Below are 57,671 nucleotides of genomic sequence, written 5' to 3'. Positions count from 1 at the left end.
CACGAGGACGGGTGCCACAAACATCGCGACTTGAAGAGTGGACCCGATGGCAATCTCCACAGCAATGTCCATTTTATTTTTATGGGCCATCATGACGGCTGAAGCATGTTCAGCTGCGTTACCGACAATGGCGACAATGATGACACCGATAAATAGCTCTGTCCAACCGAATTGTTTTGCGACAAACTCAAATGTATGAACAAGGTGCTCCGATATATACGCGACCACCACAGTAGCAACTGCAAGAACCAATATCGACCGTCCTTTGCCCCATTCCGGTGTTTCTTCCTCATGCCCCGCTATTTCATTATCATGCTGATAAACTCCCCGATGGGTGACGAGCTTGAAAAATAAGGCGGCCAAGTAAAGAATAATGAGAATGACGGAGATCCCCACACTTAACGTGATTTTTTTCTGATCCACCATATTCATGGAAAAGACTTCGGGAATGACAAAAGCAATCATGACAGCAAACATTAATAACCCGCAATTATGCCGTGCATCGTAAATATTGAATTCCTGACGTTTATATTTTAACCCGCCGACAAAAAATGACAGGCCTGCTACCAGGAGCAGGTTGCCCAATACGGATCCGGTTAAAGAGGCCAGAACCACCCCGACTAAGCCTGCCTTCAAGGCAAACACAGAAATAATTAATTCCACTGCATTTCCGAAAGTCGCATTTAACAGCCCGCCAATCCGCGGTCCGGTTATGATGGCCAGGCTTTCTGTCGCCCTTCCCATAAAGCTTGCCAAGGCAATGATCGTTAAACAATAAATTATAAATAAAACAATACTTGACCAGTGCAACAGTGTTCCAATAATGGACAACGGCACCCCAATTACCGTTAACACCATAAAAATTTTATTTGTCACCGCATTCCCTCCATTAACTATAATTTTCCCGAAGCATTTTCTAATACACCTATATTTTGCTTGAAAATAGTTCTATTTCTCGTTACCATGATTGAGGAGTAAATAAATAATCTTTCGAATTATGTAAATTATGAGGTCTGAGTTTATGAATAAAGAAAGGTATCGTTTTTGGATTTTAGTCAGTATTGTGGCCATATCCGGTTTTTCTCAAGGGATGCTTCTCCCGCTTATTGCCGTTATTTTTGAAAAAAGCGGTGTATCTTCTTCGTTGAATGGGTTAAATGCCACTGCCCTCTATTTTGGTATATTGCTTGTGTCACCCTTTATGGAGATGCCACTTCGCAAATATGGCTACAAGCCTGTTATTATGGCCGGGGGAGGAATTGTGGTTGCAGCACTTGCATTATTCCCATTATGGCAATCGTTTTGGTTCTGGTTTGGCTTGCGCCTTCTAATCGGCATTGGCGATCACTCTCTCCATTTTGCCACCCAGACGTGGATTACCTCTTCATCTCCCACTAACAAAAGGGGAAGAAATGTTTCACTGTACGGTCTGTTTTTTGGAATCGGCTTTGCCTCAGGTCCTTTGATGACACCGTTGGTGAATGTAAACCAAGCGCTGCCGTTTATTGTTTCCTCCAGCTTATGTCTATTTGGCTGGCTCTTCTTATTCATCTTGAAAAATGAATATCCGGAACAAGAGGTAGAAATGAATTCCTTTTTACACACTATAAAAAGGTTCAAAATAGCATTAAAGTATGGATGGGTCGCTTTTTTACCCCCATTTTGCTATGGATTCCTTGAGTCGTCTTTAAATGGCAGCTTTCCTATCTATGCCTTACGAACAAATATTGATGTAAATAGTGTTTCTCTCGTATTAACCGCCTTTGCTATCGGCAGTATTTTGACACAACTCCCTTTAGGGATGTTAAGTGATTTATATGGCAGAAAAAATATTTTAATAACTGTTTTGTTCCTTGGATTTTTAAGCTTTACAGCAGCCATTTTTTTAGAACAATCGTTTATTGGTCTCTTTTTATCCTTCTTAATCGCAGGAATGGTAGTCGGCTCAACCTTTTCGCTTGGTATTAGTTTTATGAGTGACCTCGTTCCGAAAAACCTTTTACCGACGGGAAATTTACTATGCGGTATCTTTTTTAGCTTAGGCAGTTTATGCGGACCGATGATCGGCGGCTTGTTTATTCAATTTTTCCAACAGGTGAGCTTCTTCTATATTATTAGTACGATGCTCCTGGTTGTTTCCTTCATCATTTTTGTTTTTGGAAAAAGTGCCTTACCTCTGCTTAACGGGCAAAACAACTAAGTTTTCACATTAATTTATGGAGCATTTTCATATCTTACACATAAAATATATGGTAAAATAAAACCAAATCAAGATTTGCATATTATTCAATAAAGCATGCTGTCATCGCCTGATGACAGCTTTCGTATTTTTAGGGGTAATGATTTTGATTCTAATTCTCAATTAAAAATGTTGGAGGGGATGAAATGAGCTCTGAAGCAAAGTCAATGACAATTGACTTACAAAAACCAAGCCTTCTGGAGAAAATAAAGCCTCATTTCGAATTAGTGGCAGCTGCTATTAGCGGAGTTTTGATAGCTGCAGGATGGCTTTTCGATCGATCAGATCATCGGGTCGAATCGATCATCGCTTATCTCTTTGCATTTGTTATCGGTGGATATGCAAAAGCAAAGGAAGGCATAGAGGAAACATATGAAAATAAAGAACTGAATGTAGAAATGCTGATGATTTTTGCGGCTGTCGGATCAGCCATTATTGGTTATTGGACAGAAGGCGCTGTATTAATTTTCATTTTTGCCGTTAGTGGTGCATTGGAAACTTATACAATGAACAAAAGTCATAAGGAGATTTCCTCCTTAATGAAGCTGCAGCCGGAGGAGGCCCTGCTCATCATTGCGGGAACCGAAAGAAAAGTCCCTGTTTCCGAGCTGCAGGTTAGCCAACATATTCTTGTGAAGCCCGGGGAACGGGTGCCTGCTGACGGAATTATTGTCAAGGGACAAACCAATATTGACGAAGCCGCGATCACCGGAGAATCACTGCCTGTATCAAAGGGAGAGCGTGAAGAAGTTTTTGCCGGCACCGTAAACATGACAGGTTCCATTACCGTGGAGGTTACAAAAGCAAGCAAGGATACCCTTTTTCAAAAAATCATCCAGCTCGTTCAATCAGCTCAGAGTGAAAAATCGCCATCTCAGCTTTTTATTGAACAGTTTGAAGGTACTTATGTAAAGGTTGTCCTTATTGTAGTCTTATTCATGTTCTTCCTGCCACACTTCCTGCTCGGCTGGAGCTGGCATGAATCCTTCTACCGTGCCATGATTTTATTAGTGGTTGCTTCACCATGTGCACTCGTCGCTTCCATTATGCCTGCCACTTTATCAGCGATTTCCAACGGAGCGAGGCATGGGATTCTCGTAAAAGGCGGTGTCCACCTTGAAAATTTAAGCAGTCTGGAAGCCATAGCTTTTGATAAAACAGGAACGCTTACGAAGGGGAAACCTGAGGTAACGGAGATCATTGTCAATGAAGAACTTGATAGGGATATACTTCTTTGGAAAGTTGCCTCCATTGAAAATCATTCCAATCATCCTCTTGCACAGGCCATTGTTCAATATGCAAAGAAGCTGATTCATCAAGACCTCGTTCATCCTGATACATTTGAGGATTTACCTGGCTGGGGAATTAGGGCTGAAATGAACGGTGAGCTGTGGAAAATTGGGAAAGCGGACTTTGTCGGGAAAGAACGGACCGAGATGTTTGCAGGTGGAAAATCAACTAAATTAGCTGACCAAGGGAATACATTAGTTTTTGTGGAGATCGATGGTGCACTTTCTGCCATGATCGCCTTAAAGGATGTTGTCAGGGATGAGACAAAAATGGCGATTGATGATTTAAAGAGGAAAGGCATCTATACGGTTATGCTAACCGGAGACAGCACTAACACTGCCCGCGCCATAGCTTCTGAAAGCCATGTCGATCACTATTTTGCCGAGTGCTTGCCGGAGGAAAAAGTCGATCAGGTGAAACAATTAAAGACGAAATTTAAAACGGTAGCGATGGTTGGAGACGGGATTAATGATGCTCCTGCATTAGCCATCGCAAATGTTGGGATTGCGATGGGTGAAGGTACGGATGTTGCCCTAGAGACAGCCGATATCGTGTTAATGAAAAATGACCTGCCGCGGATTGCCGAGGCTGTTCGCCTTTCACAACGAATGAATAAAATTATTAAACAAAACGTCATTTTCTCCATATCCGTAATCACGCTTTTGATCGCATCAAACTTTTTCCAAATTGTCGACCTTCCCTTCGGTGTCATTGGTCATGAGGGAAGCACCATTCTCGTCATATTAAATAGCCTCAGGTTATTGAAGTCATAGAAAAAAGGCTGTCCCAAAAGGGTCTGACCCCCATGTTCAATACTCAATATATAGTCGCTTTTACGATAAGTTTAGCTATATATTGACGTTGTGGGGTCTGACCCTTTTTTGTTTCGGGACAGCCTATTTCTTAATGATATCCATTCGAGCCATTTGCAGACCCGGAGGTTTTTTGTTTTGGATGATTTTTTTTCCCTTTTTGCTTCGTACCGCCGTCTTTCTTCGTTTGCTTCGTCATGGTGGAACCTCCCTTTATGTTGATATCCCCCAATCATAGTTTGGACAAATAAACTGATTTCATAAAGGAAAAGTTAGGGTGATTTAGCAATTTTTCTTCCTTTTCAAACTATAGAATGCATTGATTTCCCCGCCTATTATGATGATGAAGGCAGAAATATATAACCAGATCATTAACACAATGACCGCCCCAATACTCCCATATGTAATGGAGAAGTTACTAATTTTCCCGACATAAAGGGATAACCCCATTGAGGAGATAATCCATCCAATTGTCGCAAAGGCTGCACCAGGGAATGCAGCGCGGCAGCGTATTTTTACATTCGGTGCAATCCAATATAAAAGAGTAAAAATAAGAAATAAAATGATCGCACTTACAAGATAGCTCAAGGTGTCCCAAATCTTTATAAATTCATCTGCATAGCCCAATCTTGAAAAAACAAAGATTCCGATATCACGCCCGAACACTGGTAAAATAAGGGCAAGGATATACACAAAAATCATCCCAAACGTTAATAGAATCGCCATGCCTCTTGAAACAATATAGGAACGGCTCTCCTTAACGTTGTAGGCCTTATTTAAGGCGATAACAATAGCATTTATTCCATTCGAAGCAGACCAAATTGTACCGATAATCCCGAATGAAAGTAACCCGCCATTACGATTATTCATGATATATGTAACATTTTTCTCAATCAAATTCATGGTCTCTGCTGGGGCAATCCCCTTAATCACGCCAAGGACATCCTGATGGGGAATGGGGATATACGGCATAAGGGTAAAAACAACAATCAAGAGTGGAAACAATGAAAGAAGAAAAAAATAGGCCAGCTGAGCACTTAAGCCATTCATGTCATCTTCCTCAATACGATGCCAAAGCAATCTTAGTAATGATGATCGTACATTTCCTCCCTTTTCCATTTTCACCCCTCCATTGCAAATCACCTATTTATTCCTATTCAATATCGATTTCATCGATGAGATCGGCATCTTTATCTTTTTTAAATGCATCCTTCGTTTCCTTTAATATATCGGTTACATGCGGTGTTAATTCACGAAGTTCGTCCACTTTTTCTTGTAGATAAGAAAAATCTTCACTAACCTCCTCGACCGTTGCTTTGATTCTAAGCGCTGTATCCTTCACTTGCATGGCAGTCTCTCTCGGATTCCTCACAATGTAGGATGCTTTATTGGCCGCTTTTTGAAATTTGTCCTTCATCACGTCGCGCGTATCTTTATCGAGTAAACTGACCGCGCCTCCAGCGATGGCTCCAAAGATCATACCCTTCCAAAACTGATTTTTCCTCGTCATCTTAACCTCTCCTCCTTAATAGCACTTTATTTTTCGCGGAATATAATTTTTTCTTAAAATCATCTCATCCTTCATTTTGCGATAAGCCGTTTCTCTATGCAAGTCTGTTTGGAAATATTTATGGTTGATTGCCATTAATGTGGTTGATTACGATAGTAAAATCAAGTTTTTATTGACATATACTAGTTATAATGAAAAGATGAAATTATTAATTCTGAAAGGGTGGCCGGAATGAATCTATCGCAAAAATCTACTGAAAATGTTGAATATATGATCGAAAAAATAAAAGAAAAATTGAAGGTTTTAAATTTGGGAGCCATAAAGCCATCTCATTTTGATGAAGAAATGTACGAAGAATTAAAGGAAATTTATGAAATGGTATTAAAAAAGCCATCCTTCAGCCCAAATGAAATGCAGGCACTTGTGGAGGAGCTTGGCAACCTAAGAAAAAAATAAAAACAGGTCACATGACCTGTTTTTTACTTTTGTTCTGTTAAAATAATCGGACCATCTTTGGTAATGGCAATGGTATGCTCATATTGAGCGGAAAATTTACCGTCTATCGTCCTTGCTGTCCAGCCGTTATCATCCATTTTCGTTTGATATCTGCCGACATTTACCATTGGTTCGATGGTAAACACCATACCTTCTTTAATTCGGGGGCCTTTTCCTGCAAGCCCATAATGCGGCACATCCGGCTTCTCATGAATAACTGTACCAATTCCATGGCCAATAAAATCCCGCACAACCGATAACCCTTCACTCTCAACGTATTTTTGGATAGCATGCCCAATATCGCCAATCCGATTCCCTGGAACAGACTGCTCAATTCCTTTATACAATGCCTCTTTGGTGACTTTCAATAAATGATCCGTTTCCTCGGACACACTTCCTACCGCATAGGACCAGGCTGAATCCGCCAAGGCGCCGTTATAATTCACCACCATATCAATTGTGACTATATCGCCTTCCTTTAAAGGTTCCTTTCTTGGAAACCCATGGCAAATTTCATCATTGATACTTGCACAGGTCGCAAATTCATAGCCCTTATAACCCTTTTGTTCCGGTTTAGCATGATTTTTTCTTAAAAAATCATCCACAAACTCCTCAATTTCCCAGGTAGTGACCCCAGGCTTGATTAATTTTGCGATTTCTTTATGACATGAAGCGAGAATTTCTCCAGCTTTTTTCATGGCTTCAATTTCACGTTCTGATTTTAAAACAATCATGTTTTTACCTACCTTTTTGATTATTTTTATGTATTCTAACTAATAAGGTTCAATAATGAATAGGTGCCAGCAGAATTTGAAAAGATACTCTTATATATTAGCCCTATCTACACATTTTTTCAAAGATTGATTTTTAATTAAAACCGATATCATCATTTCAATAATGTTCATCTTTTTGTCAATATAAATCGTTCGTAATATGGAACTTTTTCATTCTTTTTGATAAAATATTCATATTCATATTAATTATTAGGTGTGTGAGAATCAATGATCGGTGATCGTGTAAAAAAACTCCGTTTAGAAAAGAAAATGTCCATTTCTGAACTTGCCAGCCAAGCGGGGGTTGCAAAATCATATTTAAGTAATCTTGAAAGAAACAAGCAGACAAATCCTTCCATTCAGTTTCTTGAAAAGATTGCTGCCGTCTTGAATATCCCTGCCGATCATTTAATACATGAACAAATCAATAAGGATGATTTGGATAGTGATTGGATGAATCTTGTTAAAGAAGCAATGAATTCCGGTGTATCTAAAGACCAGTTTCGTGATTTCCTTGAATTTAATAAATGGCGGATTAATCAAAATAATAACGATAAATAAGAGAATTGAAAACAAGAAAGCATTCTGTAAAGGCGTCAACTCATACAGAATGCTTTTGTTTTGTTACTTATGTAATTAACGATTCTCAACTAAAAAACCCTGCACACCATTTTGATTTAAGAAATCTCGAATGGATTCCTTCGTAATTCCCAGATCTTTTGCTTCTAAAATTAATGCCATCCATTCCTCATCCATTACTTCAAAGATATTCTCCGTTTTAACCACTCTACTCACTCCTAAAATACAATTCGTATTCCAGGCAGCCCGGCCATCATCGTAAGGAAAACTTCTTACCTTAGATCCTCGGCTTTGCGTCCCTTTTTTTCAAAAGGTTTGCCTTTTTCTGCTTTAATAAAGACTGAAAACCATCATTTTTCAGATAATTTTTTATTAGGACTAAATACTTATCAAAATCGATAAGTTTATTATATCTAGTCCTTTTTTAGTAGGGTGTTGGATTTTGTCATTTATTTATCATTTTAAGACGATTTTTTAACACAAAATATTCCATTTTTCTACAAATCCCATCTTCTTTTTCTGACAATTTATAGATTTTATCATTTTCGAATAATAGAATAATGGGAAAAGGAGGAAATTCGAGTCGAATTTCCTCCTTTAAGCAGTTAAATTATTTAATGTAATCAGCAAAAAGTTGTTCCCATAAAACAATATTTTCGAAAGGCTTCATTAAGGCTTTGATTGTTTAATGAAGGGGTTACCGTTTCATTTGACTGAATGGTGATCAATGAACATGAAAGTCCAATTTTGCAGGCATCTTCGGTGCTTAATCCTTTTAAATAACCAAATAAAGTTCCGGCAATAAGTGAGTCCCGAGCCCCGGTTACATCGACCACCTTTACTTCACATGGTACTAATGCCCCCGCTTCGCCTTCCTTTGTAAAAAAGATTAATCCCTTCTCCCCTCTGGTAATGACAACTTTTTCGACACCCTTCTTTAAAATTGCTTCTGCCGCTTTAAAAAAATCGCCTTCGCATTTCATTTCAATCTTTGAAAGTTCTTCTGCCTCTTTTTGATTAGCGATAAACCATTTGACACCTTCAAGGGACACCGGCAATTTTTTAATTTTAGAAGATGAAACCGGAGCAATACAAATCGGTATATGCTTACTTCTGCAATGAGTGATAATTTGCTGGATGACCTCTGAAGGAAAATTTGTATCCAACAAAACGATATCAGGGCATGCATGCTTCCATTTACTCTCAATCATTTCCTTGTTAACATCCTCGTAAATGGCCATGTCCGCAAATGCAACCATCATTTCTCCTTCTTCATCCAGCACTGCCGTATAGGTTCCCGTAGGTTTCCCCGGAACAATTTCAATCAAACTCATATCAACGAAATCTTTGGTGTTTTCAAAAAGCCAACTGCCTTCTGAATCATCACCAATTAAAGCCAATAGGGAACTATCAATCCCAAGCCTCCCCAGATTTTCCGCGATATTTCTTGCAACTCCGCCACCAGAAATTTTGCTGTTTGCCGGATTTGAGGTTCCAAACCTTAAATGATTCTTTACTTTTATTTTCCTATCAATATTTGCACCGCCAATACAAAGAACCTTTGACACTACCTTCACCCCCGGGACTATGATGTTAAGTCAATTTTCGACATGTTTTCCCGTCAATATATTAATTACGATATTAATCATTAAATTCCCTTTGTTAAAAAATGGATTTTTCCCCTTTTTTGAAACCGTTTTCCTAAATTAATTTAAAAGGTATTGTTAGTGAACTTTCATGAAAATGTATGCAGTAAATTTTCATGTTAAAGATATTTGTCTATTATGTGCCAATTAACTTATAATGTTAACAAATTAAAAATATACTTAATATTGTTAATATTCAAATAAATGGTGGTGAGCATTAAAAATGACTCTAATGCATGTCCTAAATTATACAATACCTATTGGCTTTATGGTTGTTTTTGGTTTCCTGCTTGACCGCATGTGTAAACCCGCAAAATCAGAACAAAAAGCTGGCGATGAGTGAAACCATTAGGCATTCATATCGACAGCTTTTTTTCTTTGGCTTTTTTATACTTGGTTGTTGACTTTCCTCTGATCATCATCTATTTTATAAACTTATTTTGAACCTTTTGTTCATAGTTTTTAAAAAAGGAGGAATTTGTTTTCACTCCGCGTTTTGACATGAGCTGATTATAACGGAGCAGCTTTTCATTTAATTTATTTTGAAGGCTGGCCTTTTCTGTGCTGTCATCGCACTTTTTGATTAATTCCTCAATGGTCATCATTTCTTGTCTTAATTGGCTTTCGCCCTCTGTAAATCCTGCGTTTTTCATTAGACGATAAGCCATCCGTAATTCTTCAGGGATAGCAGACAAATCCTCTATCTCCATTGGTTTCCCTAAACCTGGGAGATTTTCAAATTCCCCGTCTTTATAGGCTTTTTTAATGCGGTCTTCCGAGACAATATGAAATAAATCCATGCTAAGCCTCCTTATTACCGTTTTCACTATGTTTATTATATCAAATTACGGAGTCTAAATAAATAATTCATATTTGTTTGGGAATGCTACAAGCGAAGACGAAAGGAGTGTTTGGTTTGGCACGTGGCGAACATTTTAATCATAAGAAGAAGAATCATCCTGGTGAATTTCCAAAGAACAGTGTAGCGGAAAAGAAGTCTGAGGGAGCACCTGGAGACGAAGAGTTTCTCGTTACGCAGGAAGCGTTTAAGAATCGTGTAGAAGAAGAGTAAAAGGCGTGAAGGATTCACGCCTTTTTTCTTTACTTCGCAATGGGCTGCAATAATTTGGATAGGTCGACTGTTTTTAAAACCTCTGCTGCTTTTTCGATATCTTTAGAGAAAATGCGGTCTTTGTTAATAGTAGGAATCGATTCACGACCCTTTTCATAAAGTTTTCTTGTCTGGGTGGCCATTTTATCTATTCCACGGTATTCAACCGCCTGCATCGCACAAATCAATTCAATCGCAAGAACTCTTCTTGTATTTTGAATAATTTGGTGGGCATGTCTTGAACCAATGGTTCCCATACTCACATGATCCTCTTGGTTTGCTGATGATGGAATAGAATCCACACTTGCCGGATGGGCCAATGTTTTATTTTCAGAAACAAGCGCGGCAGCCACATATTGCATGATCATCGCCCCGGATTGTAATCCTGGTTCCGGACTTAAGAATGGCGGCAGATCATTTAGCTGCGGATTAATCAATCTTTCAATTCGACGTTCCGAAATATTGGCCATTTCCGCAACAGCAATTTTCATAAAATCCATGGCAAAAGCAATCGGCTGACCGTGGAAGTTTCCGCCGGAAATGACTTTATCACCATCATCAAAAATGAGCGGATTGTCTGTTGCCGCATTCATTTCAATCTCTAATTTTTCTTTAACATAATCAAGAGCCTGCCAAGTTGCACCGTGTACTTGTGGAATACAGCGAAGCGAATAAGCATCCTGCACTCGCAGCTCCCCTTGCTGAGTAGTTAGTAAACTGTCACTTAAGTAATGTCGAATTCTTGCCGCTGTATCAACCTGCTGCTGATATCCGCGGGCAATATGAACCTCTTCTGCAAATGCATCAATGATTCCATTTAATCCTTCAATTGTCATGGAAGAAATAAGCTCACTTTCAAAGGCAAGCTGTTCAGCTTCTAAATAACCGACTACACCCATTGCTGTCATCGCCTGTGTTCCGTTGATTAGAGCAAGACCTTCTTTTGCTTCAAGGGTAACAGGAAGAATTTCTTCAAGCTGAAGAGCTTCTAATGCATCCATTCGTTCTCCCTTATAAAATACCTCTCCTTCCCCAACCAGAACTAAAGCCAAGTGAGAAAGCGGAGCCAAATCACCGCTGGCCCCCAGTGACCCCTGCTGCGGTATGACCGGAATAATATCTTTATTAACCAGCTGGATCAGCTTTTCTATAACAAGCGGTCTAATTCCTGAATGACCTTTTAAAAGGGCATTGGCTCGTAATAAAACCATTGCTTTTGCGACAACCTTCGGAAAAGGTTCCCCTACCCCGCAAGCATGGGAGCGGATTAAATTAATCTGAAGGTCCCCAACATGATCTTTATCAATCAATACATCACTAAATTTTCCAAACCCGGTGGTAATTCCGTAAACAACTTTAGATTCAGAAACGATTCTTTCTACCGCTTCCCTGCTCCTTTTCGCTGCTTCCATGCTTTTCTCGGAAGCTTGAACCTTTTGTCCACGAAATAATACTTCCTTCATCTCTTTTAATGTTAAATTTTGACCTGTTAATACAACCATATTTTCCACCTCTACTAATTTAGTGTAATAAAGAAATAAAGAAAGAGGCTGGATTCCATCATCTATTAGATTTGGATTCCAGCCTCATTTATAGGTTTTTCTGAATAACGTTCTGTTTTTAAATGTTTCATAATCACCATTCCATTCAGAATATTCTATTATCCTATAATACATATTGTACGTGGGGGAAATTAGGATTGTCAATGCATTTTTCCAAATTTTAGCACTCTAACACTTTATCACAATAGTAAATAGAAGGCTGATTGCAAGAAAATCTAGTGAAAAAATCAAAATCACTGCCCTCTTTTAAGTAAAGGTTCTTTACTAAAAGACTGTGGTTTTACGATTTGCTCTCTTGAGGACAAGATCTATCTTGAAATCGGTAAAGCTGTCCTTAATCAACGCTCTTGTGGACAAGATCTATCTTGAAATCGGTTAAACTGTCCTTAATCAACGCTCTTGTGGACAATATCTATCTTAAAATCGGTTAAACTGTCCTTAATCAACGCTCTTGTGGACAATGTCTATCTTGAAATCGGTTAAACTGTCCTCAATCAATTCTCTTGAGGACAATGTCTATCTTGAAATCGGTTAAACTGTCCTTAATAACTAACCCAAAATCAACACAAAGATTTCGAAAATAGCCATATACAAAAAGAGTGCCTCTATTCAAAGAAGCACTCGTTACGATGTTTTTTTCCTGTTAAATTCTCTGGCATTTCCTTATCCAAATTAAGGTATGAGCCCCCAAAATGAACCCGTTGTATTTTACTGTTCTTATAAATCAGTCGAATTTTAAACCTTTTAATGCGTCTGCAAAAGCATTATTAATGGGCTCTGCTTCTTTTTCTTGCTGTTTTAAATACTTTTGCACGGTTCGTTTATCTACTTTTCCGACAGATTCTTTCTTCCTTCTGGCTTCGAAAGCAGATAGTTTTTCACGATATCCACATTTACAGGTGAAGATTTGACCTTCACCTTCGCCACGGAGCTCGAGTTTTTTATGACAATTTGGGCACCGTGCATTTGTGAGGCGTGAGACATTTTTACGATGTCCGCATTCACGGTCCTGACATACGAGCATTTTGCCTTTTTTGCCGTTCACTTCAAGCATCGGTTTTCCACAGTCCGGGCAGCTTTTTGTGGAAATATTGTCGTGCTTGTATTTTTTATCACTTGCTTTAATTTCAGCAACGATTTCTTTTGTGTAGTTTTTCATTTCCCGAATAAAAACATCTTTTTTCAGCTTGCCATGAGCGATTTGATCAAGCTTTTGTTCCCACTCTGCCGTCAACGTTGGAGATTTTAGCTCTTCTGGAACTAAATCCAGCAATTGGCGGCCTTTGGAAGTAAGATGAATATCTTTGCCGCGCTTTTCGATTAAGAAGGAATTGAATAGCTTATCAATAATGTCTGCACGCGTCGCAACGGTCCCTAATCCACCAGTTGCTTTTAAGGTTTCTGCCAACTGTTTATTTTTTGTTTCCATATACTTCGCAGGGTTTTCCATTGCTGAAAGTAAGGTCGCCTCATTAAAACGTGCAGGTGGATTGGTTTGACCTGATGTTTGGGCAATGAGTTTCACGTTTAATGTATCGCCTTTTTCAATTCGAGGCAGAATCTGTTCTTTCAAATCGTCTCCTGTCTCGTCGTCCTCAAACCGGTTTTCGTATACTTCCTTCCAACCAGCCGCTAAAATGGTTTTTCCTCTCGCCACGAAGCTTTCATCACCGATTTTCGCACGGAGCGTTAATTGCTCATACTCGAAGGCCGGGAATAAAACGGCTAAGAATCGTTTTATAACTAAGTCATAAATTTTCCGCTCTTTATCTGTAAAGGCTGAAAAGTTTACATAGCCTTCTGTTGGAATAATGGCATGGTGATCGGACACTTTGCTGTCATCTACAAATGCTTTGGATGCTTTGATCGGTTTGCTTAAAACCTTATTCGCTAATGAACGGTATTCCCCAACTGCGCATGCTTTTAAGCGTTCTGGAAGCGTTCCGACTATGTCGGAAGAGATGAAACGTGAATCCGTTCGAGGATATGTTAAAACTTTATGCTGCTCGTACAGCTTTTGCATAATGTTTAATGTTTCCTTTGCCGAGTAACCAAAAATTTTATTCGCATCACGCTGTAGCTCGGTTAAGTCATAAAGTCCAGGAGAGTAAGACTTCTTCTGCTTTTTCTCAATCTCTTTAACAATGGCATTTTGTTTGCCAAGTTTTTTTACAATCGCATCGATTTTCTCTTTCTCAAAGCTGCGGCTGTTCCCTTTTGCATCCTGCCAGGTCAGCTTTAAATTATCTGCTGTTTGGGCTTCGATTCCATAATAGGTTTGAGCTTTGAAATTTTTGATTTCGTCTTCACGGGCAGCTATTATCGCTACAGTTGGTGTTTGCACACGGCCGCAGTTCAACTGTGCATTGAATCGGGTCGTTAATGCGCGTGTTGCATTAAGTCCGATATACCAGTCAGCTTCTGAACGTGCGACAGCTGAAGCATACAAATTGTCATAGGCCTTGCCAGGCTTCAGGTTGGCAAAGCCATCCTTGATCGCTTTATCGGTAACAGATGAGATCCATAGCCGTTTGATCGGTTTATTGACTTTTACTTTTTCAATAATCCAACGGGCGACTAATTCCCCCTCTCTCCCAGCGTCTGTAGCGACGATGATTTCACTGACATCCTTTCTCGTCAATTGGCTTTTAACAGCATTAAATTGTTTTCCTGTCTGCTTAATGACCGTTAATTTCAAATGCTCAGGCAGCATTGGGAGGTCTTCTAAATTCCATGTTTTATATTTCACATCGTAGCTTTCCGGGTCAGCAAGTGTGACTAAGTGTCCTAGCGCCCATGTAACAATATATTGATCGCCTTCAAGATACCCATTTCCTTTTTTATTACACTTCAGCACACGGGCAATATCACGAGCAACAGAAGGTTTTTCAGCAATTACAACATTTTTTGCCATTTTTTATACTTCCTTTCATGTTTCCATTAGATAAATATAGCATACGTCCCTCATGGTTTCAGTTATTCTTATATCGAAAATTCAAATGCATAATTTTCCTTCTGGGGCAATCAGAGGGCTTCTTAATTACCAATACATTGGAAAGTCACTTTGTTCGGGCAATGCAATCGGGTCTGCTTTTACCGTCCGAGTTCTTTTTTCTCCTCCACGGGTAATGCAACCGCTCTGCTTTTACCGTCCATGCTCTTTTTTCTCCTCCACAGGCAATGCAACCGGTCTGTTTTGACCGTCCATGCTCTTTTTTCTCCTCCACGGGTAATGCAACCGCTCTGCTTTTACCGTCCATGCTCTTTTTTCTACTCCACGGGTAATGCAACCGCTTTGCTTTTACCGTCCATGCTCTTTTTTCTCCTCCACGGGCATCTAGACCGGTTCTTATTTACCATTTACTTGAAATATAAAACTCCTCGGGCATTAAGACGGCTTCTTAATTACCCCTTCCTTAAAAAATTCCTCTCATCGGGGGTTTAGACCGCTTCTTAATTACCCGTTCCTTGGAAAATTCCCCTCCTCGGGCATTTAGACCGCTTCTTAATTACCCGTTCCTTGAAAAATTCCCCTCCGCTGGCATTTAGACCGCTTCTTAATTACCCGTTCCTTGAAAAATTCCCCTCAGCTGGCATTTAGACCGCTTCTTAATTACCCGTTCCTTGAAAAATTCCCCTCCGCTGGCATTTAGACCGCTTCTTAATTACCCCTTCCTTGAAAAATTCCACGCCGCGGGCATTTAGACCGCTCCTTAATGACTCCCTCCATAGAAAATCACTCTCCTCGGGCATTTAGAGCACCAGGACCCAAATTTTTTTTATATGAATTTTCCCAATTAAATAGTAAGATAGTGAAGGACAAAATGAGAAACGAGGATTTTTTATGAGGATTAGAGATTGGGATCCGAATTTAAAGGTACGCTTATTTAGTGAAGCGATGATGAACATAACCTTTTGGATGTTCTTTCCGTTCTTGACCATTTATTTTGCAGATGAATTCGGGAAGAATAAAGCAGGGTTTTTATTGGTCTTTTCACAAGCTTTTTCAGTCATTGCCAATCTGATGGGCGGATACTGTGCTGACCGATTTGGCCGAAAGCGGATGATGGTTCTATCTTCCATTGGTCAGGGGCTTTCGTTTATTACCTTTGGTTTTGCGAGTTCACCATGGTTTCAGTCGCCATGGATTGGTTTTATCTCTTTCGCGATTGCCGGTGTATTTGGTTCCTTTTATTGGCCGGCCAGCCAGGCGATGGTGGCGGATGTTGTAGAGGAAAAACACCGCAGCAATGTATTTGCTATTTTTTATACCTCCATTAATATTGCAGTTGTCATCGGCCCCATTATCGGAGCTATTTTTTATGTACAATACCGTTTTCAGCTATTACTGATTGCCGGGATTGTCTGCATCATGCTCGGGTTGATTTTAGCGAAATGGACGAGGGAAACCGTCCCTCAAAGAAAGAATTTGATCGATGTGGACGGCAAATGGTATTACTTTTTGCAAAATCAGCTGCGAGACTATTCGTTAATTATTAAAGACAAAACATTTTTGTTGTTTATCATAGCCGGTGTGCTTGCTGGGCAAACATTTATGCAATTGGACTTATTAATTCCCGTTTATATTAAGGATATGGTAAAAAGTCAATCTCTTTTTTCATTTGGAAGCTGGTCTTTCTCTGTAAACGGTCCACAGGCCTTTGGGATCGTCCTTGCTGAAAATGGTTTGCTTGTTTCTTTGACAACGGTGTTTGTTACAAAATGGATGAGTAAATATAGGGAGCGGAATGTATTTGTCCTTTCCTCGATTGTTTATGCCATTGCCATATTGGTTTTTCAGCAGACACATTGGATCTGGGGATTTATTTTGGCGATGGCGATTTATACCCTCGGTGAATTAATGGGCGCAGGCCTTCAGCAAAGCTTTGTTTCCAAGCTTGCACCGGAGCATATGAGAGGGCAGTATTTTGCGGCAGCTAGCTTACGATTTACCTTCAGCCGTACAATTGCTCCGCTTTCGATTCCTTTAACGGTATGGATTGGGTATGACTGGACTTTCATGGTTTTATCCCTTTTAGCCTTGCTAAGTGCCGGTTTATATTGGGTAATGTTTTACTTTTTTGAAAAACAAAAAATGGTTCAATAGATTGTTCAAAATATTTTCGAATAATTGTCCTAAAATGTTCACATTCCCCTCTTTTAATATTACAATTAACGTGTAAACGTTTCCTAATAGTAAAGGGCGGTGGAATGAATGGATCAATTTATGTCTCCAACTTCATTGTCAGGTATTATTACATTTATCGTATTATTTTCAGCAGGTGTTTATTTTAATATAAAAGTATACGGCAGCAAATTACAGTAGAGAATTAATCCTACTGTTTTTTTTTGATAAAAAATTAAGCGCTTTCATGGTTATCGTTTTCTTTTTCCAGTCAAAGAGGCTACAATAAAAATGAAGATTCTGGCAAAGGAGAATACATAAATGAGTGAATTTCAAAAGAACTTAGAGAAATATGCCGAGCTTACCGTTAAGGTCGGGGTAAATGTTCAAAAGGGGCAAACATTGGTTGTAAATGCTACTTTGGATGCAGCAGAATTTGTTCGTCTTGTTGTTAAAAAAGCCTATGAAACAGGTGCACATAATGTCATTGTGAATTGGAACGATGACGTGGTGAATCGGACAAAATATGATTTGGCACCGGATGAAGTGTTCCAGGAATACCCTGCTTGGCGTGCAAAGGAAACAGAGGAGCTTGTAGAGATTGGCGCAGCCTTTATGTCTGTTGTTTCATCGAGCCCGGATTTATTAAAAGGTGTTAACCCTGAAAGAATTTCCAATTTCCAAAAAGCTGCAGGGAAAGCTTTGGAAAAGCATCGTCAAGCGATTCAATCTGACAAAGTAAGCTGGACGGTCGTTGCAGCGGCTTCACCAGCATGGGCTGCGAAAGTATTCCCTGATGCCCCAAGTGATCAACAAGTGGAAAAGCTTTGGGAAGCCATTTTCATGGCTACTCGGGCAGATGTTGAAAATCCGGTCGAAGCTTGGAAAAAGCATGATGAAACCCTCCATGAAAAGGTTCATTATTTAAACGAAAAGCACTACCAAAAACTTCATTATAAAGCGCCAGGAACAGATTTAACGATTGAGCTTCCGAAAACCCATATTTGGGTCGGCGCTGGCAGCGTTAATGAAAACGGCATTGAATTTATGGCTAACATGCCTACAGAAGAAGTTTTCACTGTTCCATTGAAAACAGGCGTGAACGGTACTGTTGCGAGCACTAAACCGCTCAGCTATGGCGGAAATATTATCGACAAGTTTTCCGTTACGTTTGAAGAAGGGAAAATTGTCGGCGTGAAAGCGGAAGAAGGAGAAGAAATTCTAAAGCGATTAGTCGATACAGATGAAGGTTCCCATTATCTTGGAGAAGTGGCGCTTGTTCCTTACAAGTCACCTATTTCACAATCCAATATCCTATTCTTTAATACTCTATTTGATGAAAATGCTTCGAACCATTTGGCCATCGGAAGTGCCTATGCCTTCTGTATTGAGGGCGGGAAGAAAATGTCTAAGGATGAGCTGCTTGAAAATGGACTGAACCAAAGTCTTACCCATGTCGATTTCATGATTGGTTCTGCCGAAATGGACATTGACGGTATTACTGCTGATGGAAACAGCGAGCCCATTTTTAGAGCAGGTAACTGGGCGTTCTAATAAGGAAAGAGCAGGGTGTCGACCTGCTCTTTTTTCTATGGTGAAAAGATTATGGCTCCCTCCTTCTCCTTTGACACTTTTTCTCGCATTATTGACAGCTGCTCCAGAGGGTCTTCTATTTTTAAAGCCCCCAATAAGTCTATTAAGCCGAGAGATTTTAATAAGCTATCATTCCACTTATTAAGCCATGTTGTTACGGTAGAATCCTCTTGGCATATGGAGGTTAGCGTTAGCTTCTGTTTGATTGCTTCATCAATTAGTTTTAATGCGAGCTCTTTGTTTATTATCCCTTTAGCCCTGTTAAGATTTACGCATACCGATTGTATGGTTTGATCGACCGTTCCTATTGGATCACTTACGATTGACTTAAGCGGTTTTAAAGTAGGTTTTAATTGATCTGTGACTGGCTTAAGTGGCTTTAAGATAGGATCCAATTTTTCCTTAATGGGTTCGAGAGGTTTTAAAACTGGAGCCAATGGTTTCGTCACAGGTTTTAAAATTGGGTCAAGTGGCTCCGTAATCGGCTTTATTACGGGGTCTATCATTTTTTCAACTGGCTTTTTCACCAGATTGAGTGAATCCTTCAATGAATTTGTTGGTGCTTCTAAATCGACTGGACCATTCTCGCACAATAATGGTAAGTGTCCGCTGGAGATTTTGTTTATTTCCTGCTCTAATTCATTTCCTGAAAACTTGCCTAAATCCTCTAGAAGCCTCATTGTATTTCGTTGAGTGTGATCTGTATTCCCCGAAATAATATATTGGCTCAGCTGCTGAATATTACTTTCCTCTGTGTTCATGTAATGAGCCACCATGACCACATGTTCCATCTCGATTTCTGGTATAAGTTCCGCAGCCTTTAGACAAGCCCCCTGGAAGGAAATAGCGGTTGTATCAACCGTCATTCCTTTTACCGTCACCGGTCCATTCGCCTTTAAGGTAATACTGACTGGTCCTCTCGGACTGTTAACCTCCTTCGTCAAGCTCATTCCATAAATGACTGCGGATTTATATTGGATTCGAATCATCGGTTTGCTGTCATGAGTGGAGGTTTCCTGTCGGACAATCGTGGCAAACATTCCTGAGCCCACTACTTTATCTGCTTTAATGATAAAGCCATCAGCGGCAATCGTTTCAGCCTTGGCTGCTCTCCCCCCAGAAAATATCGAGACCCAAATTAAGGGGAGACATAAGCAACTCAACAATACTTTTCTTTTATTCAACATGTCACTACCCGCCCAGCTGCGCTGAAGGATCCACACCTTTTGGGGCCGGCACCTTTACTTTTATCGGAACAAGTCGCCATGCCATCAGTAATGCCCCACCGATAATACCGAAAAGTGTTCCAAAAAGAAAACCACCCAATGCTCCGATGACTGATAAAATCGAGAGAAAAATAGTAAAGATTCCTAGAATTTTAGATGAATGAGGAAAAAATAAGGCTACAATTCCAAGCAAAATGATCGCTCCGCCAAATATTAAACCAATAACAGCAATCGAACCCGGAAGGAATGTGTTTAAGTATAGATTAAGTGGTATCCACAAGATCATGCCCCCGCTCAGAATCGTTATCAAGCCACCCCAAAACGGCCTGCTCTTCCGCCATCGTTTAAAGCCCATTGTTACTCCCCCCTATTTATTGATTCTCTCTACCGTTAATCTCATTCCATTCATATTAATCGTTCTTTGAAATAAATAATGGGTTTTTAGCTTTGCATGCTCTAAAATAATTTGTGTAGAGGTTTGTTTGAATTGCTTCTGCCAATCGTCACTATGATTTTCCTTCAAAACTAAATTGGTAAATTTCGCATCCGCTTGAATGAGACTGGCATCGTGCTCGAGACCGGTTATCTGAACAGGTTTTGAAGCAGTAATTTTCACACGGATCCATTGGCTGCCTACTTTGAAATCCTTATATAATTGCAAGTTATCAATGACGAGGTTATCCATGATATTTACACCTTGGGGGCTTGAGTCTGAGCTGCTGGTTTCACCCATCTTCGGATAAAAGGTATAGCCGTTACCGACCAGCTTATCAAATTCAACATAAAAATCTCCAACTCCCGCAATGGGAACGGCATAGGCCACCCCGGAAATTCCGAATGAAACGAGCAGTATTCCCAGAACCATCATTCCTGCAGCTAATGCTGACCAGAACACCTTTTTACTAGTTGCACCCTCTACAAGATGCATTGCGTTTTCCATCAACATCCCCTCCGTTTTTTTAATTTTATAAATATTTCTTTACTTTGACGATACTCTTCATTTTTTTCTACTACAATTACGGAAAATATCGTAATAATATTAGTAACCCGGCAAATGTCGGGTTGCTCTACTACGGACATATTGTACAAAAACGAACGAATTGTATAAATATTGGGATTTTGGAGGTGTAGTCAGTTTGGAACAAAAAATCGAACAACTATTAATGAAAGGGCTTAACCTCCTTATTGAAATGAAAGAACGATTTTTAAAAGAATGGAAACATATATCTCAACATCTAAATCCTACGTTAGTGTCAAAATTCGATTCACTGATTGAGATGGCCCTTCGACATGTTTCAAAACAGGAATCTCCCTCTATAGATTCTTTAATTCTTTCACTTCTTAATGAATGGCAGAATCGCTTTTCCTCTTTACATGATGAATTTGAATCTATCTTTCTGATCTCCTCTATAGAAGATTTATTTCATAAACTTTTAGCTGAAAATCCTGCTGCTACCATTCTGGATCATCAGGCCATTCAATCCTTTTTTTCGAGAATCCTTGATCATTCCCTGTTAACACATGATTCAATTGACCGCACAGAAAAATGGTTGGATATGATTTTAACTACCAATGTGCTGCCGATGAAGTGGATTGCAGTGGTAAAAAAGGAGCAAAGTGATTTTACGATCGGCCGTGTTGTTTGTTCAGCAGAATATCCGGTAGAAAAGCATTTGCTTGAAATTTGTGCAACATTAAAAGCATCTGAAATCAACCATCTAGCAAATGCTATTTCAAGATTATTAATTTCCAGATCTGAAGAAACGCCTGTCATTCAGATACCATGTATTAATGAAACTCTCCTCATTGGGGTATATGGCCAGTCTCTGGAGGGAATGGAACAACAAATTGACTTTATTAGAGGATTGTATCTTCGTCAGTTAAAGCTTCATCATCTTGAAAATAAATTAGAATGGAAGGATGCATCTCTGTTATTTTTACAGCGACTACTTAGCTCCCGAGGTGTTGATGGGGCCGTTCAAGCCATTACAAAAGGACTAATCGATTATATGCCATTTCAACGTTGCACCCTTTTTCTTTACAATCACTACGAGGAAAAGGGAATGGGCGTTTCCGGATATAATGTAGACCATTCTTCCGTCCAGCAAATAAGGGAAGTCATCTTTAAGCTTCCGTTCATGACAAAGTATTTACACTCTTTGAAACCTTCCCAGCCCCTTTATTTTTCGAACGCTAAGGATGTACTGCCGGAGAAGTATGTGCAGGAGCTTCACCTGAAATCATTGGTTGTCCTGCCGATTTTAGTCCCAACGGAAAACAAATTATTAGGAATTGCTTTATTAGACAAAGGGGAGGATTCTCAATTTGATATTTCGACGCAAACCATGACCACCTTAATTAAATTTGGCCATTATGCGGGAGATTTGCTTTATTCGATTTGGGACGATGCACTCTTGCAATATGGAAGCACGAATTGTGTGTTAACATTTCGGGAAAAAGAAGTATTAAAGCTGATCGCGGAGGGTGCTTCCATCAATGAAGCGGCACAAGAACTTCATCTGAGCAGCTATACGGTCAGGGATTACGTCTCGGCCATCATACAGAAATTAGCAGCTAAAAACCGAACAGACGCCGCGGTTAAAGCGATCAAAATGAAGCTGATTTCGTGAGATAAGCGGTAGCGACCGGTTAGCAATTGCAAAAAGAAGAGAATTAAATGTACAATATTCATTTAAGAAGAGTTTTGGAGGTAAAGAAATTCATGTGGAACGAATTTAAGCAGTTTGCGATAAAGGGAAATGTCATTGACCTCGCTGTCGGGGTGATTATTGGGGGGGCATTTGGTAAAATTGTTACATCTCTTGTCCAAGATGTTATAATGCCATTAGTAGGATTACTACTGGGTGGCATCAATTTATCCAAACTTCATTTTCGCCATTTCCAATATGGCCTGTTTCTCCAATCGGTGGTCGATTTCTTTATTATTTCTTTTTCGATTTTCCTTTTCATCAAATTGATCAATCGGTTTAAAAAGAAGGAAGAAACAGCCAAACTGGAAGTGAAAGTGGACAGGACAGAAGAGCTTTTAGCGGAAATCAGGGACCTATTAAAAGAAGAAAAAGATTTTTTCAGAAAAAATGAAACATCTTGACCATATTTTCGTATATCTTAATAAGACATAATTTTGAGGTGAAAAAAATTGTATACACAAACATCAAGTAGATTTATGCCATCCGTTTTACGTACGTTTGCTGCTTCTCTCGCGATTGCCTTTCTTGGCACATGTGCTGGTGTATTTGTACCGGCAGGATTATTTTTACCGTTGTCCATTTTAGAATTCGTCATGATTATCGCTGCCTTTTTCTTTAGGAGAAGGAAAGCAATCTCTTATTCGTTTCTTTATATTTTTACCTTTATTTCAGGAGTTACCTTGTATCCGATCATAGCTCATTATATGACTACGATTGGTCCAAATTTAGTATTAATGTCGTTTGCCACCACGACCGTTGTGTTTACTGGAATTGCCGTTTATGCGACAAAATCAAAACGAAACTTTTCCTTTATAGGCGGGTTTTTGTTTGCAGCCCTCCTTGCATTAGTAGCCATTTCCATCTTTAATATTTTCTGGCCGCTCTCTAGCGCTGCAATGCTTGCTTACTCGTATATCGGCGTACTGGTTTTCAGCGGCTACATTTTATTTGATTTTAGCCGGATGAAGCATTACGGCGTTCGCCCTGAGGATGTTCCATTGGTTGCACTTAGCCTGTACTTGGATTTTATTAACCTATTCCTAAGCATTCTTCGTATTTTTGGGATTAATTTTAAAAATGACTAAAACTGTTCCAAAAGGGTCAGACCCCCTAGCTCAATACTTAGCGGGGTCTGACCCTTTGTTTTGGGCAGTTTTTTTACGTTTTCTCTAATTGCCTTTTTAAGAATACGGTTACTCCTATTTTCTTGCAAATGGCAGCATAATGCATGAGCGATAACAATACAGCCCCCGTATTCAATCCGATAATTACCCCGTCCATTCCCCATTCATGCCTTGACCCAAGCCAGAGAATAATCGAAAAGGAAACGACCACCGACCAAATAATATGGATGAAGGTTTCTTTAATCAAATCAAGTCCGATTAAGAAGGCCTGCATGGGCATCACGAAATAGTGAAAGAAGAAATATGGCCATAACAATTGTAAGAAAACCGCTGCCTCTGATGATTTATAGAATAGGGAGGTAAGTTTTGGTGCAAAGAAATAGAAAATCGCAACGGCAGCTGTTCCGTAAAAAAAGGTAATGATCATCACCTGCTGCAGCATTTTTTGTAAGCTGGTAATATCTTTTTCCGCATACGTTTTTGAAACAGCAGGGATGAGAACAATCATTAAGGAATGGGCAATAAAGGCGGGAAAAAAACCAATTGAAACCGCAACTCCCATCAGCATGCCAAATTGCTCCGTTGCCAAAATGCTGGTTAATCCTGAACGAATCAATGCTTCTTTAATTAGAAAGGGCTGGATAGCGCCCGTTAAGGCGGCAAACAAACGCATTCCTGTAGTTGGAATCGAAACGGACATTAAACTTTTGCGGACGGTTTTCCGATTTAAATTTGAAAACGGGTAGCGCTTCACCTGCTGGAATTGCACGATGAACAAATAGAATAAATAGAGAAACACGACAACTTCACTGCCGATTAATGTGGCGATCGCAATTAACAAAGATGAGGAATTGTTAAATGCAAAGAAGCGAAACAGGGCATATAGTCCAAACAGCTGAATCATCTTTCGCAAAAAATTGGATACCGCAATCTTCCCCATATGATGTTTCCCCATAAAATACCCTCTGGCAACGGAGGTAAAGGAGATAACCGGGATTAAAATAATGACCAGCCATCTTATGTAGGGATGATAGGAATCAAAAACCGATATAAATGGCATCGTAACGGTTGCGATAAGAAAAAGGATACTTGCAAAAAACACCGTAATCGTCAAGGCATGGTAAAGGATGTTTCGATGGAACCGCTCCTCTTTTTCAGCAATTAACTTTGAGATGGAAACATGCAGTTCAAAACTCGATAGCAGGACGACCAAAAAGATGGATGGCAGAATGGACATATACAAGCCTAACCCATGCTTTCCAAGCTCTCTGGCCAAAATCATATTCACCAGAATTTCAATCCCTTCCCCCAAAAAGGCAGAAGCCGCTAAAAAGAAGATTCCCTTGTAGTAAATAGCCATTTTTTTGATTCCCCTTCATACAAATCTTACTTGTACTAACCTATGAGACAAGTCCTCTGAATAGTAGGGGAATTTCCTTCGAAAAACTAAAAAAGGACTTTTCAGCCCTTTTTTACTTAATTAATGAATGTTTGAATGCATAGATTACTGCTTGGGTGCGGTCCTGAACACCAAGCTTGCTTAAGATATTGCTTACATGGGTTTTGACGGTTTTTAGAGCAATAAACAACTCATCGGCAATCTCTTGATTTGCTTTTCCCTCTGCCATTAGAAGCAGGATTTCCAGTTCGCGGCTCGTCAGCTCTTCATGGGGCAGATGGTGATTCTTCTGGCGCATTTTGACCATCATTTTGCCGGTCACTTCAGGTTCCAGGACAGACTGTCCATGGTAGGTAGCGCGGACGGCATTGGCGATCTCACCGGCCTTCGAGGTTTTTAGCATATAGCTGGTTGCCCCCGCTTCAAGGGCAGGATAAACCTTTTCATCATCTAAAAAGCTTGTGACGATAATGATCTTGGCTTCCGGCCATTTTTCAATGATTCGTTTCGTAGCTTCAATCCCGTCCATTTCTTTCATCACCAGGTCCATTAAAATAATATCAGGGCGAAGCTCAAGCGCCAGCTCAACCCCTCTTTTCCCATCGTCCGCTTCACCCACTACTTCAATATCAGGCTGTGCTGATAGGTAGGCGGATACACCAATTCTGACCATTTCATGGTCATCCACGAAGACGACTCTAATCATTTGCACCATCCCCATTCATCAATACCGGAACCTTTACTTCAAGACGCGTTCCTTTATTTTTCATACTAATGACCTTTAAGGTGCCTCCCACCTCAAGGGCACGTTCATGCATATTTTGCATCCCGTAGGAGCCTGCCTTCGTTTCGGCTGCCTCAAAACCGATGCCGTCATCAACAATTCTCATAATCACCAGGTCGTCACGCTTTATGAGCAAAACTTCAAGCTTGCTGGCTTTTGAATGTCTGAGCGTATTGGAAACAGATTCCTGGAGAATTCGAAAAAGATGGTCTTCCACTCCTTTATCAAGCGGAAATGCCTCCACCTTCCATTTAATATCCATTGTCACCTTTTGTGATAATTCAATTAACAGCTCTTCAATTCCTTCTTGCAGCGTTTTGTTCTTTAAGGCGACCGGCCGCAAATGAAGCAGGAGCGCACGCATTTCCAACTGCGACTGATGAATCATTTCCTCCACCATTTTCAATTGCTTTGCCTCACCGGCATCCGCTGAAAGTTGCTTCGTTTCATTGATGGCCGACATCATCATCGAGGCGGCGAACAGTTGCTGGCTGACGGAATCATGTAATTCACGGGCCAGGCGGTTTCGTTCCTGCTCGATGATTTCTTGTATTCTTGCTTCCTGGTCTTCAACCTTTTCCGTTGCAAGCCGTTGTGAAAGCTTTACTTGCTCAGACATCTGTTTACCAATTTTCTCTATTCGCTTGGCAAGGGTTTGCACTTCAGTAATGGATGGTTTTACTTTAAGCTCAGCCTGTCTGCCCTCCTCCAATTGATGCAAAGAATGATCGACAATTTGAAGCTGCTTTCTCCAGAAATGCCCAGAAAAAGCACCTAATAAAATCCCGATGGCGATGCTGAAGGCAGGAATAAAAACAGCAATGGGTATATCCATAAAGTGACGATCCCATAGCTCGGACCAAGTATGAAGCGGAAAAACAATGATAAAAATAATCGTCATCATCATCGCAATCAAAAAGGAAAAGCCGACATTCCAGATAATTTGGCGCTGAGCTGTACTCATATGCGGCTCACCTCTAAATTCCCCACTACAAGCGAAGTAAAGATTTTTACCTTTTGTTCAGCCAGATCATACCCGGGTGTTTTTAAATAAAATACTTGATTGAAAATTTTTGGTTCATGATGGTCAAAAACGGTCGTCGAACCTGTCACACAGGAATGTTGGATACTTACATCAATATCATATGGAACGAGAATTTGAATATTGCCAATGATGTTTCGAATGAAAATAACGGTTTCTCCTTTCGGAAGCATCGTGTAGCTAAGGTCAATAATGCAATCCCCAATACCTGTTTGGATATTAATATCATTCCATTCGTATACACTCACAGGCGTTTTTTGCTGGCCGAAAAAGATATTTTCAAAGAGCGGCTTGCTCTTGACGATCGTTTCTTCTTGATGGACCTGTGCTGGCTGGACAAATCCCATCGTCATTTTTCTCGGATTTTTTTTCGAGGTGATGTATTGAATAAAAAAGTGCAGTAAAATGGCTAACATTAAAAATTTGAAGATCATCATATTTAAAATACTAATGGCTAAAAAGGCAATGCCACCGTAAAAGAGGATTTTTCCACGTTTTCTTCCGGCCCTTCTTCTGCCTAAGTAAATCATGCCAACTGAAACAAAAAGAGAGAAGATCAGCCCTCTATTGAAAAATAATATATCCATGGCCAGCACGAGAACACCGATAATAACCAGCCAACCGATATAATCATTTTTACTATTTTTAAACATCGGCCTCCCCCTCCCTTTTTTATTATGTATGGCCAAAAGGCGCAGAATCCCTACGCCTTTTAGAATACCATGTTTTGGTTATAAAATGGACTTACTTTCATCCACTTTTCGTTCTTTTTCTAATCGGGCAATGCGCTCATCAATCGTGCTGCGAATAAAGGAATGGTTCACGCGCTGCTCTAAACGGTCCAGATAATTCTCAATCTCGCCAAATCGTGAGAATGCTTTGTTAGAATACGTATCTGCTTCAAGCACTTGATTGATTTTATTGTTGGCGCGGGTGACATTTTCACGGCCCATTAATTCCATTCGGCGGATATTCATATCCTTTAATTTGTGTTTCATTTCCTGATATTTACGCTCCAATGCCACAAGCTGGCCGCTGATTTGTTCAAGAGAGCTGCTCAAACGCTCGGAACGCTCTGCATATTGCTGTGCTTCCGCTTGTGCAAATTGATAGAGTTCCGTTTCCCCTGCCTGTTGAGCAACTTCTGCCTGATGCTTTCTTTTTGCCGCAAATTCCCCAGCATGGGATTGTTCTTTCATAAATTCTTCTTTAAGCAGATATTGACGTTCCAATAGTTTTCTAACCTTTTCCGTTTCCTGCTCACTTTCACGAAGGTATTGGTTAAGCAGGGCGATTGGGTTTTGTTTTTCTTTTTGATCCATCGCCTCGTGTAAATCCGCCATGATTGTATTTTTAATTCTTGTTAATAAGTTTGACATGTTCGTTCTCTCCTTTGATTTAATGAATTTGTTAAACTTGCCGGTTGATTGTAGCGAAGTGGCCTCGCTTTCCGCGGGGAGGTCCGGGAGCCTCCTCGGCGCTATAGGTGCCTGCGGGGTCTCCGGTGACCTCTTCATCCCGCAGGAGTCGACCGCCCTACGCTCCAATCAACAGTTGTAAAAAAATCAACATTCACCTTTAACACAGTCTTTAATTAATATTTTTTCAAATCATTCCATTGCTTTTCGAAATTGGCAAATGGATCGTTTTCTTTTTTTACCCGTGTGTATTTGTTCTGGTTCCATTTTTTATATACGAGGTAAAGCACATAGGCAGCAACAAATCCAATGATGGCCGGCGCATTGTGGATGGAAGCCATTAGGACGATAAAACCAATGACGCCAAGCCCAATTTTCCCTCCTATTCTTTCTGCTTTTAAAAATTGTTTAAAAATGAAGTATAGGAGCACGAGGCTGACACATAACCCCACCATTGGACCGATCGTTGACAGCAGGATGATCGCGGCAATCCCGCCTGCTAAAAGTAAACCAAATTTTTTCATTTTGTTTTCCTCCTTTCGTTATCTTGATTTCATCTTACCTTTTTTCCCCGATTCTCATAATTGCGCTTGAGCTTGATTTTATTATCGGTCTCAAGACGTATAAAGGGTCAGCCCCTGTGAAGGAGCTGACCCTTTTTGATTATTTAGAGATAAATTGCTGTACCCAGTAATAACGCTGCGATCCGCCTTTCGCATATCCAATGCCGATGTAGGTAGTACTTGTGCTTAAAATATTAGCCCGATGTCCCGGACTATTCATCCAGGCATTGACTACTTCTTGTGGTGTTGTTTGGCCGGCTGCAATATTCTCAGCTGCCGCACGGTACGTAATGCCGAAACTCTTCATCATCGTAAAAGGATCCCCATATGTTGGGCTTGTATGAGAAAAGTAATTTTTATCTCTCATATCATTCGCTTTATATCGAGCCACTCTTGAGAGCTCCCAATCCGGCGTAAAAGCTTTCAGACCATACTTGGCCCTTTGCTGATTCGTTAATTGAATCACTTGATTTTCGATGGTTTTGATCGCATCGAAATTAGGGATGTTTACCTTTTCACCCGGATAAATCAAGTTAGGGTTTTTAAATTGTGGGTTGGCCGAAATGATTTCAGATATCCCAACCTGATACTTGACGGCAATTTTCCATAATGAGTCCCCAGGCTGAACGGTATAAATTTGCTGAGCAAATGACACATTTGGAATGCAAAAAAGGGACAGCAGGAACAGTAAACTAAACCAAAATGGTTTTTTCATTTTTTCGCCTCCTCCGAATATATACTTTTGATTTGAGGCTCAAAATATACAAGGAGTTGAAAAATAAGCGGAAGAAATTTTGGAGGAAATAAAAAGGATTAATTCCATTTTACAAATGGAAAAATTATTCCCCCCTATGCATATATTCACATTAAAGGGGGGATTGAACATGGCAGCTTTATGGTGGATCACCGTAATCGGTTTTATTTGTTGCCTTGGGATTTTTGCAGGTACATGGGTTTATTTCCTTAAAAATGGCCTGAATTCAGAAGACGCTACCCGAGTGGACCCTAATCCATCAGACGATGAAGATTAGTCGGATAAGGCCAGATTTAAGCTTTGTTTCGCTGCTTCGATAAATTCCTTTTCCTTTTGATCATGAGCATATCTTAATAAGAGTACAGAGGTAAAAACGGCTTTGAATCTCGCTAAATACCTTGTCCTTTCATCCACTTCTCCATATTCTTTAAAAAATTGGCTGCGGCCTTCGGCTGGCATAAAACTATAGACAAATGAAAGATCTACGGCTCTATTGCCAATATGCGTATCACCCCAGTCAATAATGCCGGACACTTTTCCTTTTGCATCGACTAGAATATTTTTAAAGTGAAGATCACCGTGAACCAAGACTGGCTGATCTTTTCCCTCTATATGTTTCAGCTTGGCGAGATAATTCAAGATTTTTTCATCATTTAAAATTAAGCCATCAGCTATTGCAAGTTTTACATTTTCCTCAAGTTTTGCCATCCTGCTTTCAATATTTAAGCGGTTGAGTTGATCAAATGGCACTCCAAAACTTTCTGCCTGTTCGACCGGGAATTGATGAAGCTTTTGTAAAAAAAGTGCGATTGAAAGAGCAGATCCGATTCGCTCTTTATCCGTTAACCTCCCTGGTGGATTTCCGGAAACAAATTGGTACCCGGTAAAGGGCCAGGGATATTCCTTACTCTGGCGGCCAAAAAAATGAGGGACGGGTATCGGGAGATTTAAGGCAGGAGCCAATTTGGGCAATAAAAGATTTTCTGTCTTTAAAAGCTCGACCGCAATCGCTCGCCTTGGAAAGCGAAAAACATAAGTTTGATTCACCTCAAAAACAGTGTTATCAAAACCTTGACCCAATAATGTGATTTGAATTGGAGCAAGCTCTGGAAATTGTGAAAGAATCAGAGCCTCAGCTTCTTCGGAAGTTAAATTGTACTCCGGCTCCCAAGGTTTAGTCATTGATCGATCCTCCTCATTTGAAGGCCCTGACTTGTGCAGGGTTTTTTGTTTTTCCATTTTATTATATTTTTAAAGGTTTTGGAAAAATTAATCATGAGTCTATTTTGAACGTGGAGGAATACATATGAGTGCTTCAGAAATTAAATTCCCAAAAACCTATTGGCGGGAAATTGAGCTTCCAACATTCCCTAAACTTAATGAAAATATTTCGGTTGATGTCGGCATTGTCGGTGCGGGAATCACAGGTATTACAGCTGCCTATCTTCTCTCAAAAGAGGGCTTAAAGGTGGCACTTGTCGAAGCGGGCAGTGTCTTAAATGGGACTACCGGTCATACGACCGCAAAAGTTACCGCTCAACATGGCTTATTGTACGACGAATTGATTAACCATTTTGGTGAAGAAAAAGCGCGACTGTATTATGAATCACAAATGTCCGCCATTCGCTTCATAAAGGAAAAAGGAATCGAATGTGATCTCAGCAGTGAGGATGCGTATATTTACGCAACCACTGATGAATATAGACGAAATATCGAGACAGAATGGTCTGCCTATGAACGATTAGGGATTGATGGTGCCTTAAAAGATACCATTCCATTTAAAATCCAAACAACGGCAGCGCTCATGATGCGAAATCAGGTCCAGTTTCACCCTCTCAAGTTTTTGAAATCATTGCTTGATGAAGCCGTCATCGCCGGCTGTCAGGTTTTTGAGAATACACCGGCAGACGACCTTGAAGAAGAAGGGACCTATAATCCTAAGATTATTACAAAAGATGGGCATCGGGTTTCCTGCAAACATGTGATCATCGCTTCCCATTATCCTTTTTACGATAAGCCCGGTCTTTATTTTGCCAGGATGTATGCCTCCAGATCCTATGCCATTGGAATTCAAACAAATGAGTATCCCGGCGGCATGTACATCAGCGCTGATAACCCGACCCGTTCGATCCGCTATACACCCTATAACGGGGAAAAGCTGCTGATTATTGGCGGGGAAAATCATAAAACAGGACAGGGTGTCGATACCCTATCGCATTTTAATGCGCTTGAGGAGTTTGCTAAGGATGTGTTTGGGCTTTCCGGTTATAGTTACCGTTGGTCAGCCCAGGATTTAGTGACCATCGACAAAGTGCCATATATCGGGCCAATCACCGAAAACAAACAGCGAGTATTAGTTTCAACCGGCTATAAGAAATGGGGAATGACAACAGGTATTGCGGCCGCCCATTTGGTAGCAGACTACGTTCTGGAACGTGACAATCCTTGTAAGGAGCTGTATTCACCATCCCGATTTGTTGCCGACCCAAGTGTGAAGAATTTGATTTCAACCAATGCAGATGTGGCCAAGCACCTGTTAAAAGGCAAGCTAGAAGTTGTGGTTAAGGAAATTGATGATCTGCAAGCTGGAGAAGGTTCTGTTGTCACCTATAAAGGAAAAAGAGCCGGTGCCTATAAGGACGAGGACGGGAAACTTTATCTTTTGGATACCACTTGTACCCATATTGGCTGCGAAACTGAGTGGAACCATGCTGAAAAAAGCTGGGACTGCCCGTGCCATGGCTCAAGATTCTCTTATGCAGGCGATGTGATTGAAGGCCCGGCGTTAAAACCGCTGAAATGTTTGCTGGATGAGTGATTTTTCATGGAGTGTTTTAATGAAATTGGCCTTTAAATGAATTTATCCACACGTTTTCGAGTGATATCAACACATTTTGGGCGGATATCAACACATTTTTGAGCTATATCAACACATTTTGGGCAGATATCAACAATTTTAAAGTTTATCTACAAATTTTCAAATTTATCTACAAACCCACAAAAAACGCCTCCCATCATTAGGGAGGCGTTTTCACTTATTTGCTATTCGGGCGGTTATGTTTTAGATCTTCTCCAGTAGTAAATTCAACTAGCTCTGAGCTTGTTCTCATCGGTTTCTTGCGGTTATTATTCCGCTGGGCATTCGCGTTGCCTAGCTTCGTTCTTCCCATAAAACCCATCTCCTTTTTCAAGAAAGTCAATGATAGTATGGGTGAATCAAGGCAAACTTATTCTATGATCGGCGGCTTCCGGTACAATGTCATTTGCTCAAATGCATAAGCTGCTTCGATTAAAACAGGTTCACTAAAAGCCGTGCCCGCAAAAGTAATTCCCACCGGCTCCCCTGCCGCCGTAAAGCCTGCCGGAACAGCAATACTTGGATAACCCGCCTTGGCGCTAATATGGGACCCTTCTTCACCAGGAAAAACAATCATATCCAATTTGTATTGTTCAAGCGCATAGTCAATGCCTTTTACTGTTGCATGATAATGATTAAATTCTAACGCTTGGGCATAGGCTTCTTCTGTTAAGGAACCGCTTGTTCCTTCAGATTCAAGCAAGACTGCCTGCCCATATCTCAACATTTGCTCTTCATGATTTTTATTAAACTCAATCAAGTCCGCCAGTGTCCGAATCGGAACGGATGGATGCAGACCATGTAAGTACTCATTTAAGTCGGTTTTAAATTCATGGGTTAGGACATCATACTTCCAATCGGCTTTCGCGGATGGAATCTTCATATCCTCCACTACTTCAGCCCCTGATGCTTTTAATACATCCAGTGCGGCCGCCATGACTGTCCGCTGATCTTCTCTGATGGGATCAATAAAGTCATCCCAGGCAATTCCGATTCTTTTTCCTTTCAAACCATCCTCCAAGAGATATTCGGTAAAATCAGTTTTGACAAGCGGATTTGTTTTTGTAATCGGATCCTCTTCATCTATCCCAGTCAAGGCATTTAATATAATGGCGGCATCTTCAACGGTCCGTGCCATTGGTCCGGCGGTATCCTGCGAATGGGCTATCGGGATAATCCCCCTGCGGCTGATTAAGCCGACGGTTGGCTTAATTCCTACAACTGAGTTTAGACAGGCTGGAAATAAAATGGACCCAGATGTCTCCGTACCAATGGCGACAGCGGCAAAATTAGCGGCAATCCCGGCAGCTGACCCGGAGCTCGAACCGCCAACATCAAATGGTCCATATGGATTTAACACCTGGCCGCCTCGAGAGCTATATCCATTTTTCATCCCATTGGCCATAAAATTCGCCCACTCCGTCATATTCGTTTTCCCAAGGATGATGGCTCCGGCCCTTCGTAATTGTTCCGCGACATAAGAGTCTTTTAACGCAATGGAATTTTTTAAGGCTAAAGACCCGGCACTTGTATGCATTTTGTCCTTCGTATCAATATTATCCTTTATTAAAATGGGAATACCATGCAAGGGACTTCGCGGCCCGAACTCTTTCCGTTCAGCATCAAGTGCTGCCGCGATTTGTATGGCATCCGGATTTAGTTCAATAATGGAGTTAATTTTTTTATCAAAAATTGAAATCCTATATAAATACATTAAGACAAGTTCTTTGGATGTCAGCTCACCGCTGGCTAATTTATGTTGGATTTCTTTAACCGTCGCCTCTTCCAGCCACTCATCATACAGTTTCTTTAATTTTGGATTCTCCATGTTCATCACTCTCCCTAATTACTATTCAAGAAAAAACCCTGAAATCCTTCCGAAAAAAAGACAGCGGGGTATTCCCACTGCCTAGCGCCTAATTTTCTGTTCTTTAAGGTTTTCCTGAGCGATTTGTCCTTTATAAAAAATTCTTTTCTCAACAGGCACATGAAGATCCCGGCAGAATTGTTTCAATTCCCGTTCTTCCCTTTCGGTAACAAGGGAAATGACCATTCCGCTTGCCCCCATTCTTCCAGTCCGTCCTGTCCGGTGTACATATTGAGTAAGGTCCCTTGGAAAATCAATATGTACAACATGGGTCACACCTTGAATATCCAAACCTCTTGCCGCCACATCGGTCGCAATCAGCAGATTCATTTTCCCATCACGAAACGACTTAAGCGCGGTTTGACGGTCCAGCTTTTTCATATCACTATGTAAAATGCCGACAGAGAGTTCTTTAAAATGCAATTTTTCCTTAAAAACTTGAATTTCGCCAATATCATTGATAAAAGCCAAAGCTTTGATTCCTTCTAAGCGGGCAATTTTTTCGAGAAGTTTGATTTTGTCACGTTGTTCAGCAAGGAAATAGATATGTTCTACCTTTCCCGAAGAGGCTATTTCGTCCTTCACAATTCGAAGGAATTCCGGCTCCTTCGTCAGCCCCTTCGCCAATCCTTCGGTTTCGGCCTTCATAGTGGCTGAAAATAAGACAACTTGGCGGTGGTCAGCCATGGTGGACTTCACAATGTTTTGGACGGTGTTCAAATGCTCGGGAATTAACAGCTGATCCCCTTCATCAAGAACGACCATCTTCACTTCATGCATCTTTACTTTTTTCTGTTTGATTAATTCATATAAACGACCTGGAGTCGCAAAAATGACATGCGGACGTTTTTTTAATTTTTCCAGCTGTCTTTTTAAATTCGCTCCGCCTATGATGGAGGTGCCCCGAATTCCGCTTCCCTCCGACCATTTTTGAAATTCCTGATAAACTTGCATGACGAGCTCCTGTGAGGAAGCAAGCACAACTGCTTGAAGGGATGGTGAATCGGCCTCAATCAGATTTAAAAGCGGTAATAAATAGGCAAGCGTTTTTCCTGTCCCCGTTGGAGATTCGGCGATAACATCCTTACCCTCTATAATCATCGGAATGGCTTCATCTTGGATGGATGTTGGCTGCTCAAAGCCTGACTTCTTCCAGGCTTCCTGTAAAAATGGTTTTAATATGTTTAACATTGCTTACTCCTTTTTCAATCACTTTTCCTTATTATTCGCTCTTGATACTAACTTATCCCGCAGCCTGTGTCCAGCAGGATTAAATTACAAATACAGCAGAATCCAGACCATATGAAAACAAAGAACGGAGAAATAGAGAACACTTGCCGAGATTAAGAGCGTCCGAATCCAGCCTTTTAGCGGCCGGAGATAAAACAAACCAATAAGCAAAAGGGGCAGGCAGATTTTGATCAGGTAAAAAAAGATCCAGCTTTGGTGGATGACAAACTTCATCATCGGGTTTCCTTCATCAATGACCCCAAATGCAATTCCAAGATTGGTCAAGACGGCATCTACGATTCCGGCAAAAAGCAGAAATAAACAGATTTTCATCTTTTCCTCCTCAAAAATTCGTCGTTCTTTATAAAGAACTGCATAGTATAGATAAATTCTTTATGAAAGAGCAAATGTCCTGCGGAGAAAAAGCACTAATATTGTCGTTTCAAGGGTGAAAAGGACTTTTTAAATGCATTCCTCAATTTGTATACCGGCTATTTTGGGGCATGGCCACTTCTTCAAAATGATCCACTAAATAACGAAGGCCTTCTTCAAGTTCTTCCCCGCTCATGGGGAGTCCATGACCGGTAATGGCTATTCCCGGTTTTAAAGCTTCCAGCATTTTCACTGACTCATAGGCAGCCTTCCAGTCCGTTGTATAATATCTAGGGGGCCCGCTGATTTCCTGTGTTTGAGTCAACACCTTATAAAGGGATTCCTGCTTTACGGTTACGAAAGCATCACCTGCGATAAGGGTCCTGTCCTCTTCTCGGAATAAGGAAATATGGCCAGGAGTATGGCCAGGGGTATGGAGCCACTTCCACCCCGGCATATTCGGAACCGTGCCATCAGGGGGCAGTGCTCCCACATGTTTGCCAATATCAATTCCATGATTGGGGAACAGTGGTGACATCTTTGCAACAAGGCCGCCAGACACGCTTGGGTCCCCTGGCGGATAATCATTTTGCCCTGTTAAATAAGAGATTTCCAATTCATGTGCATAGACAGGTACCTTCCAATGCTCTAATAGTTCCACCAGGGATCCGACATGATCAAAATGCCCATGTGTTAAAACGATCATCTTTGGCTGAGCGTTTTTACCAAATTGTTCTTCTATCATTTCCTTGATTTCGTCAGCACACTTTGGCATGCCGGCATCGATTAAAATAAACTCTTCAGCATGACCTACCAGCATAAGATTGACAATCTTATTCGTGTAACAAATCACATCAGGCAAGACAGAATTTACTGTACCGCTGCCTGCCGAAGTCATTGGTAAAAATGTATTTTCAAATTTATTGTCCTGGATGTGCTCCAAAAAAATCCCTCCCCGTTTTTTCATAGTATCTAACAGGAAGGGATATTTATTTAGTCAAATGCACGCATCGTTAATTTGTTCAGACTATTTATATCACGTTTTTTACTCTTTTCGAAAGATTTGTGAACAATACCGCTCAAAAGTCTTCAAAGCTATAAATGATGATAGAATGAATAAAAGCAAGATTACAATATTTCGGAGTTGAATATGATGTTTAAAAAAATCTCCATTATTGCTTCGCTGATATTTTTTCTATTAGGAACAAGTGTATTTTCGCAGTCACATATAGAGGCTGCTTCTTCAAATGCCCCATCTAAAAAATTAATTCAAACAGGCAGCAATAATAATAGTACTTCCATGAATGCGTATATTTTGCCAGGCACGGTCGGCATCCTTTTTATCATTGGTATTAGCTCTTACTGGTTAATCTATCGGAGGAAGACATTAAAAAAAGAAGTGTGAATCATTAAAATGATTCACACTTCTTTTTTTAAGATGAATGAAAGGATCTCCAAAAGGGTCCCTTTTGATCAATTATTTCGCCAAGTTCTTCAAACGGAATGGTAAAGGTCGGAAATCCTGCGGCATAAGGAGCAATCTCATAAGGGGAAAAATAAATATTTAGAGCCCCTTCACTAATAAAAAACGGTTGATCCTTCTTTATTCCCTTATAGGCATCCGGGAAAACATAGGAGTATTTCTCATTGCTTTTAATTTGAGCGCCGATCATGTCACTAATTACTTTTACATAATCGCTGTCACGCTTAAATAAATCCTTGAGCTGATAGATGACGCCTTTATTCAGGTCAATATGAGCATATTTTTTTACAGGCATGCCATGTGCGGCGCCGAACGGATAATCATAACCGGTTAGTTCGATTACGGCGAGGTGATCCTTAAAATAGGCGACTTCAAAATCTCCCATATAGTTTGACTCAAGCTGTTTGTCGGCTGGTACCTCCTTCACACCTGCTAATTGCTTTAATAGTTGATTGATCGGGTCACGGACGCCTTTTATTTGCGGATAGTAAACAAGGTAATCCTTATTTGGCCGGTATTTCTCCTCCACAACAGAAAACTGTCTGTTTAGAGGAATGATGGTATTCTGTTTCCATATCAACTCGCCATTATTATTAAAATAATAGAGGCGATAATCAATTTCTCCCTTGATTAACGTACGATCCATTTCCAACGTTCCGCTGCCGTCCACCAGCGGCAGATGCTCCATCCGCTTTCCGCTTTTATCAATAAAGAAGGTGGATTGGTCATTAGAAGCCGAAGCAACCCCGTCCTTGTAATTTGTGATTCCATTATATATAAATCCGGTTAAAATATGACCTTCCGAATCGGCCACTGCATATTTTGAACCGATGTACGGCTTCTCCGGGTCCAGCGCCCTTCCAAGAGCAAAGCGGTCTTCTCCAAGATCCATGATCCTGTTATAGTTGGGTTTAAAGATAAAATTCCCTTTCCGATCAATGAGGCCAAAGTGGTCCTTATAATCATCGGATACATTGACAATTGCACGTCCTCCATGAAAACCCTGGGCGCTTGAAAATTGCGGCTCAATGACAACATTCCCTTGTTCATCGATATACCCGAATTTCCCTTCCCTGCTTTTTTGAAAAACCAGCATGCCTTCACCAAAATTTCCGACAAAAAAATCCGGGTACTTATGCAAAATTTTTCCATTTAAGTCAATTAGCGCAAAGCTGTCGTTTTTTAATTTTACGGCGGTTTTTCCTTCATTAAAGTTAGCTGCTGATTCATAGCTTAGTGGAATCGCTTCTTTTCCCCGTCTAGTAAGATACCCGTATAAATATTGGCCATGCTCGTCTGTATCTGCAAATAATGCCCGCCCTTCCTGGTAATCTCCTATATAGGAATAAGCCTTCGAGGTGATTTCCTTACCACTTTCATCAATCACTTTAAAGCCTTGATGGTCAATAACCGTTGCCCGCCCCTCTGAAAAGGGGTTGATGGTATCGTATTTCGGTTTCACAATTAAATAGCCATTAGAATCTATCACTCCTGTTTGGTCCATCAAGCTGACGATTGCTAATCCATTGTCCTGAAAATCTCCGGCGCGGTCGTAGATAGGAGGAAGAATAAACTTGCCTTTTTGATCAATATAGCCCCACTTGTTTCCGCCGATTTCTTTAATGGAGGCTGGAAAAAGATAAACGGCCCTCGTTTCCTCACTGTCTTGTAAGGCTTTCTTTTTTGCCTCCTTCAAATAGCGGTGATAAAATAAATAATCCGGATGTTCTCGGATTTTCTGTTCGTAATATTTGACCACCTTTTTAAAGTAATAGGGCTCCACATCCTTCGCTCGAACGAGCTTCCCCTTTTCAAAGCGGTACACATCCACCTTGTAGGCTTCAGCGGTATCGTGCAACCAAAGAGCGATTTCGGCTTTACCGTCTTTACCGTTTCTGCCAGGCATGTCTTCTATCTCCATTTTACTGAACACGTAATCATCCTTGGTCAATTCCTTTAAGCCATTATTCTTCCACTCATAAATGGCTAATTTTGACCAAATTCCGCCGATTTGCCAGCCTACCACGATATCCATAGCATGGCTGCTGGTAATATTGGCTATCCCAAAATAACTAACTTGATAACCAATCCCCTCGGCTACGGAGATAATTTTCCAATGCCCGTAAAAATTATTTAGCACAAATAAATAAAGCTTCTGATGCATTCGATAAATCCCAATGACTTCCTTAAACCGATCATGATCCAGATCAATCGTTTGAAGAAGAGCCTTTTTTGGATATGATTCGGCAAACACTAATTCTGCACCATATGGAAGGAAGGGCAAGACCCAATTTTGTCCTGTTCCGTACATCATAGCTCCCCCATTTTAGTTTTTTATCTATATATATGTCATGCAGGTAAAAAGGGGGTCAGTCCCCCGCTGCTTTAAAGCAGCGGGGGACTGACCCCTTTAATGACCAATGTTATTGATGTTTGGAATTAGTTGATTCCAATCTTTAATGGAAAGGACTGTGTTCCAATGGCCGGTGATTTTTGCGATTCCTACCACGAGGATAAATAAGGCAAGGAATGCAACAGGCACAAACCATTTGTTTACCTTTTTGTTTGCGACCGTCATGTTCAAGGTATCTTTGATTGGACAAGCTTCCACACATTGCATGCAGGCGGTACAATCCGGCGTTGCCACCACTTGTTTTTTATGCACTTTAATCCTTTGCGGACAAACCTTTGTACACATCTCGCAATTTGTACAAGTATCTTCATTCTGGCGAACCTTCGTAATTCTGAAAATCGATCCAAGACCAATCATGGCACCATACGGGCAAAGGAATCGACACCAGAAGTTTTTAAAGAAAAGGGAAAGAATAAACAAAACAATGATAAACTTTAAGGCGAAACCGCCGATGTTAAGGAAAAACAGCAGCATTTTCACATCCGAAATCTCATTATAGGGATCCGTTAGGAAAGCCTTTGCTTCGATTGGCTGCATGTTAATAATCATATTTAAAAAGAATAATAATAATAAATATTTTAAGGGCGTTAACAGCCAGACAAACGGCTGTGGAACTTCAAGGTTCCGTTTAAAAAGCTTCTTACCGAGCATTCCCGTCCATTCACTAACCGTTCCGACAGGGCAAAACCAGCTGCAAAATGATTTGCGAAAAACAATTCCCGAACCAATAAAAAAGGCAAATAAGACGAGACCGGCCGGGTGAATTTTATCAAACCCTCCGCCTGTCAGCCAAACCTTCAAAGCGACCAGCGCGCTGATCGGTAAAAAACCTTCCACAGCAGATGGCCGCGCCACAAAAGGCTGAACCCCGAGAGTTTTAAAATGCATATAAAATTGATAGAAACGCAATCCTACATAAAGTAAAAATAATAGAAACACAGTTTGCACCGTATGTCTTGTTATTTGAACCGGCTTTCGCTTTAATTGTTTAACATACCAGGCCTTTGATTTCATCACGAAACCCTCCATTTCTTCGATAACTTAACTATAAGAAAAGGATAAACCACCCCGTGTGATATAAATCATCTATTCTATTGATTTCATAAAGAGTTCACAAAGGCATTCTCAAAGTTGACAAATAATGGGGTAGCCCAGCAGCACATCCTTAGAAGGGTTCAAGCTTATTAAGCTGCTTTTTAATTACATAGAAAAAGCACACGAGAAATCTCGTGTGCATCTCCTGCAGTTATTAAATTTTAAACGAGCTTTTCAATGAAACAATTCGGTTAAAGACGAGCTTATCCCCGGTTGAATGTTTCGGATCGACATTGAAATAACCGTGTCTAAAGAATTGGAATTTATCCTGCGGGAGGCTTTCCTTCATGTTTGGTTCCACAAATCCTTGAAAAATTTCTAATGATTGAGGATTAACATGATCGAGGAAGGTTGTTTCTTCCCCCTCATTTTCCTCTCCGTCCTGCTCGATAATAAGTGGTTCATATAAACGGAATTCTGCAGGGACTGCATGTGTTGCTTCCACCCAGTGGATCGTTCCTTTTACCTTGCGGCCTGTAAATCCGGTTCCACTTTTTGTTTGCGGATCGTAGGTGCAGCGAAGCTCAACAACTTCCCCGTTTTCATTCTTTATTACTTCTTCACATTTAATGAAATAGGCATGCTTTAAGCGAACCTCATTCCCAGGGAACAAGCGGAAATATTTATTTGGCGGATTTTCCATAAAATCGTCCTGCTCGATATAAATTTCTCGCGAAAAAGGGATCTTCCGCATGCCCATTTCCGGATTTTCCGGATTGATTTCGGCATCAAGCAATTCTATTTGGCCCTCAGGATAGTTGGTTATGACCACCTTTAACGGATGGATAATCCCCATTGTTCTTGGCGCTTTTAATTTTAAATCCTCTCGGACAAAATGATCGAGCATTTGCGAATCGACTGCACCGGATCCTTTTGAAACACCTGTTTCGCGAACAAAATTGCGAATCGATTCCGGAGTAAAGCCTTTTCTTCTCATTCCGGAAATCGTTGGCATGCGAGGATCATCCCAGCCATCGACAAAGCCTTCATCCACTAACTTCTTCAACTTTCGCTTACTCATTACGGTATTGGTCACATTTAAACGGCCAAACTCAATTTGCTGCGGTGTGCTTTCCATCTCACACTTCTCGACAACCCAATTATAAAGAGGGCGTTGATCCTCAAATTCAATGGTACAAATCGAATGGGTGACCCCTTCAATTGCATCCTCAAGCGGATGGGCAAAAGCGTACATCGGGTAAATGCACCATTTGTCCCCAGTGTTGTGGTGTGTGGCATGGGCAATCCGATAAATAACCGGGTCACGCAGATTGATATTCGGTGACTTCATATCAATTTTCGCACGCAGCACCTTTTGACCATTATCAAACTCGCCATTCTTCATCCGTTCAAATAAATCAAGGTTCTCCTCAATAGAACGGCCGCGATATGGACTATCCTTACCAGGTGCAGTCAGTGTTCCGCGGTATTCGCGGATTTCATCTGCGGACAAGTCATCCACATAGGCCAGACCCTTTTTAATTAAAAGCACAGCGCGATTGTACATTTCATCAAAATAATTAGAGGCAAAAAGTAAATCATCCCATTCAAATCCAAGCCATTTCACATCTTCTTTGATGGAATTAACATATTCAATATCCTCTTTTAGCGGATTCGTATCGTCAAATCGTAAATTGGTTTTACCTCTAAATTCATCAGCCAAACCGAAGTTGATGATAATCGATTTTGCATGTCCAATATGCAAATACCCGTTTGGTTCTGGAGGAAAACGCGTTACAACGGTATCGTGCTTTCCGGATTCCAAATCCTTTATCATAATATCCTTAATAAAGTTTGATGTTTGATTGTCCACCTTTTTCAACCTCTTTCTTCCTATCTATTAATATAAATACCATAAATAATGATTTTTTTCCAATGTACCCTATTTTTAAAATTGGAAAACTCCCCAAATAAAAGCTACAATCAATTGGTAAATAAGTAATTGGAGGAGAAGAGCATGCTAAACCTTGGCACAGTTGGAACAGGATGGATTACTGCGTCCTTTATCGAAGCGGCGAGACTCAGTGGAAATTTCAATTTAGTTGGTGTCTATTCGCGAACAGAGGAAAAAGCAAAAGAACTGGCAAATACATATGATGCTTCCCACTATTATACGGATTTAAAGGCGATGGCGGAAAGTACGGAAATTGAGGCTGTTTATATCGCCTCACCGAATTCCGTTCATTTTGAACAGACACTTTTATTTTTAAAAAATAAGAAACATGTAATTTGTGAAAAACCGATTTTTTCAAATACCGCTGAATTAGCTGAGGCATATCGTACAGCTGCAGAAAATGGGGTTTACTTATTCGAGGCGATTCGCAATATTCATACCCCGAATTTCGCCATTTTAAAAGAAAAGCTGGCAATGGCCGGCAAGTTGAGGAGCACGGTATTGCCTTATATTCAATATTCCTCCCGTTACGATTCATTTTTAAAAGGGGATGTTCCGAATATATTCTCTGCAGCCTATTCCGGAGGGGCCCTTGTTGATTTAGGTGTCTATCCTCTCTATTTAGCGGTGGGCTTGTTCGGGGAACCGCAGACAGTGGCCTATCAACCGTTCCTTTTACATAGCGGTGTTGACGGAAGCGGAACTCTTGTTTTAAATTATGGAGATTTTGTCTGTACCATCCTTTGTTCAAAGGTAGCCCATTCGGTTATTCCATGCGAAATACATGGTGAGAAGGGTACCTTTGTCCTCGAAGACGCAGCGCCCATTTCCGAGATTAAATTTATTGACAGCCATACGAAGGAAAGCGAGATTTTAAGCGTTGATCAGGAAGAAAAGAATATGGTGTATGAATGTATCAATATTGCCCGGATCATTGAAACCAAAAATGACGAGGAATATGAAGAATTGCAGAGATGGAGCCAGATTGTCCTGAAGATTACCGAAGAGGCGAGAAGACAGAATAAGATTGTATTTGATGTTGAAAAGTAAAGCTCATTGACCGCATGAGCGGTTTTTGGTGCTTTAAGGTCAATGGAATGGAGCTCCTTTGACTGTTCGGGTGCTTTTTTCAGGCTTGCGGGCAATGCAGACGGCTTCCTTTGACCGTTTGAGCTCTTTTTTCAGCTTTGCGGGCAATGCAACCGCTCTGCTTTGACCGTTCAAGCACTTTTTTCAGCTATACGGGCAATGCAACCGCTCTGCTTTGACCGTTCGAGCTCTTTTTTCTACTCCACGGGCCATGCAGACGCTCTGCTTTGACCGTCCTAGCTCTTTTTTCTACTCCACGGGCAATGCAGCCGCTCTGCTTTGACCGTTCGAGCTCTTTTTTCTACTCCACGGGCCATGCAGACGCTCTCCTTTGACTGTTCAAGCGCTTTTTTCAGCTTTGCGGGCAATGCAACCGCTCTGCTTTGACCGTTCGAGCTCTTTTTTCTACTCCACGGGCCATGCAGATGGCCCCCTTTAACCGTCCCAGCTCTTTTTTCTACTCCACGGGCAATGCAGATGCTCTCCTTTGACCGTTCAAGCTCTTTTTTCTACTCCACGGGCAATGCAACCGCTCTGCTTTGACCGTTCCAGCTCTTTTTTCTACTCCACGGGCAATGCAACCGCTCTGCTTTGACCGCCCCAGCTCTTTTTTCTACTCCACGGGCAATGCAACCGCTCTGCTTTGACCGCCCCAGCTCTTTTTTCTACTCCTCGGGCAATGCAACCCCTCTGCTTTGACCGTTCGACCTCTTTTTTTACTTTTACGGTCAATGGAACTTCGATTTGGAAGCTAGTTAAACGGTGTCCTATTCCCTTAACAAAATCGGTACCTCTAAAATAATCTTTGTCCCTTTGTCAGGCTGTGAGATAATAGACAGCTCGCCGCCAACGGCTCGTGCCCGTTCATCCATGCTAAAGAGGCCGACGCCGCGAGACCCGGCTTTCGTATCAAAGCCTTTCCCTTTATCTTCAATTAAGACGCAGACGATTCCACCTATTTCTCTAACGGTCACAGCAGCCTCGGTGACTTCGGCATATTTGCGGATGTTCGTCAATGCCTCCTGGATAATCCGGTAAATGCTTAGTTCAATGCTGATCGGCAACCGCTTTTTAAGAGAACAATCAAAAAATACATCAATATTATAATGATCTGAAAAACGGGAAAGGAAAGAGCGTATCGCCGGCACCAAACCAAGATCATCTAAGACAGATGGACGGAGTTCCCACGAAATATCCCGAATTTCTTCAATTAATTCTGTTGCTTCATCCTGCATCTGTCGTAAGAGTGGATGGTCCATCTCGGAAATTAACCGATTAATGGTAATCAGATGACTATATAGGTTTTGGCCGATTCCATCATGTAAATTTCGCGACAGCCTTTTTCTTTCCTCCTCTTGCACATCAATGATCGACATCATCATTTTTTGCAATTCGTGTTCGACTCGCTTCCGCTCCGTAATTTCATAGCGAATGGCTAAATATTGATAGGGCTTCCCCTTTTCATTTAAAAAAGGGACAATCGTGGTATCCATCCAATAATAGGCTCCATCTTTGGCGCGATTGCGGATCTCTCCCTTCCAAACCTTTCCCTCCCCAATGGTTCGCCACATATCTTTAAAAAATTCTTTGGAATGATAGCAAGAATTAATGACGCGATGGTCCTGGCCAAGCAGCTCTGCTTCCGAGTACTTGGAAATTTGGCAAAATTGATGATTCACATAGGTAATAATGCCTTGTGCATTGGTAATGGCAACAATGGATGACTCATCAAGAGCAAACTTTAAATCGATTAATTCCTGCATTGATTTTCTCAGTTCTTCTTCAAGAATGCCCTTTTCGTTCAATGGCAGCTGATTATCTCTCTCCATATAAATCCCCCATGATATGCTCCTTTAAAACAATCTCCAAGGATAAGGCTGCATCCTTTACTTGTTCTTGTTCATATTCATTAAAAACGTGTGTATCCCTGTTTCCAACCAGTAATACCCCTTTTGGGACAGCATTAAAAAATAATGGGACTGCAAAAGTGGAAACAAGTTTTTCAGCAAGCATAATCGGATAATCCGTCACCTTTCCCGCGATCTTATTAGGAAAATCGACCAGCATCATCGGACTGCCGGTTGAGATGATTTTTCCAGCGAGTCCTTTGCCAAAACGGACCGTTATTCTTTCATATTTATCGTTTAAATTACCGGAAGCATAATGCCAGCGGACATCTGGACCCACTCTATTTTGAAGGGCAAGCCCGACGAAATCAAAGCCTGCCCTGCCCATTAATTGATCGCAAATATCCATAACCGCACGCCATTCTTTAAATTCTCTCATCTTTGGAAAATCCCCTTAAATTCCATAGCCTAATAGCCCCTTTTTAACGGCATATTCCACCAATTCAGGCCGTGTTTTCATTTGAAGCTTCTCCATCAAATTTCCTTTATGGGTTTCAACTGTTTTCACACTAATCACCAATTGCTCGGCGATTTCCTTGTTGGCATATCCTTTGGCTATTAGGGTGAGAACTTCTTTTTCCCGCTCAGATAAAAGATTGTACGTATCATTACTGCCATGTTTTATACTTCCCAGATATTCTTCCATCAATCGTTTTGTTGCGGATGGGTGCAGATAGGCATCTCCTGCAGAAACGGATTCTATCGCTGCCATTAATTCATCATGGGGAGCGCTTTTTAAAATACAGCCTGAAGCACCCGCTTGGATGGCCCTAAATAAGTATTCCTCATCATCATGCATGGTAAGAATCAGAATATTCACTTCAGGCATCAGCTTCTTTAATTCCATTGTCGCCGACAGCCCATCTTTTCCATGGGGCATGCTTAAATCCATCACCACGACATCCGGCTTTAGCTTCATCGCCTTTTTGATTCCTTCGTTCCCTTCCGAAGCCTCTCCGATTACTTCCATTTCAGGGTTTGTGTTGAGCAGCATGGTTAAGCCCATTCTTACAACCGCATGATCATCAACCAAAAGGATTTTTATCAATTTTAATTTCTCCTTTAATCCCTATAAGGGAAGAGATAGTTCAATCGTAGTTCCTTCTCCTATTTTAGAAGAAATCACACACTGTCCGCCAGTCAAAAGCATTCTTTCCTTCATCGCTGCAAGCCCTGATAGTTGGTCGTTCCGTTCATGTTCCTCCGGCTGAAACCCTTTGCCAAAATCATGAATCATAATCTTTAAATCCTGAGGACCCCAAGTAAAGGTCATGTTAATTTTAGAGGTATCAGCATATTTCGCAATATTAGCCAATGCCTCCTGACAGACCCGAAATAAGGCAATATTATTCTTTTCTGAAATAGGCAATTCATCTCCTATTGATTTAAATTCAACAAGAATCCCAAATGTGGATGTGTATAAATGAAGATAACTTTTCATCGCCGCAAGCAGTCCAAGGGTAGTCAGGGTAGGGGGATGCAATTCGACCGATAGCAATCTTATTTCTTGAATTGTCTTTTCGATCAGCTGGGACATTTCATGCAAGTAATTTTTATGCAGCGGCTCTTTAATACTTGAATCTAAAAACTGCAATCCTGTAAAAATACTATAAAGGTTTTGTCCGACGCCTTCATGGAGCTCTAAGGCAATCCGTTTAATTTCCTCTTCTTGTGAATGAATGATATATGAGCTTATTTGCTGCTTGGATTGATTATCCTCCATTATGCTGTCCCTCCTAATGCTAAAAAAGGCAGGGCTTTATTAAAAGTCCTGAACCTTTTTGACTGTATAATGTAAACCGCTTTCCGTGTCAAAAGCTGAAAATTCTGTTTCGGTTTGTCTGATTTCACTCTTGATTGGGACGGCCAGAAAATAAAAATCATCAAAATAAAAACGAATATGGGTGCCATCCGGGCATTCCTGCACTTTTTTCACCTTTTTCTTCACTGCAGGTGCCTGGTCGCCCCCTTCAGAATCCTGGATCGAAATGACAGCAGGGAAACCTGCAAATCGCTTCATTTCCTCTAAATTAATAGGTTCCACAGCTGGTACATCCTCTCTTAGCAGGATAAATGAACAGCTTATACCCTTGAAGATACTCCCAAAACTTTTCTCCGGCATGCTCTTCTAAAAATTGGATCGTTTCTTCTTCAGAAGCCCAATCGCTCATCCCTTTTACCTCTGCAATGACCATATCGGCTCCATCGATTGTCTTTTCTTCGAGATACCAATTCAACCGTTTTTTTTCAAATGTGTTATTCAACAATTCATCAATTTCTGCTGTAAAATTACCCGCTTCAGCCCTCATAAAGCAAAAATCAATATAGGTTTGGCTAGTCATGGACCTTCACACCTTTTTTATAGATGATTAATGCGACAGGGAAGAGGACGATATTGATCACCGCCGCGATGATTGTATTTGTGTAATGTTCATAAAAATATTGATGAACCATGTATTGGGTAAAGATAATGTTCAGCATTAAAACAGCTAGAAGGAGTGTAACGGGCACGTAACTACGCTTCATAACGCTTCACCCCCACGGCATAAACCACACCGTTTTCTACTTTCACATAAATTTCCGGAAGCGGACGTCTCGGCGGTCCTGCGATTGGATCACCTGTTTTCACATCAAATTTCCCGTGATGGCATGGGCAGACCATTTCTCCCTCGTCCTTTTTCCAAAACACTGGGCAGCGTAAATGGGTACAAGCATTTTGATAGGCAACATATTTATTCTCAGAAAGCCGGATTAAAATCGCACTATCATGCTCGCCTGGAAAAGCAAAGTCAACCGCGTCGCCAACAGCAATCGAACTGACATTGGTAATTTTCTGCTTCGGATATTTTTTATTGCTAAGCCCGGTTAACTCCTTCGCCGCCAATGCCCCCCAAGGAAGGGAGGAAACAGCGAACACACCTGCTGCTCCAACCAAGGTTTTCATGAAAGCCCGGCGGTCGAGCTTTCGTTCATTATTGCGATTAATATTATGTGTATAGTTATCTTCATTGAACGGGATTTTATTATTTTTATCTGTCATTCCTAATCCCTCCTAAAACAATTTCGTGACGCCCTGCAGGATACCAGGGAGATTCACTCTGACATTGGTTTCGCCTTCTAAATAAGGCATGCTTGTTACCCATTTGCCATTATCCAAATTGAATTGCTTTTGTTTTGCTTCAATTTCTTCATCTGTCAGCCACTGCAAGGTATTGGACGGGCAGACACTCGCACACATCGGCGGGATTCCATCCTTTGTGCGGTCAATACAAAGATCACATTTATACATTAAATTTTGCTCCGTATCAAATTTAGGTATGCCGTATGGGCAGGCAATCGTACAGTTTTGGCAGCCGATACATTTTTCAACAAGTGCGGAAAGAACAGCACCTGTTTCATGAATTTGAATCGCCTGAGCCGGACAGCTTCTGGCACATGCCGGATTCACACAGTGAAGGCACATAAGAGGCATGGTTTGGCGATTGACTAGCGGATTTACATCGTAAACATAGTTGCGGTTCCGCTGTTCATGCCCGCCGCACTGTGTACATGCCGCTAAACAAGAACGGCATCCTATACAGTTTTCAAGTTCTAGATAGAGCCTCTTTTTCATTTACTGCACCTTCTTTACTGCTAGTTTTTCAATTTGTGCTGCGCATGCTTTGAATTCCGGCATGCGGGATATTGGATCAAGGGCATCGATTGTTAATAGATTAATAGATTTATCGTGACCAAAATGGTACGGCACAAACACCGTATCTTTACGGATGGCTTCGGTAATTTTCACTTTATATTCAGCTTCGCCTCTTCTTGTAAAAAGACGGACATGCTCTTCATGTTCAATGTTATATTTTGCCGCTGTTTCAGGGTGAACTTCCACGTATGGCTCAGGGCACATATCGCGTAAAAATTGAATTCGTCGTGTTTGGTTTCCTGATAAGTAGTGGAAAACAACACGTCCTGTTGTTAAGCGGAGAGGATATGTTTCATCCGGCTCTTCTGCAGGCGGACGATATGGCAGCGCACAGATTTTTGCTTTCCCATCAGGATGATAGAATTTTTTATCTAAGAACATATGTGGTGTTCCTGGATCGTTTTCATCACGGCAAGGCCAGAAGACACCATCCTGCTTGTCAATTTTATCCCATGTTGCCCCGTAGTAATCAGCATATCCGCCTTTAGAGGCTAAACGGAATTCATCTGCGACATCTTTGGCTGTTTTTAAATGGGAGAAATATTTGCCTCTTCCCAGTTTTTCAGCCAGCTCGACTTGCATTTGCCAATCCGGCTTTGATTCTCCAATCGGCTCTTGCGCTTTATTAATTTTAATAATGCGGCCTTCTAGGTTGGTTACCGTTCCTTCATCCTCTGACCAGGTGACAGAAGGAAGGACCACATCTGCATATTCTGCGGATTCGGATAAATAGAAATCTGCACAAACCATAAAATCTAAGCTCAATAATGCTTTTCGAATAGAGTTTTGATTTGGGGCTGAGACAGCAGGATTCGAACAAAGCAAATACAGTCCGCGAATCGTTTTTTCTTTCATTAAATTAAACATTTCAACGGCAGAAACACCTGGCTGCGGCATTTCCTCAGGGGTAATTCCCCATACCTGACAAACCTCTTCTACATGCTTTGGATTAGTCAGCTTACGATAGCCAGGAAGGAGATCCGACTTCTGTCCATGCTCACGACCGCCTTGACCATTTCCTTGTCCGGTAAAGGTGGCAACACCAGCTTTTGGACGGCCGATTTTTCCGGTTACAAGCGCCATATTGGTATACCCGGAAACATTGTCTACCCCTTTATGCTGCTGTTCAATCCCCCGGGCAAAAGCAACAATCGCATTTGGTGCTTTTCCGTAGATTTCAGCCGCATGGATAATTTTTTCAGGGGCAACTCCTGTTAGCTGGCTTGTATATTCAGGTGTAAATTCCTTCACCAATTCTTTTGTTTCTTCAAACCCATTCGTATGATTGTTAATAAATTCTTCATCTGCATAGCCATTTTGGATTAATAGATTTAAAATTCCGTTTGCCAAGGCTAAATCCGTGCCCGGTCTTAGATCTAAGTGAACATCTGCACGTCTTGCAATTGGCGTTTCACGTGGGTCGGCAACAATTAAGTAACCGCCGCGCTCTTGAACATGCCAAATCCGGAACATAGAAGTCGGATGACATTCAGCCGTATTACTTCCTGCAATAAATAAACAATCTGTTTCATGAAGATCGGTCCAAGGTAAGGTAGAACCGCGGTCAACACCGAAGGAACGAAGGAAGCCTCCCGCTGCACTCGACATACAGAAACGGCCGTTGTAATCGATATAGCGTGTTTGCAGTGCGACCCTGGCAAATTTACCGGTTAAGTAACATTTCTCGTTTGTCATTGATACACCGCTAAAAACAGATAGTGTATCCTTTCCATACTTACTTTGGAGCTCGGTAAATCTCTTAGCAATGAGATTATAGGCTTCTTCCCATGTAGCTTCACGGAAACCTTCTTTCGTACCTTTAAAAGAAGCATCATCGCGGATTAATGGTTTTAAAATTCGATCAGGGTGATTGGTTTGCTGATAAGCGGTCACCCCTTTTGGGCACATCTTTCCAACATTGACCGGCCAATCATAACGAGGCTCAACGCCAATGATTTTGTTTGTTCTCGTATTTACACGCAAGTTCATTCCACATTGCATCCCGCAATAAGCACAATGTGTTTTGATCAACGTTTCATTCGGATGCCGGACATTTTCGACTTCTTTAAAAAACTTATCCCTTTGCATTTTGGTTAGCCTCCTTGACTTTGACTTGGTGTGTTGGAAATCCTGAGAACCTTGAAATGCGGTATTTTCTCCGGCAAGGCAGGCACAATTCAGCAAGATTAAAGCCATCTTTCATATTGAATTCCATATCATTAACACCCAAAACTTGAATAACATCATTTGATTGTTCGACTGATACAAAATGATTTCCGCATACTTTACACTCTTTCATTTGCTTTTCTCCGTAATGCTCACGGTAATTTCGTGCAAACACACTCATTGGCCGGAATGGAATATGAGCGAGCTTTCCGAATGGCAAATAGATTAACGTCACAATGACGGAAAATTGATGAATCAGCGACATTTGCGGCTGCAGAAAGCCTGCCAGGAAAACGTTTTGAACCGTTAGTAAAAGTCCGGTAACAGAAATAAACAAAAGCATAAATAACGGAAGAAAATCATACATAAATTTTTGCTCGGCTCTTGCCTGCATATTTTTCAAGCGGCGGTGAAGTGCCATACAGACACCTGTTGTAACCATAATGGCTGCAATATTAAGGGCATTATAGGAGAAAAAGGCGATTGCCCCTTCTGCCGGTACTGTCATGATGTTCATTCCAAATAACACAATCGTATAGTAGCCATTGTCAGCCATCGTAAAATACATCCAGCCAAACACGAGTGGGAACGTGACTAAACAGGCAAGAACGCAGCCCCAGCCGATCAATATATGCTGAATCCAACGGTGAAAGCCCCGCTTACGGATAAAGTCGAAAATCGCCAGATGGCTGACAGCTGTTTTTAATGTACTTTTTCTAAAAGTTAGCTTTAGACCTTTTTTGATAATATTTTTGGTTGGCGGTCTTTCTCCCCAAGCAATAAATCGATAGAAAAAACCACCGATAAATACGAGTGTCCCAACCATGTATCCGTACAAATTCAAGTCAATATGAGTAAACATTCTTGTTCCGATATACGTTAAAATTGCAAGTCCGACAACCGTATAAAATACTGATTTGGCAAAGTGGGATGCAAAGGCACCATTCATCGAGCGTTCCGGTTTTTTAACCGTTGAAATTGTAGACTCCATATTCCTGCTCCTCCTTAAAAAAAATAACACTGTCGTTTTTCTTACTCTAATTGTAAGAAATCGATCAGTGTTATCTATATAGGGGAACTCCCCCATCCTCGGGGGAAAAAACCCCTATAAATTATTATTTTGACAAAGTTTTGTCACAAATATGCTCAGTCGTCTGTCAAAAGGTATTTTTTGCGCCAGGAATAGAGCAGCAGGAAAATCCCCAGCGCCAGTTGAACCACGAATAAGGTAGAATCCCAGAATGCTAAACTAAATGGCGATTTTTGAAATCCCGGAAGAACACCCGTTATCGCATAAAGGATCTGCGGAATATAGAACTTTATATACAAAAAGAGCGTTAAACAAACACCTGCAATGTAGAAAATCGAATAAAAATAAACAGTCCTTCTTTCCCCTTCAAAAACCAATTCACATTTAGGAGCAAATTTTTTCAACTTTAGTGTTTTTCCGATTGTCGATTGAGCATTTTCCATTAAATTATAGCAGCCAGAAAGATTTTCAAAGACAAAATATAAATCAGTTTTCATATAGATACAGCATTGATAGACGATGCGGATGAATGTATCCAGAACGACCACATGCAAAATACTCAGGAACATCCCTGACCCATTGACGAATATAAGCTGACTTATTAAAGCAAAGGAAAGGATAAGAGTGTCAAAGCACAGCCCGGCAAGGTATAATCCATTTCGGTCTTTCGCCGGAAGCTTCCAAACGGATGACATATCGGTCTCCAATACGACAAGAAATAAACGGTGCCCCACCTCGAGTCTGGTCGGGAGATTATGCGCCCTCACTGCTAAAACATGGCCTAATTCATGAATGAATACTAGAATAACCGAAATAACGATCCATGCAGGAATATTCAGGACCATCAAATGAAAGATAAATAAATCCTTGTAATGAGGGAATAGAAAAGGATGGAGTATAAGCAGCAGGACATTAACTACGAATAATGACAGATAAATCAAATAGCTGAATTTATTAAAAAAGAATTTTCCAAGCATTGGTGAAATCCAAAGAAAACTTAAGCGCTCTTTTTTCTGTTTTTGAATATTGACCTTAACACCATCAATTTCTTCAATTAAATTTATCTCTAAAAGCTGCCTGGTAAAATCCAGCATATCCACTTCTTCTTTAGGATATTTCTCCCTAAGCAGCTTTTCAATCTCCCCTATCTGTTGGTTAGTGTTAATTAAATTTAGCGCATCAATACAAACCTCCGGCATTTCAAAAAAATCACCCGAAGCTTTATCTTCGACAATATAATTCTTTTTGTCTTTGCATATCTCTATTGGAACCAATTGGAGTTTCGATGTGGCAGATAGGTTCATTTGAACACCCTTTTAGAGTTGTAATCTAATAAAAAAGGATGCTTAGCATATAGTAAGCACCTCTTTCAAATTTTTATGGTAAAAAAATACACCACCAACATGAAACTTTAACATTCTTCAGCTTCCGGATTTTCATATAGTCACCTCCAATCAGCCTACAAATTTTTCATGTATGTTATTCATTTTGACCTCTTCTTTTACATTTGTAACTGAATGAATATTTCTCCATAAAGGGAAAACCTTTTTGAATTCTTCTATCAGTTGCGGATCAAACTGGATTCCACTTCCATCAAGTATCCTCTGATATGCTTCTTCAACAGATAATGCTGATCTATAAGATCTTGTAGATGTCATCGCATCAAATGCGTCTGCAATAGCAGCCACCCTTGCGAGAGGTGGAATTTCTTCACCTTTTAATTGGTCGGGATAGCCTTTCCCATCCCATCGTTCATGATGAGATCGTATTACTTGAATACTATTATTAAATCCAGCTACTTTGGAAACTGCTTCTGCTCCGACAAAAGTATGAGATTTAATAATTTCATATTCATCTGCCGTAAGCTTTCCAGGCTTCATGAGAATGTGATCAGGAATATGAATTTTTCCAATATCATGCAATAAGCAAGCATAATTAAATTCCTTTAATTCTTCAACTGAATACTTTCCACTTACTTTTGCCAATTCCAAGGCATATGAACCAACCCGTTCACTATGCCCTTTAGTATATGGGTCCTTAAGTTCCAAAGTTGCAATTACTCCCTTTACAATCCCCACTAGTTGCTGATTGTAAGATGTCTCTTTTGCCCTTAAGTAAGATTTGAACCTATATAAAATGATAAAAGAAAGAACTGAAAAAATGGCAACAACCAAAATGGGTAAAAGAACCACAGGCGCTTGAATAATTAGTCCATCTAGAATGTATTTTAATAAAAGTCCAATCGTAACCACTTTAACGAAAGAGGTACTCACAAATATTGGAGAAAGTAACAACCAAAACATTTCAACCGCATTACCAGTTTTAAAATCATCAGCTTTCCCTATAAATGAAATAATATCATTTAAAAATGTTAAACTTGTGTAGGTAAGGAAATACACATATTTTACTTGATGTAATTTTTGCTTTTTATATAAATAAATTGCTATTGGAATTAATGCAAACAACGGTACGTAAATCCAAAGACCAAAAACATTTTGTGTTTCACTTTTATATTTAGGAGCATAAATAACAACAATCTTATAAAATAAATCATATGAAATGGATATAATATAAAATAAAATAATAAACCACTTTAAATTACGGCCTTCTTCATTTCTTATATATGGGTCTATTAATTTTTTTTTCATTTATTTACCTCACAGGAAAATTACATTTTATTCTTAGACAAGAGTTTTTTCTACATTAATCGGCAATTTTATCCAAGAAAAACTATTTTTCTTCACTTTTCTTCATTATAAAACATTTAATTTAATAGAAGTATAGAAATTAAAAATGAATTATGTATAAATATAGAAATATTTTATTGATCATTATATTTTTACTAGAATGATCGCCCCAAATGTTGTTCGAATCCTATTTTTGGGAAATTGGCAATACCACTTCAACTTTCGTCCCTTTTCCAACTTCACTTTGAATATTCAGACTGCCCTTATGATCCATGATAATTTGATTGGTCACCATTAAGCCAAGTCCAGTTCCATCCTTTTTAGTGGTGTAGAATGGTTCGCCGATATTAATAATATCCTCATCTGCAATACCACACCCATCATCATGAATAGATATGTACATATTTTGATCTTTTTTTACCTTCACGTTAATTTTTATTTTTCCGCCATCTGGCATTGCTTCTATAGCATTTTTGATTAAATTTAGAAATACCTGTTTTAATTGTTTTCCATCACAATCCAATGGTGGCAAAGGACCTTCAATAATGGTTTCCACCGTAACGGCCAGTGTTTCAGCTTGTTGTTGTGTAATCGATAAAGTATAAGCAATAATTTCTTCAATATTTGCTTTATCAAAATCAATGACTTTTGGTTTCCCTAGATACATCAAATCATTCACAATGGAGTTTATTCGATCAATTTCTTGAATCATAATAGAGTAAAACTCATTTGTATTTGGGTAATTTTCCTGCTGCAGCTGGGTAAAGCCTTTTAAACTTGAAAGTGGGTTACGAATTTCATGTCCAATCGCTGCGGCCATTTGACCTATAACAGCAAGTTTTTCTTTTTGACGCAGCTCATCATAGAGAGAAGTTAAGGAATTTATATACGAGCAAAAACGTATTAACAATACGTAGGTAATGGCTGAAATGATAAGGTAAACCGCTGCCGGAAAAAGTGCCTGGATGTCTTGTAAAATCAAACTAAAGAGAATATCCTTTCCAATTAGCCCTAATGAAGCAAACCAAAAGTATTTTTTATTTACAAAGATCGGTGCAATGGCAATAAATAAAATTTCAACAATATTACCATCCGAGAACGGTTTACTTGTCCCTAAATAAGTTAAAAGGTTATCAATAATATCAATGCATAGATAACCAAATATATAAATGTACTTTACAATATATGGATTACCTTTTTTTATAAAATAGATCGCAATTGGAAGCAGCACAGCAATAAGAAAATAAAGCCAAATGCTCAAGCCATCTTTCGGGATACCAACTGTCCGATTTTTCGAGAATAATGGATAGATATAATAGTAAAAACCATCAAAGGAAAAATAAGATAGATAAAACAACCACAAAAATAATGTAATTGCCTTTTTTTCTTCAAATATTAATTTAGGATTCATGATGCGCTCTTTCATATGTCATCCCCCCTCCGACAAAAACTTTCACAACGGAAAAAATTACTAAATTTAACTTCCCTACTATTCTACCATCTTTCAACTTATTATCTGACCATTTTTTATGAAAAATATGATAATTTTCGACATTATTCAACACCAAAAAAGGACTTGCTATTTGCAAGTCCTTTTTTCTAGCTTACTTTTTTCACTTTATCTGCACTTGTATTTAATGTTGAATGCTTTCGACCATAGCCAAAGTAGACACATAATCCAATAACAAGCCATATTCCAAAGGCGATCCATGATGTTTTAGGCAGTTGAAGTGCTAAATAGCCGCAGAATATGAAGGCCAAAATCGGAATATAAGGTACAAATGGAACACGGAAGCCGGATGTATTATCCTGCTTGCTTTTTCGAAGATACAAAATTCCAACAGAAACCGTCATGAAAGCTAATAGAGTTCCAATGTTAACTAGCTCTGCAAGTTTATCCAATGGCACCAATCCCGCGAAAATAGAGACTAATAAACAGGTAATCCATGTATTGGTAATTGGTGTTTGTTTTTTCTTATCTACCTTTGAAAATACCTTTGGCAGCAGCCCATCACGGCTAATTGCATAGAACAATCTTGTTTGACCATAAATCATAACCAGTAATACAGTGGTTATCCCGGCAATGGCACCTACTGAAATAAAACCGGCAACCCAATCTTGATGAATAAAA

The 57,671-nt window shown here is 40.3% G+C and carries 58 protein-coding genes and 1 riboswitch (2 of these 59 cut by a window edge); of the genes, 14 read left to right on the top strand and 44 right to left on the bottom strand.

What is annotated here, in order from left to right; genetic code table 11:
- Positions 1-897, bottom strand: the 5' portion of a protein-coding gene (gene cax / locus ACZ5XR_RS02710; protein ID WP_464502202.1) for a calcium/proton exchanger. 183 nt of this gene lie to the left of the window's left edge; 897 of the gene's 1,080 nt are visible here — the first part of the coding sequence; it begins with the start codon at positions 895-897; the stop codon falls past the left edge of the window.
- 124 nt (positions 898-1,021) lie between these two features.
- Between cax and ACZ5XR_RS02705 the strand changes: the two genes are divergently transcribed.
- Positions 1,022-2,200, top strand: coding sequence for an MFS transporter (locus tag ACZ5XR_RS02705; protein ID WP_464500173.1), 1,179 nt, complete (start codon positions 1,022-1,024; stop codon positions 2,198-2,200).
- 185 nt (positions 2,201-2,385) lie between these two features.
- Positions 2,386-4,302 carry a heavy metal translocating P-type ATPase gene (locus ACZ5XR_RS02700; RefSeq protein ID WP_464500172.1) on the top strand — a complete coding sequence of 639 codons (1,917 nt, stop codon included), beginning with the start codon at positions 2,386-2,388 and terminating at the stop codon, positions 4,300-4,302.
- Positions 4,303-4,623: 321 nt separating this feature from the next.
- Here ACZ5XR_RS02700 and ACZ5XR_RS02695 read toward each other — a convergent pair whose 3' ends face one another.
- Positions 4,624-5,460: a YihY/virulence factor BrkB family protein gene (locus ACZ5XR_RS02695; protein ID WP_464500171.1), complete on the bottom strand. Its 837-nt coding sequence runs from the start codon at positions 5,458-5,460 to the stop codon at positions 4,624-4,626.
- A gap of 34 nt (positions 5,461-5,494) precedes the next feature.
- Positions 5,495-5,851, bottom strand: a complete 357-nt coding sequence (locus ACZ5XR_RS02690; protein WP_464500170.1) for a YtxH domain-containing protein — start codon at positions 5,849-5,851, stop codon at positions 5,495-5,497.
- A gap of 231 nt (positions 5,852-6,082) precedes the next feature.
- On the opposite strand from ACZ5XR_RS02690, the gene ACZ5XR_RS02685 reads away from it, so the two are divergent.
- Positions 6,083-6,307, top strand: a complete 225-nt coding sequence (locus ACZ5XR_RS02685; protein ID WP_464500169.1) for a DUF1128 domain-containing protein — start codon at positions 6,083-6,085, stop codon at positions 6,305-6,307.
- Positions 6,308-6,330: 23 nt separating this feature from the next.
- On the opposite strand, the gene map is transcribed toward ACZ5XR_RS02685, so the two are convergent.
- Positions 6,331-7,080, bottom strand: a complete 750-nt coding sequence (gene map / locus ACZ5XR_RS02680) for a type I methionyl aminopeptidase (RefSeq protein WP_464500168.1) — start codon at positions 7,078-7,080, stop codon at positions 6,331-6,333.
- A 267-nt stretch (positions 7,081-7,347) separates the two neighbouring features.
- Here map and ACZ5XR_RS02675 point away from each other — a divergent pair, with 267 nt between their 5' ends.
- Positions 7,348-7,680 carry a helix-turn-helix domain-containing protein gene (locus ACZ5XR_RS02675; protein ID WP_464500167.1) on the top strand — a complete coding sequence of 111 codons (333 nt, stop codon included), beginning with the start codon at positions 7,348-7,350 and terminating at the stop codon, positions 7,678-7,680.
- 75 nt (positions 7,681-7,755) lie between these two features.
- On the opposite strand, the gene ACZ5XR_RS02670 is transcribed toward ACZ5XR_RS02675, so the two are convergent.
- From ACZ5XR_RS02670 to ACZ5XR_RS02660, 3 genes are all read right to left on the bottom strand, one after another.
- Positions 7,756-7,905 carry an anti-repressor SinI family protein gene (locus ACZ5XR_RS02670; RefSeq protein WP_464500166.1) on the bottom strand — a complete coding sequence of 50 codons (150 nt, stop codon included), beginning with the start codon at positions 7,903-7,905 and terminating at the stop codon, positions 7,756-7,758.
- A gap of 30 nt (positions 7,906-7,935) precedes the next feature.
- A riboswitch (cyclic di-GMP riboswitch) is annotated at positions 7,936-8,028 on the bottom strand.
- Between the two features lie 293 nt (positions 8,029-8,321).
- Positions 8,322-9,266, bottom strand: a complete 945-nt coding sequence (locus ACZ5XR_RS02665; protein ID WP_464500165.1) for a carbohydrate kinase family protein — start codon at positions 9,264-9,266, stop codon at positions 8,322-8,324.
- Positions 9,267-9,766: 500 nt separating this feature from the next.
- Positions 9,767-10,144, bottom strand: a complete 378-nt coding sequence (locus ACZ5XR_RS02660) for a DnaJ family domain-containing protein (RefSeq protein ID WP_464500164.1) — start codon at positions 10,142-10,144, stop codon at positions 9,767-9,769.
- 116 nt (positions 10,145-10,260) lie between these two features.
- On the opposite strand from ACZ5XR_RS02660, the gene ACZ5XR_RS02655 reads away from it, so the two are divergent.
- Entirely contained in the window at positions 10,261-10,416 is a 156-nt protein-coding gene (locus ACZ5XR_RS02655) for a hypothetical protein (RefSeq protein ID WP_464500163.1), read from the top strand.
- 29 nt (positions 10,417-10,445) lie between these two features.
- Here the strand turns inward: ACZ5XR_RS02655 and hutH are convergent, their stop codons facing one another.
- The 3 genes from hutH to ACZ5XR_RS02640 form a co-directional block, all read right to left on the bottom strand.
- Complete coding sequence (gene hutH / locus ACZ5XR_RS02650; RefSeq protein ID WP_464500162.1) at positions 10,446-11,957, bottom strand: histidine ammonia-lyase; 1,512 nt, start codon at positions 11,955-11,957, stop codon at positions 10,446-10,448.
- 784 nt (positions 11,958-12,741) lie between these two features.
- Positions 12,742-14,931, bottom strand: coding sequence for a DNA topoisomerase III (locus tag ACZ5XR_RS02645; protein WP_464500161.1), 2,190 nt, complete (start codon positions 14,929-14,931; stop codon positions 12,742-12,744).
- Positions 14,932-15,076: 145 nt separating this feature from the next.
- Positions 15,077-15,277 carry a hypothetical protein gene (locus ACZ5XR_RS02640; protein WP_464500160.1) on the bottom strand — a complete coding sequence of 67 codons (201 nt, stop codon included), beginning with the start codon at positions 15,275-15,277 and terminating at the stop codon, positions 15,077-15,079.
- A gap of 584 nt (positions 15,278-15,861) precedes the next feature.
- Here ACZ5XR_RS02640 and ACZ5XR_RS02635 point away from each other — a divergent pair.
- Positions 15,862-17,124, top strand: coding sequence for an MDR family MFS transporter (locus ACZ5XR_RS02635; RefSeq protein ID WP_464500159.1), 1,263 nt, complete (start codon positions 15,862-15,864; stop codon positions 17,122-17,124).
- A gap of 339 nt (positions 17,125-17,463) precedes the next feature.
- Complete coding sequence (locus ACZ5XR_RS02630) at positions 17,464-18,696, top strand: aminopeptidase (RefSeq protein ID WP_464500158.1); 1,233 nt, start codon at positions 17,464-17,466, stop codon at positions 18,694-18,696.
- A gap of 35 nt (positions 18,697-18,731) precedes the next feature.
- Here ACZ5XR_RS02630 and ACZ5XR_RS02625 read toward each other — a convergent pair whose 3' ends face one another.
- From ACZ5XR_RS02625 to ACZ5XR_RS02615, 3 genes are read right to left on the bottom strand one after another with little or no spacing between them, the layout of a single operon-like run.
- Complete coding sequence (locus ACZ5XR_RS02625) at positions 18,732-19,922, bottom strand: hypothetical protein (protein WP_464500157.1); 1,191 nt, start codon at positions 19,920-19,922, stop codon at positions 18,732-18,734.
- Positions 19,923-19,926: 4 nt separating this feature from the next.
- The gene (locus tag ACZ5XR_RS02620; RefSeq protein ID WP_464500156.1) at positions 19,927-20,316 is read right to left on the bottom strand and encodes a DUF6114 domain-containing protein; all 390 of its coding nucleotides are present in this window, start codon (positions 20,314-20,316) and stop codon (positions 19,927-19,929) included.
- A gap of 12 nt (positions 20,317-20,328) precedes the next feature.
- Entirely contained in the window at positions 20,329-20,901 is a 573-nt protein-coding gene (locus tag ACZ5XR_RS02615) for a DUF6230 family protein (protein ID WP_464500155.1), read from the bottom strand.
- A gap of 196 nt (positions 20,902-21,097) precedes the next feature.
- Here ACZ5XR_RS02615 and ACZ5XR_RS02610 point away from each other — a divergent pair, with 196 nt between their 5' ends.
- From ACZ5XR_RS02610 to ACZ5XR_RS02600, 3 genes are all read left to right on the top strand, one after another.
- Positions 21,098-22,591, top strand: coding sequence for a response regulator transcription factor (locus tag ACZ5XR_RS02610; protein ID WP_464500154.1), 1,494 nt, complete (start codon positions 21,098-21,100; stop codon positions 22,589-22,591).
- A 92-nt stretch (positions 22,592-22,683) separates the two neighbouring features.
- The gene (gene mscL / locus ACZ5XR_RS02605; protein ID WP_464500153.1) at positions 22,684-23,073 is read left to right on the top strand and encodes a large-conductance mechanosensitive channel protein MscL; all 390 of its coding nucleotides are present in this window, start codon (positions 22,684-22,686) and stop codon (positions 23,071-23,073) included.
- 75 nt (positions 23,074-23,148) lie between these two features.
- Positions 23,149-23,757, top strand: coding sequence for a Bax inhibitor-1/YccA family protein (locus tag ACZ5XR_RS02600; protein ID WP_464502201.1), 609 nt, complete (start codon positions 23,149-23,151; stop codon positions 23,755-23,757).
- Between the two features lie 73 nt (positions 23,758-23,830).
- On the opposite strand, the gene ACZ5XR_RS02595 is transcribed toward ACZ5XR_RS02600, so the two are convergent.
- The 7 genes from ACZ5XR_RS02595 to safA all read right to left on the bottom strand — a co-directional run bounded on the left by ACZ5XR_RS02595 (position 23,831) and on the right by safA (position 29,717).
- Positions 23,831-25,156 carry an oligosaccharide flippase family protein gene (locus tag ACZ5XR_RS02595; protein ID WP_464500152.1) on the bottom strand — a complete coding sequence of 442 codons (1,326 nt, stop codon included), beginning with the start codon at positions 25,154-25,156 and terminating at the stop codon, positions 23,831-23,833.
- A 112-nt stretch (positions 25,157-25,268) separates the two neighbouring features.
- Positions 25,269-25,901: a response regulator gene (locus ACZ5XR_RS02590; protein WP_464500151.1), complete on the bottom strand. Its 633-nt coding sequence runs from the start codon at positions 25,899-25,901 to the stop codon at positions 25,269-25,271.
- Positions 25,894-26,943, bottom strand: a complete 1,050-nt coding sequence (locus tag ACZ5XR_RS02585; RefSeq protein WP_464500150.1) for a sensor histidine kinase — start codon at positions 26,941-26,943, stop codon at positions 25,894-25,896. Before ACZ5XR_RS02585 ends, ACZ5XR_RS02590 begins: the two co-directional genes overlap by 8 nt.
- The gene (gene liaF, locus ACZ5XR_RS02580) at positions 26,940-27,674 is read right to left on the bottom strand and encodes a cell wall-active antibiotics response protein LiaF (protein WP_464500149.1); all 735 of its coding nucleotides are present in this window, start codon (positions 27,672-27,674) and stop codon (positions 26,940-26,942) included. Before liaF ends, ACZ5XR_RS02585 begins: the two co-directional genes overlap by 4 nt.
- Positions 27,675-27,752: 78 nt before the next feature.
- Positions 27,753-28,400, bottom strand: a complete 648-nt coding sequence (locus ACZ5XR_RS02575; protein ID WP_464500148.1) for a PspA/IM30 family protein — start codon at positions 28,398-28,400, stop codon at positions 27,753-27,755.
- 215 nt (positions 28,401-28,615) lie between these two features.
- Positions 28,616-28,963: a lmo0954 family membrane protein gene (locus ACZ5XR_RS02570; protein ID WP_464500147.1), complete on the bottom strand. Its 348-nt coding sequence runs from the start codon at positions 28,961-28,963 to the stop codon at positions 28,616-28,618.
- 139 nt (positions 28,964-29,102) lie between these two features.
- A complete protein-coding gene (gene safA / locus ACZ5XR_RS02565; RefSeq protein WP_464500146.1) occupies positions 29,103-29,717 on the bottom strand; it encodes a SafA/ExsA family spore coat assembly protein in 615 nt (204 codons plus the stop codon).
- 169 nt (positions 29,718-29,886) lie between these two features.
- Here safA and ACZ5XR_RS02560 point away from each other — a divergent pair, with 169 nt between their 5' ends.
- Positions 29,887-30,033 carry a hypothetical protein gene (locus ACZ5XR_RS02560; protein WP_464500145.1) on the top strand — a complete coding sequence of 49 codons (147 nt, stop codon included), beginning with the start codon at positions 29,887-29,889 and terminating at the stop codon, positions 30,031-30,033.
- On the opposite strand, the gene ACZ5XR_RS02555 is transcribed toward ACZ5XR_RS02560, so the two are convergent.
- Positions 30,030-30,938 (bottom strand): phosphotransferase, encoded by a 909-nt coding sequence (locus ACZ5XR_RS02555; protein ID WP_464500144.1) that lies wholly within the window; start codon positions 30,936-30,938, stop codon positions 30,030-30,032. The two genes, ACZ5XR_RS02560 and ACZ5XR_RS02555, sit on opposite strands and share 4 nt — an antisense overlap.
- 124 nt (positions 30,939-31,062) lie before the next feature.
- Here ACZ5XR_RS02555 and ACZ5XR_RS02550 point away from each other — a divergent pair, with 124 nt between their 5' ends.
- On the top strand, positions 31,063-32,574 hold the full coding sequence (locus ACZ5XR_RS02550; protein WP_464500143.1) for an FAD-dependent oxidoreductase: 1,512 nt from the start codon (positions 31,063-31,065) through the stop codon (positions 32,572-32,574).
- A gap of 217 nt (positions 32,575-32,791) precedes the next feature.
- Here the strand turns inward: ACZ5XR_RS02550 and ACZ5XR_RS02545 are convergent, their stop codons facing one another.
- The 5 genes from ACZ5XR_RS02545 to ACZ5XR_RS02525 form a co-directional block, all read right to left on the bottom strand.
- Complete coding sequence (locus ACZ5XR_RS02545) at positions 32,792-32,926, bottom strand: hypothetical protein (protein WP_464500142.1); 135 nt, start codon at positions 32,924-32,926, stop codon at positions 32,792-32,794.
- Positions 32,927-32,983: 57 nt separating this feature from the next.
- Positions 32,984-34,441: an amidase family protein gene (locus ACZ5XR_RS02540; RefSeq protein ID WP_464500141.1), complete on the bottom strand. Its 1,458-nt coding sequence runs from the start codon at positions 34,439-34,441 to the stop codon at positions 32,984-32,986.
- Between the two features lie 81 nt (positions 34,442-34,522).
- Positions 34,523-35,671, bottom strand: a complete 1,149-nt coding sequence (locus tag ACZ5XR_RS02535; RefSeq protein ID WP_464500140.1) for a DEAD/DEAH box helicase — start codon at positions 35,669-35,671, stop codon at positions 34,523-34,525.
- Between the two features lie 84 nt (positions 35,672-35,755).
- Positions 35,756-36,043: a DUF5658 family protein gene (locus ACZ5XR_RS02530; RefSeq protein WP_464500139.1), complete on the bottom strand. Its 288-nt coding sequence runs from the start codon at positions 36,041-36,043 to the stop codon at positions 35,756-35,758.
- A 142-nt stretch (positions 36,044-36,185) separates the two neighbouring features.
- Complete coding sequence (locus ACZ5XR_RS02525) at positions 36,186-37,049, bottom strand: MBL fold metallo-hydrolase (RefSeq protein ID WP_464500138.1); 864 nt, start codon at positions 37,047-37,049, stop codon at positions 36,186-36,188.
- Between the two features lie 183 nt (positions 37,050-37,232).
- On the opposite strand from ACZ5XR_RS02525, the gene ACZ5XR_RS02520 reads away from it, so the two are divergent.
- A complete protein-coding gene (locus tag ACZ5XR_RS02520; protein ID WP_464500137.1) occupies positions 37,233-37,487 on the top strand; it encodes a hypothetical protein in 255 nt (84 codons plus the stop codon).
- A gap of 28 nt (positions 37,488-37,515) precedes the next feature.
- Here the strand turns inward: ACZ5XR_RS02520 and ACZ5XR_RS02515 are convergent, their stop codons facing one another.
- The 3 genes from ACZ5XR_RS02515 to ACZ5XR_RS02505 all read right to left on the bottom strand — a co-directional run bounded on the left by ACZ5XR_RS02515 (position 37,516) and on the right by ACZ5XR_RS02505 (position 42,886).
- The gene (locus ACZ5XR_RS02515) at positions 37,516-39,879 is read right to left on the bottom strand and encodes a WG repeat-containing protein (protein WP_464500136.1); all 2,364 of its coding nucleotides are present in this window, start codon (positions 39,877-39,879) and stop codon (positions 37,516-37,518) included.
- Between the two features lie 96 nt (positions 39,880-39,975).
- Positions 39,976-40,992 (bottom strand): 4Fe-4S binding protein, encoded by a 1,017-nt coding sequence (locus tag ACZ5XR_RS02510; RefSeq protein ID WP_464502200.1) that lies wholly within the window; start codon positions 40,990-40,992, stop codon positions 39,976-39,978.
- A gap of 235 nt (positions 40,993-41,227) precedes the next feature.
- Positions 41,228-42,886, bottom strand: a complete 1,659-nt coding sequence (locus tag ACZ5XR_RS02505; RefSeq protein ID WP_464502199.1) for a glutamine--tRNA ligase/YqeY domain fusion protein — start codon at positions 42,884-42,886, stop codon at positions 41,228-41,230.
- A gap of 144 nt (positions 42,887-43,030) precedes the next feature.
- Between ACZ5XR_RS02505 and ACZ5XR_RS02500 the strand changes: the two genes are divergently transcribed.
- Complete coding sequence (locus ACZ5XR_RS02500) at positions 43,031-44,017, top strand: Gfo/Idh/MocA family protein (protein ID WP_464500135.1); 987 nt, start codon at positions 43,031-43,033, stop codon at positions 44,015-44,017.
- 806 nt (positions 44,018-44,823) lie between these two features.
- Here the strand turns inward: ACZ5XR_RS02500 and ACZ5XR_RS02495 are convergent.
- From ACZ5XR_RS02495 to ACZ5XR_RS02425, 15 genes are all read right to left on the bottom strand, one after another.
- On the bottom strand, positions 44,824-45,885 hold the full coding sequence (locus tag ACZ5XR_RS02495) for a sensor histidine kinase (RefSeq protein WP_464500134.1): 1,062 nt from the start codon (positions 45,883-45,885) through the stop codon (positions 44,824-44,826).
- On the bottom strand, positions 45,872-46,342 hold the full coding sequence (locus ACZ5XR_RS02490) for a GAF domain-containing protein (protein WP_464500133.1): 471 nt from the start codon (positions 46,340-46,342) through the stop codon (positions 45,872-45,874). The genes ACZ5XR_RS02495 and ACZ5XR_RS02490 overlap by 14 nt, the downstream gene beginning before the upstream one ends.
- A gap of 15 nt (positions 46,343-46,357) precedes the next feature.
- Positions 46,358-47,011 (bottom strand): response regulator, encoded by a 654-nt coding sequence (locus ACZ5XR_RS02485; RefSeq protein WP_464500132.1) that lies wholly within the window; start codon positions 47,009-47,011, stop codon positions 46,358-46,360.
- A 21-nt stretch (positions 47,012-47,032) separates the two neighbouring features.
- Positions 47,033-47,686, bottom strand: a complete 654-nt coding sequence (locus ACZ5XR_RS02480; RefSeq protein WP_464500131.1) for a sensor histidine kinase — start codon at positions 47,684-47,686, stop codon at positions 47,033-47,035.
- A 39-nt stretch (positions 47,687-47,725) separates the two neighbouring features.
- Positions 47,726-48,007, bottom strand: coding sequence for a hypothetical protein (locus ACZ5XR_RS02475; RefSeq protein WP_464500130.1), 282 nt, complete (start codon positions 48,005-48,007; stop codon positions 47,726-47,728).
- Positions 47,994-48,305, bottom strand: coding sequence for a hypothetical protein (locus ACZ5XR_RS02470; protein ID WP_464500129.1), 312 nt, complete (start codon positions 48,303-48,305; stop codon positions 47,994-47,996). The genes ACZ5XR_RS02475 and ACZ5XR_RS02470 overlap by 14 nt, the downstream gene beginning before the upstream one ends.
- Complete coding sequence (locus tag ACZ5XR_RS02465; protein ID WP_464500128.1) at positions 48,298-48,489, bottom strand: hypothetical protein; 192 nt, start codon at positions 48,487-48,489, stop codon at positions 48,298-48,300. Before ACZ5XR_RS02465 ends, ACZ5XR_RS02470 begins: the two co-directional genes overlap by 8 nt.
- On the bottom strand, positions 48,479-49,003 hold the full coding sequence (locus tag ACZ5XR_RS02460) for a Rieske 2Fe-2S domain-containing protein (RefSeq protein WP_464500127.1): 525 nt from the start codon (positions 49,001-49,003) through the stop codon (positions 48,479-48,481). The genes ACZ5XR_RS02465 and ACZ5XR_RS02460 overlap by 11 nt, the downstream gene beginning before the upstream one ends.
- Before the next feature lie 12 nt (positions 49,004-49,015).
- Positions 49,016-49,576, bottom strand: a complete 561-nt coding sequence (locus ACZ5XR_RS02455) for a 4Fe-4S dicluster domain-containing protein (RefSeq protein WP_071354772.1) — start codon at positions 49,574-49,576, stop codon at positions 49,016-49,018.
- Positions 49,577-51,745 carry a molybdopterin oxidoreductase family protein gene (locus tag ACZ5XR_RS02450; RefSeq protein WP_464500126.1) on the bottom strand — a complete coding sequence of 723 codons (2,169 nt, stop codon included), beginning with the start codon at positions 51,743-51,745 and terminating at the stop codon, positions 49,577-49,579.
- The gene (locus tag ACZ5XR_RS02445; protein WP_464502198.1) at positions 51,732-52,772 is read right to left on the bottom strand and encodes a hypothetical protein; all 1,041 of its coding nucleotides are present in this window, start codon (positions 52,770-52,772) and stop codon (positions 51,732-51,734) included. The genes ACZ5XR_RS02450 and ACZ5XR_RS02445 overlap by 14 nt, the downstream gene beginning before the upstream one ends.
- 197 nt (positions 52,773-52,969) lie before the next feature.
- On the bottom strand, positions 52,970-54,157 hold the full coding sequence (locus tag ACZ5XR_RS02440) for a hypothetical protein (RefSeq protein ID WP_464500125.1): 1,188 nt from the start codon (positions 54,155-54,157) through the stop codon (positions 52,970-52,972).
- A 150-nt stretch (positions 54,158-54,307) separates the two neighbouring features.
- Positions 54,308-55,501, bottom strand: a complete 1,194-nt coding sequence (locus tag ACZ5XR_RS02435) for an HD-GYP domain-containing protein (protein WP_464500124.1) — start codon at positions 55,499-55,501, stop codon at positions 54,308-54,310.
- A 226-nt stretch (positions 55,502-55,727) separates the two neighbouring features.
- Complete coding sequence (locus tag ACZ5XR_RS02430; RefSeq protein ID WP_464500123.1) at positions 55,728-56,966, bottom strand: ATP-binding protein; 1,239 nt, start codon at positions 56,964-56,966, stop codon at positions 55,728-55,730.
- Between the two features lie 173 nt (positions 56,967-57,139).
- Positions 57,140-57,671: the 3' portion of an amino acid permease gene (locus ACZ5XR_RS02425; RefSeq protein WP_464502197.1), read on the bottom strand. It continues 884 nt past the right edge of the window; only the last 532 of its 1,416 coding nucleotides appear in the window; its start codon lies beyond the right edge, outside the window; the stop codon is at positions 57,140-57,142.

It is taken from the genome of Neobacillus sp. Fa239, from assembly GCF_055395235.1.
Note: the sequence above shows the minus strand (reverse complement) of the source record. Positions and strands in the feature narration are given on the sequence as shown.

Bases quoted from the DNA above. Each gene is read 5' to 3' on its own strand.
- ACZ5XR_RS02705 (WP_464500173.1), top strand. From the start codon at position 1,022: ATGAATAAAGAAAGGTATCGTTTTTGGATTTTAGTCAGTATTGTGGCC.
- ACZ5XR_RS02700 (WP_464500172.1), top strand. From the start codon at position 2,386: ATGAGCTCTGAAGCAAAGTCAATGACAATTGACTTACAAAAACCAAGC.
- ACZ5XR_RS02695 (WP_464500171.1), bottom strand. From the start codon at position 5,460: ATGGAAAAGGGAGGAAATGTACGATCATCATTACTAAGATTGCTTTGG.
- ACZ5XR_RS02690 (WP_464500170.1), bottom strand. From the start codon at position 5,851: ATGACGAGGAAAAATCAGTTTTGGAAGGGTATGATCTTTGGAGCCATC.
- ACZ5XR_RS02685 (WP_464500169.1), top strand. From the start codon at position 6,083: ATGAATCTATCGCAAAAATCTACTGAAAATGTTGAATATATGATCGAA.
- map (WP_464500168.1), bottom strand. From the start codon at position 7,080: ATGATTGTTTTAAAATCAGAACGTGAAATTGAAGCCATGAAAAAAGCT.
- ACZ5XR_RS02675 (WP_464500167.1), top strand. From the start codon at position 7,348: ATGATCGGTGATCGTGTAAAAAAACTCCGTTTAGAAAAGAAAATGTCC.
- ACZ5XR_RS02660 (WP_464500164.1), bottom strand. From the start codon at position 10,144: ATGGATTTATTTCATATTGTCTCGGAAGACCGCATTAAAAAAGCCTAT.
- hutH (WP_464500162.1), bottom strand. From the start codon at position 11,957: ATGGTTGTATTAACAGGTCAAAATTTAACATTAAAAGAGATGAAGGAA.
- ACZ5XR_RS02645 (WP_464500161.1), bottom strand. From the start codon at position 14,931: ATGGCAAAAAATGTTGTAATTGCTGAAAAACCTTCTGTTGCTCGTGAT.
- ACZ5XR_RS02640 (WP_464500160.1), bottom strand. From the start codon at position 15,277: ATGGACGGTAAAAGCAGAGCGGTTGCATTACCCGTGGAGGAGAAAAAA.
- ACZ5XR_RS02635 (WP_464500159.1), top strand. From the start codon at position 15,862: ATGAGGATTAGAGATTGGGATCCGAATTTAAAGGTACGCTTATTTAGT.
- ACZ5XR_RS02630 (WP_464500158.1), top strand. From the start codon at position 17,464: ATGAGTGAATTTCAAAAGAACTTAGAGAAATATGCCGAGCTTACCGTT.
- ACZ5XR_RS02625 (WP_464500157.1), bottom strand. From the start codon at position 19,922: ATGTTGAATAAAAGAAAAGTATTGTTGAGTTGCTTATGTCTCCCCTTA.
- ACZ5XR_RS02620 (WP_464500156.1), bottom strand. From the start codon at position 20,316: ATGGGCTTTAAACGATGGCGGAAGAGCAGGCCGTTTTGGGGTGGCTTG.
- ACZ5XR_RS02615 (WP_464500155.1), bottom strand. From the start codon at position 20,901: ATGGAAAACGCAATGCATCTTGTAGAGGGTGCAACTAGTAAAAAGGTG.
- mscL (WP_464500153.1), top strand. From the start codon at position 22,684: ATGTGGAACGAATTTAAGCAGTTTGCGATAAAGGGAAATGTCATTGAC.
- ACZ5XR_RS02600 (WP_464502201.1), top strand. From the start codon at position 23,149: ATGCCATCCGTTTTACGTACGTTTGCTGCTTCTCTCGCGATTGCCTTT.
- ACZ5XR_RS02595 (WP_464500152.1), bottom strand. From the start codon at position 25,156: ATGGCTATTTACTACAAGGGAATCTTCTTTTTAGCGGCTTCTGCCTTT.
- ACZ5XR_RS02590 (WP_464500151.1), bottom strand. From the start codon at position 25,901: ATGATTAGAGTCGTCTTCGTGGATGACCATGAAATGGTCAGAATTGGT.
- ACZ5XR_RS02585 (WP_464500150.1), bottom strand. From the start codon at position 26,943: ATGAGTACAGCTCAGCGCCAAATTATCTGGAATGTCGGCTTTTCCTTT.
- liaF (WP_464500149.1), bottom strand. From the start codon at position 27,674: ATGTTTAAAAATAGTAAAAATGATTATATCGGTTGGCTGGTTATTATC.
- ACZ5XR_RS02575 (WP_464500148.1), bottom strand. From the start codon at position 28,400: ATGTCAAACTTATTAACAAGAATTAAAAATACAATCATGGCGGATTTA.
- ACZ5XR_RS02570 (WP_464500147.1), bottom strand. From the start codon at position 28,963: ATGAAAAAATTTGGTTTACTTTTAGCAGGCGGGATTGCCGCGATCATC.
- safA (WP_464500146.1), bottom strand. From the start codon at position 29,717: ATGAAAAAACCATTTTGGTTTAGTTTACTGTTCCTGCTGTCCCTTTTT.
- ACZ5XR_RS02560 (WP_464500145.1), top strand. From the start codon at position 29,887: ATGGCAGCTTTATGGTGGATCACCGTAATCGGTTTTATTTGTTGCCTT.
- ACZ5XR_RS02555 (WP_464500144.1), bottom strand. From the start codon at position 30,938: ATGACTAAACCTTGGGAGCCGGAGTACAATTTAACTTCCGAAGAAGCT.
- ACZ5XR_RS02550 (WP_464500143.1), top strand. From the start codon at position 31,063: ATGAGTGCTTCAGAAATTAAATTCCCAAAAACCTATTGGCGGGAAATT.
- ACZ5XR_RS02545 (WP_464500142.1), bottom strand. From the start codon at position 32,926: ATGGGAAGAACGAAGCTAGGCAACGCGAATGCCCAGCGGAATAATAAC.
- ACZ5XR_RS02540 (WP_464500141.1), bottom strand. From the start codon at position 34,441: ATGGAGAATCCAAAATTAAAGAAACTGTATGATGAGTGGCTGGAAGAG.
- ACZ5XR_RS02535 (WP_464500140.1), bottom strand. From the start codon at position 35,671: ATGTTAAACATATTAAAACCATTTTTACAGGAAGCCTGGAAGAAGTCA.
- ACZ5XR_RS02530 (WP_464500139.1), bottom strand. From the start codon at position 36,043: ATGAAAATCTGTTTATTTCTGCTTTTTGCCGGAATCGTAGATGCCGTC.
- ACZ5XR_RS02525 (WP_464500138.1), bottom strand. From the start codon at position 37,049: ATGAAAAAACGGGGAGGGATTTTTTTGGAGCACATCCAGGACAATAAA.
- ACZ5XR_RS02520 (WP_464500137.1), top strand. From the start codon at position 37,233: ATGATGTTTAAAAAAATCTCCATTATTGCTTCGCTGATATTTTTTCTA.
- ACZ5XR_RS02515 (WP_464500136.1), bottom strand. From the start codon at position 39,879: ATGATGTACGGAACAGGACAAAATTGGGTCTTGCCCTTCCTTCCATAT.
- ACZ5XR_RS02510 (WP_464502200.1), bottom strand. From the start codon at position 40,992: ATGAAATCAAAGGCCTGGTATGTTAAACAATTAAAGCGAAAGCCGGTT.
- ACZ5XR_RS02500 (WP_464500135.1), top strand. From the start codon at position 43,031: ATGCTAAACCTTGGCACAGTTGGAACAGGATGGATTACTGCGTCCTTT.
- ACZ5XR_RS02495 (WP_464500134.1), bottom strand. From the start codon at position 45,885: ATGGAGAGAGATAATCAGCTGCCATTGAACGAAAAGGGCATTCTTGAA.
- ACZ5XR_RS02490 (WP_464500133.1), bottom strand. From the start codon at position 46,342: ATGAGAGAATTTAAAGAATGGCGTGCGGTTATGGATATTTGCGATCAA.
- ACZ5XR_RS02480 (WP_464500131.1), bottom strand. From the start codon at position 47,686: ATGGAGGATAATCAATCCAAGCAGCAAATAAGCTCATATATCATTCAT.
- ACZ5XR_RS02470 (WP_464500129.1), bottom strand. From the start codon at position 48,305: ATGACTAGCCAAACCTATATTGATTTTTGCTTTATGAGGGCTGAAGCG.
- ACZ5XR_RS02465 (WP_464500128.1), bottom strand. From the start codon at position 48,489: ATGAAGCGTAGTTACGTGCCCGTTACACTCCTTCTAGCTGTTTTAATG.
- ACZ5XR_RS02460 (WP_464500127.1), bottom strand. From the start codon at position 49,003: ATGACAGATAAAAATAATAAAATCCCGTTCAATGAAGATAACTATACA.
- ACZ5XR_RS02455 (WP_071354772.1), bottom strand. From the start codon at position 49,576: ATGAAAAAGAGGCTCTATCTAGAACTTGAAAACTGTATAGGATGCCGT.
- ACZ5XR_RS02450 (WP_464500126.1), bottom strand. From the start codon at position 51,745: ATGCAAAGGGATAAGTTTTTTAAAGAAGTCGAAAATGTCCGGCATCCG.
- ACZ5XR_RS02445 (WP_464502198.1), bottom strand. From the start codon at position 52,772: ATGAATGGTGCCTTTGCATCCCACTTTGCCAAATCAGTATTTTATACG.
- ACZ5XR_RS02440 (WP_464500125.1), bottom strand. From the start codon at position 54,157: ATGAACCTATCTGCCACATCGAAACTCCAATTGGTTCCAATAGAGATA.
- ACZ5XR_RS02435 (WP_464500124.1), bottom strand. From the start codon at position 55,501: ATGAAAAAAAAATTAATAGACCCATATATAAGAAATGAAGAAGGCCGT.
- ACZ5XR_RS02430 (WP_464500123.1), bottom strand. From the start codon at position 56,966: ATGAAAGAGCGCATCATGAATCCTAAATTAATATTTGAAGAAAAAAAG.